The organism is Streptomyces sp. MP131-18 (assembly GCF_001984575.1).
Taxonomy (GTDB): domain Bacteria; phylum Actinomycetota; class Actinomycetes; order Streptomycetales; family Streptomycetaceae; genus Streptomyces; species Streptomyces johnsoniae.
On the sequence record NZ_LZNS01000001.1, the window covers coordinates 736,720 to 794,390 of the forward strand.

A 57,671-nucleotide genomic window follows, 5' to 3' on the forward strand; every position below is an offset into this window, starting at 1 on the left:
GGAAACTCCCGGGATCGTGAACTGTGGGTCGGATCTGCTGGGACGTCGGGGGGACCGTGGGGATCGTCAGCCGGGAGCGGAGGACCGGATGACGAATTCGGTGGGCAGGACGGTCGGGGCCGCCTGGAGCGGGGTGACGCCGCCGAGGTGCTCGATCATGCGGCGGGCCGCCGCCTCCCCCATGGCTCGCATGGGCTGACGGACCGTGGTCAGCGGCGGCTCGGTGTAGGCGGCGATCGGGATGTCGTCGAAGCCGATGACGGCGACGTCGTCCGGCACCCGGCGGCCGGCGGCGCGCAGGGCGTGCAGGGCGCCGGTGGCGCTGAGGTCGTTGTGGGCGAAGACGGAGTCGAAGGGGACGCCCTCGGTAAGGGCGCGTTCGATCACGGTCTGGCCGCAGCGGACGGTGAAATCCCCCGCGGCGACCCGGGTGGCGGGCTGGGCGACCCCGCGTTCGCGCAGCACCCCGACGAATCCCGTCAGCCGGTCCTGCACACACCCGAAGTGCCGGGGCCCGGTGATGATCAGCGGGGCGCGGCGGCCGGAGTCCAGCAGGTGCGCGGCGGCAGCCGCGGCGCCCTCGGCGTTGGTGGTCGCCACGGAGGGGAAGTCGGGGCGCTGCCCGCGGTCGTCGACCATGACCAGCGGCAGGCCCTGCCGGTGCAGGGCGGCGATGGAACGCAGCGTGTTCTCGGGCTCGATGACCAGCACCCCGTCGAAGGCGCGCGCGGACACCTGGCTGGTGAACTGGGCCATCGAGTCCTCACCCCGGTTGCAGGTGAAGAGCAGCAGGCCGTACCCGGCCGCCTCGACGGTGTCCGCGACGCCCTGGAGCACCTCCCCCACCCAGGGCCAGGTCAGCGAAGGAACGAGCATGGCCAGGGTGCGGTTGCTGCCGCGCGCCAGGCCGACGGCACGCGAACTGGGGACGTAGCCCAACTTGGCGATGACGGCGCGGACCCGGTCGGCGGTCTCCGCGTCCACCTCGCCCTTGCCGTTGAGCACACGCGAGACCGTGGTCTTGCTGACCGCCGCGTTACGGGCGACATCGGCGATGGTGACACGCATGGACGGGCTCCTCGGCAGCTGAGCAGGCTGCGCGCCGCACGTGCGGCGGCAGCGCCGACACCGGTTCCGGAACCGGTTCCGGCGAAGTTGCGTGGGAGTTAACCGCTCCGCTCACGAGCCGTCAATAGATCACACCAGATTGTTTTGAGAGCGCTCTACTTTTGATTTTGCCTTCAAGAAGTGAACTGATAAATCCTTTTACTTGGTCTGACCAGCGGGAAGTGTGTCGTGGTCACGATGGGCCTTTGGTTCCACGCGGGCGAGACGGCGGTCGAGCAGGACCCGCTCCCCGCACCGCCATAACGGCGCGGACCGTTACGACCGCGAACGGTTTCGCGGCTGCCGCGGCCGCCCCGGACGCGGCGGCGGACCCGCGCGTCCGTCGCGGGTCGGGGGCGCGCGGCCTGCGGAGACGTCAGGCGCCGGGCGGCACCGGCCGTGAGCGGGACCCCAGCGGAACCCGAGCGAGCCTCAAGAGGTGTTCGGGTGCGGCACGTTCACCGTCGCTCGACGGCCGCGGCTCCGGCCCGCCTTCGCACCGTGAACGGTTGCTCCGTCGGCCGTACGGGGGACCTGCCGCCGGTGGGCGGCCTGTCGGCCGAAGACGCCTCCCCGCGCCTGGCACCGTGCCCGGCAGGGGCGCGGGACGTACGCGCGCACCAGCGGCACGGCCACGGGAATTGAGGAGCACATGCAGATCGGGTACAAGCTGGCGGCGGAGGGATACGGACCGGAAGAGCTGGTGCGGCAGGCCGAGCTGGCCGAGCGGTCCGGGTTCGACTTCGTGGAGATCAGCGACCACTTCCACCCCTGGCTCGACAACCAGGGGCACTCCCCCTTCGCCTGGAGCGTGCTGGGCGCCATCGCCGCCCGCACCGAACGCATCGGCCTGGCGACGGGCGTCACCTGCCCCACCGTCCGCTACCACCCGGCGATCGTGGCCCAGGCCGCCGCGACCCTCGGCCTGCTCTCCGGCGGCAGGTTCACGCTCGGCATCGGCTCGGGGGAACGGCTCAACGAGCACGTGGTCGGCCGCGGCTTCCCCGACTCCGTTCACGTGCGGCACGAGATGCTGCGCGAGGCGCTGGAGATCATCCGCCTGCTGTGGCGGGGCGGATACCGCTCCTACGACGGCAGGTACCTGCGCGTGGAGGACGCCAGGATCTTCGACCTGCCCGCCGCGCCGCCGCTGATCGCGGTGGCCGCCGGCGGCGAGGAGGCGGCGGAAATCGCCGCCGCGCTCGGCGACGGCCTGTTCGCCACCGAGCCGCGGCAGGAGATCGTCCAGCGGTACCACGACAGCGGCGGCGCCGGACCCCGCTACGCCGAGGTGCCGGTCGCCTGGGCCGAGGACACCCATCGCGCGGCCGCGGCGGCGCTGGAGACCAGCCGGTGGGCCGTGACCGGCTGGAAGGTCATGAGCGAGCTGCCGAACCCGGTGAACTTCGAGGCCGCCTCCACGACGGTCCGCGAGGAGGACATCCTCGCCCAGTTCGCGTGCGGCACCGACCCGGATCGTTACGCCGAGGTCGCCCAGAACTACGTCGATGCCGGCTTCGACCGGCTGGTGATGCAGAACGCGGGTCCCGACCCCGACGGCTTCGCGGACTTCTACCACCGCGAACTCGACCAGCGGCTGCGCGCCCTGACGCCGCGGGGCTGAGTCAGCCGATCTCGCTCACCTCGAACTGGAGGCCGACCGGCAGCTGCTGGCGGCCGTCGATGTTGAGCTTGCGGTAGACCCGGGTGAGGTGCTGCTCCACGGTGCTGACGGTGATGTACAGGCGGGAGGAGATGTCGCGGTTGGTGTAGCCGCAGGCGGCGAGCACCGCGACCTTCTTCTCCGATTCGCTGAGCAGTGCTTCGTTCCCCTCCTTCACCGGCGCCTGCGGAACGGCCTCCCAGGCCGGCTCCTCCTGGCTGAGCCGCATGCGGGCGCACAGCGGCTCGGCCCGGCAGTCCTTGGCCAGCTGCCAGGCCCGGCGCGAGCCGACGGCGGCCTCGGCCACGTGCCCGAGACGCCGCTGGGTCTCCGACAGCTCGAAGAGCGCCTTGGCCAGCTCCAGACGGTCCCCCGCGAGCTGCAACTGCCGCACCGCGCGGGTCAGCAGCGTCAGGCGCGTGCCCGGATCGGCCGAGATGCCGAGCAGCCGCAGGCAGATGCCGCGCGCCCTGGCGTGGCTGAGGTCGGTCAGAGCCAGCTCCTCCCGCGCCATCCGGTGCGCCTCCTCCGGGTGGCCGAGCTGGAGCCACGCCTCCGCGGCGTCGCTGCGCCAGGCCGCCCACCAGGGCCGGTCGAGGCCCCAGCTCTCCACCAGCCGCCCGACGGCGAGAAAATCGTCCAGGGCCGCATGCGGCCGGTTGGTGGCGAGGTTGTAGTGGCCGCGGGCGCGCAGGTGCACGACGCCGTTGATGCTGCCGAACAGCGCGCGCGGGGCCGTGCGGTTCAGCTCCTTGGCCACCGCCTCGAAGTCCCCCATGGCCGTCTGGGCGAGTGCCTTCATCGCCTGAAGTCCGCTGGCCAGGACGCTGCCCTGCCGGTCCTGAAGGCTCGCGAGCCCGCTGTCCACGATGACCAGGACCTCGGCGAGGTCCCCCTGCTGGAACGCGATGTCGGCGCCCAGGATGGAGAACATCGCGTGCCAGCCGCCCGCGTTCCTGCGCAGGCTCTCCTTCAGCAGTGTCTCGATCCAGTGGCGTGCCTTGTCCACCTTGCCCGCGAAGTGCAGGCATTTGGCGGCGCTGAGGATCGGCTCGATCGTCGCGTCGGTGAGCACGGACCGCCGCAGCAACTCCTCGGCGGCGACGCTGATCTTGTCGTGGTCGCCCGCGACGAGGGTGCTCCAGGGTCTGAGGCTCTCCCGGTTCCTCGCCTCGGTGAGCGGCGGCCTGCGCCCCTCGCCCTCGGGCGCGGTCGGCGCCGGGCTGTAGGGGTCGGCGGCGGCCGTCAGCCCGCCGTCCGACCAGGCGAAGGCCATCGGCGTCTGCGGGGGCGTCTTGTCCCGCAGCGCGGCGAGGATCTCGTTGACCTCGGTGAGCCGCCGGTGGCGCACGAACAGGTCGGCCAGCATGAACAGCTGGTCCTCCGGCACCCGGCCGGCCCGCATCAGGTCGAGCAGCTCCTCGGCGACCCGCTCGGAGGCCGAGGGGTTGCTGCGCCGCAGGACCATTGCCGTCCTGACGCGGATCTCGACGCGGCGCCTCGCCTCGGTCGACAAGCCGTGGGCCAGGTCGAGGTAGTCGGCCGCGAGCCGGTCGTCGTCCTCCGCGAGCACCTCCTCGGCCGCGTCCTGGAGCACGGAGACGCACCACGGCTCGTCGATGCCCTCGGCGCGGCGCACGTGGCGGGCGATGTCCGCGGCGCAGGCGCCGTCGGCGCGCAGGAGGACGGCGGCCCTGCCGTTCAGCTCCGCTCGCCGGGCGGCGTCCATGCTCTCCAGAACGCCCGCGCGGGTGGCGGGGTGGCGGAAGCGGTGCCCGTCGATGACGGCCGCGGCCTGGAGGGCGCGCAGCCCCTGCGCGGTGGCGGTGCCGGTGAGTCCGCAGAGCTTGCCGAGGCGGTCGAGGCTGCTCAGCGCGCCGAGGATCGCGAGGGCGTCGGCGACCTTGGCGGCCGTCGGCCCGCTGCGGTCCACGCAGGTCAGCACGGCCAGGACGAACGCCTCGCTGGTGACGGGCCGCAGGGGGTCCGGCTGGCCGGGTGGCCCGGCCGGTGCCGTGGCGTGCTCCTCGCGCAGCGCGCGCACCAGGAGCGGGTTGCCTCCGGTGACCTCCCAGCACTCCTCGACGGTGCGCTCGTCGGGCGGCGGGGAGCCGTCCCGGGTGAGCAGCGCCGCAACGTCCCGGCGGCCGAGGGAGTGCAGCCGCAGGCGCCGGAAGTGCGGCTGGCGCAGGAACTCGGTGCGGTAGGCCGGATCGCGCTGGTGGTGGTACAGGGTCTCGGTGAGGACCATGAGCAGGCGGGTGCCGCGGGAGCGGCCGGCCAGGTACAGGAGGTACTGGAGCGAGGGGGCGTCGACGAACTGGAGGTCGTCCACGGCGATGACGACCAGCCGGTCGCGCATCAGGTCGTGGAAGGCCGTGCACAGCTTCTGCATGCGGGCGGTGAGCGCGGGGGCCTCCGGACCGCCGGTGCCGGGCGCCGCCTGGGCGTCGTCCACGAGGGTCCGCAGCCGCCCCGCCGCGGGGGCGGGCAGTGTCGGGCAGTTGACGAGCTGCCGCAGGACGGCCAGGGGGAGGGAGTCCTCCGACCGCAGCGCGGCGGCCCGCAGAACGACGGCCGCCTCGTCGGTCGCATGGGCCGCGATGGCTTCCAGGAGTTCGCTCTTGCCGAAGCCGGCCGGGCCTTCTATGACGACTATTCGCGCCTTGCCTAATGCCGATTCAGCGAGCGCCGATTTCAATTCCTGGAGGCCTGTGTGCAGCATGCAGAACCTTTGTCCCCAGCTTCCCGAACCCATGACCGATGAACGGAACAACCAGGCTCGATACAACCCTGTACCCGGCACCCCTGTCAACTAAAGACCTTGAGGCCTGCTGGACGCAAAGCATACCGATGAGACAAGAAAGACATAGCCGCTCTATCGGCTTTTAAGAGTCTTTATTACCCCTGCGCTGCTACATCGAGCAGCCGGATGACGACGCACCGGCGCGGCAATACGGCGCGAAGAACAGAAAAGGATGCCAGACCAGATAAAAAGCAACAGAAACGTCAGGCATGTGACACCCGATGGCCGCCCGACGGAGGCGTCTGCGCAACACAGCGGCAACTTTCGGGCGACCCCGCGGGAAGCACTCCGGTGATAGCAAACGCACGGCTCACCGCCCCTCGGAAATTCGTCGGCTGAACAATAATTGACGCGCCACGGCATAAAGCCGTCCGGGCCGCTCGCGATCCACACAAGCGGAATCACCCTTTCACATCGGCGCCACGGGCGAACAACCGGCTCACGCGCCTTCCGTATCCCCCCGCCCCCCGCAGGCATCCCCGGGCCTTCTCCCGCACCCCCCTAGCCCCCCTAACGCCGCGCACTCCCCCGGAGCCCGGAGACCAGGGGAGGTGGCCCGCGGGGGTGCCTCGTCCCCCTACCGTTGAGAACGGTTTCCGGCCGAATGAAGGGGAAGGAGTCGGTGAGCACCGTGCGCTGGAACAGCTTCTCCGCCGAGCTCACCACGTCGCCGTGGGTGGCCCGCACCGGCGCGATCCACGGCAGCACGTAGTGGCGCTCCCGCGTGGGGTCCGGGTCGCGCGTGTCCCCGCGTGCCCCAGAAGTGGCAGAAGTCCACACCGCGGCCTGGGGGCTGCCCATCAGGCGCACGCCCGTCCCCTCCGCCACGCGGGCACCGGCCTCGCGCCCCCGTGCCAGCGCCTCGGTCGCCGCGTCGATGTGCCGGTGCCGGAAGCACAGGTCCGCGAGGGTCACGCACTGCTGGGGCGTCAGCTCCCCGGCCCGCGGCGGCCCGAGCAGCTCCGTGCCGACCCGTTCCGAGGCCGCGAGGCCCCAGCGCTGCTGCACGATGCCGAGCCTGGGGCGGATGTCGGCCCGCTTTCCCCGACTTTGGCCAGATTTCCCCGACTTGGTCACCTACGGGGCAAACGATGTTGGCTGGTCGCCTTCGATGCAACTTCCTCGGGCGGCACATGTCAACAAACCATCAAGGCCCCATTTGCGGCGTTGAACAGCGGCCCGATGTTCGCGATTTGCGGTCATCATCACATATCAGTGCGGGACGGCGCGTTCCTCCCGGGCCAGCCGGTCAAGACGGCGGCGTGCCGCGGTGAGCGAGCGCCGGTCGCGGCGCAGCCCGGCCCAGGGGTCACCCCGCTGTTCGAGACGCGCCGGCAGGGTACGCAGCGTGAAATGCCGGGGGCCGATGCGCTCGTCCGCGAGCTCGTCCCACGTGAGCGGGGTGGCCACGGGGGCGTGCGGGCGGGCCCTGACGGCATAGGGGGCGACGGCGGTCTGCGCATAGGCGTTGCGCTGGACGTCGAGGTAGAGCCGGCCGCCGCGCCGGTTCTTGCGGATCTCGGTGGTCAGCCGGTCCGGGTGGCGTGCGGCCAGCACCTCCGCGGCGAGCCGGGCGAAGTCCCGCGCCTCGTCGAAGCCTGCCTTGCCGTCCAGGGGCGCCAGCACGTGCGCCCCGCGGGAGCCGGTCGTCATGGGCGCGGGGCGCAGGCCGACGTCGCGGAGCAGGTCACGCACGGTGAAGGCGGCCCACCGCACCACCCCGAAGTCGTCGCCCGGCGGGTCGAGATCGAAGATCAGCCGGTCCGGCCGGTCGAGGCCGCCGGTGCGGCTGAGCCACGCGTGCGGGGTGAGGCACGCCTGATTGGCCAGGTAGGCCAGGGTGGCCGCGTCGTCGCACACGGCCATGTCCAGCGTGCCGCCCTCCTTGGGGACTTCGAGGCGGTGTATCCAGTCGGGGAAGTAGTCCGGCACGTCCTTGTGGAAGAAGGACCTGCCCCGGTAGCCGTCCGGGTACCGCTCCATCGCCACCGGCCGGTCGCGCAGGTGCGTGAGCATGGGGCGGGCGACGGACCGGTAGTAGTCGACCAGGTCCGCCTTCGTGATCCCCTCCTCGGGGAACATCTCCTTGTCCGGGCGGGTGACGGTGACCTGCCGCCCGCCGGCCCGGACCTCGTACCGTCCGCTTCGTGCACTCATGGCCGGCGACGGGTTCCCCGGCCCATGGCCGGAAAACGCCGCGCGCCCGGGTTTCCTGCCCGCCCCGCCGGTTACCCGGGTCGCGGGCCACAGACCCGACAGGCACGAAGGACGGTGAAACCCCATGCGCATCGCATTCCTGATGGCACCGGAGGGTGTGGAGCAGATCGAGCTGACCGAGCCCTGGCGGGCCTTGACGGAGACAGGCGAGACGCCTCAGCTGATCTCCACAAAACCCGGCACCATCCAGGCGTTCGACCACCTCGACAAGGCGGACACGTTCCCCGTGGACGGCACCGTGGACGAGGTGTCCGTAGGGGAATTCGAGGCGCTCGTGCTTCCCGGCGGCGTCGCGAACCCGGACGCGCTCAGGATGCACCCCGGGGCGGTGGCCTTCGCCAAGGGCTTCTTCGACGCCCGCAAGCCGGTCGCCGCGATCTGCCACGCGCCGTGGACGCTGATCGAGGCCGATGTCGTGCGCGGGCGCACCCTGGCCTCGTGGCCCAGCCTGCAAACCGACATCCGCAACGCCGGGGGCACCTGGGTCGACGAGCAGGTGCAGGTCTGCCACGAGGGGCCCAACACCCTGGTCAGCAGCCGGAAGCCGGCCGACCTCGACTACTTCGGCGAGGCGATGCTGCGCGAGTTCGGAAAGGTCGCCGCATAACCATGAATCTCGGATTCCTCAACCCGCTGCTGCACCGGCCGGGCCCCTGGGCCTCGGTGTACATGGACACTTCCGCGATCGCGGAGGACGCGGTGGCGGTCCAGGAGCTCCAGGCCCGCGACGCGGGCGACCGGCTGGCGGGCCTCGGCGCGGACGAGGCGACGTGCCGCGCCGTGTACGGCGCGCTCGCCGGGGCCTCCCGCGACGACGCCGGGCGGGCGGTGTTCGCCACGGACGGCGAGGTCGTCCTCGACGTGCCGCTGGCCTCGCCGCCGCCCGCCCCGCCCACGGCGGACTGGGCCGTACTGCCGCGCCTGGCCCCGCTGCTGGAGTACGGCGGCGAGCCCGCGTGCCTGGTCGCGTTCGTGGACCGCAAGGGCGCGGACCTCCAGCTGCGCGCCGGGCACGGCAGGCCGCGCCCGGCGGGCAAGGTAACGGGGCAGCAGTGGCCGTTGCACCGCACCGGCCGCGACGACTGGTCCGAACGCCACTTCCAGCTCGCCGTGGAGAACACCTGGGAGGAGAACGCGGCCCTCATCGCCCGGGCGCTGGCCGACGAGGCCGGTCGTACGGAGGCGGAGGTCCTGGTCCTGGCCGGGGACCCGCGGGAGCGGCGGGCCGTACGGGACCGCCTGCCGGAGGAGCTGCGCGCGACGGCCGTCGAGAGCGAGCACGGCGGCCGGGCGGCCGGATCGTCCCAGGAGCTGCTGGACGCGGACGTGGAACGGGCCCGCGCCGACCGGAGCCGCGCGCACGCCGAGGAGGCGCTGAGCCGCTTCCGCGCCGGCCGCGCCCCGGCCGGGGACCGCATCGACGCCGCCGAGGGCGTGCCCGCGCTGGTGGACGCCGCGCGCGAGCACCGCATCGACGAGCTGCTGCTGCGGCCGGGCGGCGCCGACCTGCACCACGACGTCTGGGTCGGCACCGAGCCCGATCAGCTGGCGATGCGCCGTTCCGAGTCGCAGTACCTCGGCGAGCCGCTCCCCGCGGCCGCCCGCGCCGACGACGCGCTGCTGCGTTCCGCCGCCGCCACCGGCGCCACGGTGATCGGGCTGCCGGCCGGGGACGGCGGGCGGCCAGGCGCGGATGGGGCCGTGCCGGTCGGCGGGCTCGGCGCGCTGCTGCGCTGGCCGTACCAGGGTGCGGTCCCCGGTGGCGGCGCCCGGCCGGAACGGTGAGTCCCCGCGCCGCCCCCGCTTGCCGACCCGGCCCCGGCCCGTGCCGGGGCCGGCCGCGTTTTCAGCGCGCCGGGCGGGGGGTACCCGCGCACGGACTTCCCCACCGGCCGGCCCATTCGAGGAGGACCGCATGACCACTGACCAGGACCTGGCCGAGCTCGGGCAGCAGTTCCGCGTGGACGCGGTGCGTGCCACGTCGCACGCCGCGTCCGGGCACGCCACCTCGTCGATGTCCGCGGCGGACCTGATGGCCGTGCTGCTGGCACGCCACCTGCGGTACGACTTCGACTGGCCCGACCATCCGGGCAACGACCACCTGATCCTGTCCAAGGGGCACGCGTCGCCGCTGCTGTACGCCGCGTACAAGGCGGCCGGGGCGATCACGGACGAGGAGCTGATGACCTTCCGCGCCTCGGGCAGCCGCCTGGAGGGGCATCCCACGCCCAGGCTGCCGTGGGTGGACGTCGCGACCGGCTCTCTCGGGCAGGGGCTGCCCGTGGGCGTCGGCATCGCGCTGGCGGGGCGCCGGCTCGACCCCATGCCGTACCGGGTGTGGGTGCTGTGCGGGGACAGCGAGCTGGCCGAGGGCTCCAACTGGGAGGCGTTCGAGCACGCGGGGTTCGAGCAGTTGTCCAACCTGACGCTCGTGGTCGACGTCAACCGCCTCGGCCAGCGCGGCCCGACCCGCCACCAGTGGGACCTGGACGCGTACGCGCGCCGCGCCGACGCGTTCGGCTGGCACACCGTCGAGGTGGACGGCCACGATCCGGCGGCGATCGACGCCGCCTACACCGAGGCGGCCGGCGTCACCGACCGGCCGACGGTCGTCCTGGCCCGCACGCAGAAGGGCCGCGGCGTGTCCGCCGTGCAGGACCGGGAGGGCATGCACGGCAAGCCGGTGCCGGACACCGACGAGGCGATAGCCGAGCTGGGCGGGGTCCGCGAGCTGCGGATCGAGGTGGAACGGCCGGCCGCGACCACCGCTCCCCGGCAGGCGCACGGGGTGCACGCCGACCTGCCGCGCTGGTCGAAGGGCGAGCAGGTCGCCACCCGCAACGCGTACGGGGAGGCGCTGGCCGCCGTGGGCGCCGACCGCGGCGACGTGGTCGCGCTGGACGGCGAGGTCAGCGACTCCACGCGGTCGGCGTTCTTCGCCAAGCAGCACCCCGACCGGTTCTTCGAGTGCTACATCGCGGAACAGGAGCTGGTGGCCACGGCGGTGGGCATGCAGGTCCGCGGCTGGACGCCGTTCGCCTCGACGTTCGCCGCGTTCCTCACCCGGGCGCACGACTTCATCCGCATGGCCGCGGTGAGCCGCGCCAGCCTCAGCCTGGCCGGGTCGCACGCCGGGGTGGCCATCGGCGAGGACGGCCCCTCCCAGATGGGGCTTGAGGACCTGGCGATGTTCCGCTCGGTGCACGGCAGCACGGTGCTGTACCCGTGCGACGGCAACCAGACGGCGAAGCTGGTGGCCGCCATGGCCGACGGCGGCGGCATCAGGTACCTGCGGACGTCCCGCGGCGCCGGCCCGGTGATCTACGGCCCCGACGAGGGGTTCCCGGTGGGCGGCAGCAAGCTGCTGCGTTCCTCCGACGAGGACCGGCTGACCGTGGTGGCCGCCGGGGTGACGGTGCACGAGGCGCTGACCGCGGCCGACCGGCTGGCGGCGGACGGCATCCGGGTGCGCGTGCTCGACCTGTACTCGGTGAAGCCCGTCGACGCGCATGCGCTGCTTGAGGCCGCGGAGGCCACCGGCTGCCTGCTGACGGTCGAGGACCATCGCCCGGAGGGCGGCATCGGCGACGCGGTGCTGGACGCGTTCACCGACGGGCGGCCCGTTCCGCGGCTGATCCGGCTGGCGGTGGAGACGATGCCGGGCTCGGCGAGCCCCGAGGAGCAGCTGCGCGACGCGGGGATCGACGCCGCGGCGATCGTGGCGGCGGTGCGGCGTCAGCTCGACGAGCCGACCGTCGCGTGAAGGACGGCCTCCGTCGTCTCCGTCAGCACGGGCAGATAGGCCAGGACGTCCTTGGCACGGGACGCCAGGTCGGCGGCCGAGGTGATGCCGAGGTCGGCGAGGAAGTCCGCGAAGGGCCCCGCGTGATCGCGGCGCAGCGCCTCGGGCGCGTCGGCGTCGAGGATGGTGTGGCAGCGGGCGAACGTCGCCGCTATCCAGAAGGCGACCTCGCGGTGCAGACCGGCGCGGATCAGGCCGAGGATGGCGTCGATCGAGATGGGCCGCGCCGCCGGGGTGATGTCGGAGCTGAAGAAGAACGGGGTGCGGGCCACGGCCGCGGTGGCGTCGAAGGTGCGGGCCAGTGCATGCAGGTGGTGCTCGGCGCGCCCGGCGGTGAGGGCGGCGCTGCCGAGGAGGGCGAGCAGCTCCTCGTGGCGGTCCAGGAGGCCGTGTTCGGCGAGCAGTTCGCGGACCGCCGCATACCGCAGCCGCACGGTGGGGTTGCGCAGCCCCGCGACGAGCAGCACCTGCGTGGTGACGCCGGTGGGGAACAGCCAGGCCGTGACGGCCTGCGGCCAGGGGGCCGTGGTGTCGAGGCCGCCGAGTCCGTTCTCCACGAGCCGCAGCGCGGACGCGCAGCGGCGGCGCACCCAGTGGGGCTCGGCGAAGCGGCGGGCGACCTCCTCGTGCAGGGCGCGCAGGCGGCCCGTGGGGTCGGCGATGAGTGTGTCGGTGCGCAGGGAGGGCGCGAGGTGGTGCTGGGACAGCACGTCCTCGGCCGAGGCCAGCAGTTCCGCGGGCAGCAGGGTGACTTCGAGGAGCGCGCCGCGGTACAGGAACTTACCGGGTTTGGGCCCCGGGTCCTGATCGTCGACGACGAGCACGATGTCGACGTCGGAGCCCGGCGGAACGGGGTCGTCCGGCGCCAGGGCGATCGTCGATCCGCTGAAGTAGGCGCCGTGGAAACCCGGCAGCCCGCGGCCGTGACGCGCCACCCAGTCCGCCGCCGCCGCGCGTGCCTCGTTCGCATCCATGCCCGCCATTCTGGCTTGTGCACGGAGCGGGCGGGCCTCAGGGGGTCTCCCCGACCTCAGGGGGTCTCTTCGAAGCGGGCGGCGGCCACGTAGTCGGGGCGCGGGTCGAGCGCCGCGGCGAGCCGGAAGTGCCGCAGCGCCTCGGCGTCACGGCCGGCGCGCTCCAGGGTCCTGCCCAGCGCGAAGTGCGCGAAGGAGTTGTCCGGCTCGCGCTCCAGCACGAGCTGGAACTCCAGCTCGGCCAGGCGGAGCTGGGCGCCCAGGAAGAAGGCGCGGGCGCGCAGCAGGCGGGCCGCGGTGTTCTCCGGGTGCACGGTGATCAGCGGGTCGAGCAGCTTCAGGGCCCCGCGCGGGTCGCGGGCTTCGAGGAGCGCTTCCGCCGCGCGGTAGGCGATGACGTGGGTCTCGGGAGTGGCGTCGGGCACGGGCCCTCCTGGGTCGGCGGTCGGCGGTCGGCAGGTGTGCCGAGGTGGGCCCAACGCTGCGCGGGGGGCCGCTATTCCCTCCTGGGATTCCCCGCTCCTCCCGCCGCTACCCCGCGCGGCCTGATAAGACATGCCCATGCCTGACAGCCCCGGCCGGCCCCGACCGTACCTGGTGCTGGCGATCTGCTGCATGAGCCTGCTGATCGTCAGCCTGGACGTGACCGCACTGAACGTTGCGCTGCCGTCGTTGCGGCAGGAGCTCGGTGCGGACGTCTCGGGGCTCCAGTGGACGGTCGACATCTACACCGTGGTGCTGGCCTCCTTCCTCATGCTGTCGGGCTCGACGGCGGACCGGATCGGCCGGCGGCGGGTCTTCCGGACGGGTCTTGTGCTCTTCACGGCCGGTTCGCTGCTGTGCGCGCTGGCGCCCGGCCTCGGCTGGCTGATCGTCTTCAGGGCGGCGCAGGCCGTCGGGGGCTCGATGCTGAACCCGGTGGCCATGTCGATCATCACCAACACCTTCCGCGAGCCGCGCGAGCTGGCCCGCGCCATCGGGGTGTGGGGCGGGGTGGTGGGGATCTCCATGGCGATCGGCCCGATCCTGGGCGGCGCGCTGACCCACGCCTTCGGCTGGCGGGCCATCTTCTGGCTGAACCTGCCCATCGGCCTGGCCGCGCTGTTCCTCACCGCCCGTTACGTGCCCGAATCGCGCGCCGCCAGGCCGCGCCGCATCGACCCGGTCGGGCAGCTGCTGGTGATCGTGCTGCTGGGCTCGCTGACGTTCGGCATCATCGAGGGCGGGCACGACGGGTGGGGTTCGCCGGTGATGCTGGGGTGCTTCGCCGTCACCCTCGGCGCGCTGGCCGCTCTGCTGGTGTACGAGCCGCGCCGCCGCGAGCCGCTGCTCGAACTGCGGTTCTTCCGGAGCGCGCCCTTCACCGGCGCGTTCGTCATCGCCATGGCGGCCTTTGCCGCGCTCGGCGGCTTCCTGTTCCTCAACACGCTCTACCTCCAGGACACGCGCGGCCTGTCGGCGCTGGAGGCGGGCCTGTACCTGCTGCCGATGGCCGGCATGACCCTGTTCTTCGCGCCGCTGTCCGGGTACCTGGTGGGCCGTATCGGGCCGCGGGTGCCGCTGGTCCCGGCCGGGATCGCCATTGCCTTCAGCGGTTTCCTGCTGACCGGCCTGGACGCGGGCACGCCGCTGCCGGTGCTGTTCACGGCGTACGTGACGTTCGGGATCGGCTTCGGTCTGGTGAACGCCCCGATCACCAACACCGCGGTCACGGGCATGCCGCGGGCGCAGTCGGGCGTGGCCGCGGGCATCGCCTCGACCGGCCGCCAGGTGGGCTCCGCGCTCGGCGTCGCCGTGGTCGGCACGGTGCTCGTCGCCGGGTCGCGGACGGCCGGCCTGTGGGTCATCGCCGGCTGCGGCATCGTCGTGCTGATCCTCGGCGTGGTGACGACGGGCCGCTGGGCGGTCGGCACGGCGGAGCGCGCCACGCGCCGCCTGCCGGCCGAGGACGAGGAGCAGACCGCCCCCACGCCTGCCTCGTGACGGCGGGGGCGCAGGGGCGGGAGCGGGGGCGCGGGGGCGGGCGCTCAGCCGCCGGACGGCGCCGGTGCGGTGGTGCCGCGGGCCGTGAACCGGGCGGGCGGCGACCACCGCCGGTTCACGGGGCCCCCGTCGAGCAGTTCCAGCACGGATTCGGCGACGAAGATGCCGAACTGATGCACGTCGACGCTCATGGTCGAGAGCGCGGGCGAGGCCAGGCGGCACAGCGTCGAATCGTCCCAGGCGATCAGGGACAGCTCGTCCGGCACGGCGATGCCGAGGTCCTTGGCGACGCCGAGCCCGGCGACGGCCATCACGTCGTTGTCGTACAGGATGGCCGTCGGCCGGTCCTGGCGGCGCAGCAGTTGCGCGGTCAGCTTGGCGCCGACCTCCGCCGAGTAGTCGCCCTCGAGCAGCACCGGCTCGATGCCCGCCGCCCGGCAGCCCGTCCGCATAGCGGCCGTCCGCGCCTTGGTGTGCACCAGCTCCGCGGGCCCGGTGACGCGCGCCAGGCGCCGGTGTCCGAGGCCGAGGAGCACGCCGAGCGCCTCGCCAACCGGGCCCTCGTTGTCGGTGATCACCGCGGGGGTGTCCGGCCCGCCGTCCCAGGCGCCGACCATGACGGCCGGCAGCCCCAGCTCGGCGAGTACCGCCGGACGGCGGTCGCCGTCGGTCAGGTTGACCACGACGACCGCGTCGACGAGCCGGCGCTCCGACCACCGCTGGTGGGTGGCGATCTCCTCGTCGTGCGCGGCGACGACGTGGAGCAGCACGGAGAGGCCGCGTTCCGCCAGCTTCTCCTCTATCCCGGCGATGAACTCCATGAAGAACGGTTCCACGCCGAGCAGTCGCGCGGGCCGGGCGAGCACCAACCCGATGGCTTCGGTCCGGTTCACTTAGGCCGGCACCGAGTGGAGCGATCCCGCGCTGCGCAGCACCAGCGGCCCCGTCAGCAGTGCCGGGTCGAGGTCGGCCTCGGTGCGGACGGTGAAGGACCGCGTCTCGCCGGGCAGGACCGGCACCAGCATGTCGTCGACCTGCGCGTCGGGCGCCACCCGGTCGGCCAGGATCGCGACGTCCCGGGCGAAGGAAGTGGCCCGCACGTCGACCCGGTAGCCGCCGGGCACGGCGACCGCCTCGGCCGTCAGCGCCTGCGGATCGTAGGCGAGATCCCGGTCCTCGGCGAAGAGATGGACCGCACGGGTCCCTTCCGCGGTTGCCACCAGCACCTCCCGTGCCGCGTCGGCCGGCTTGAGCAGCGAGTCGGCCAGCTCGATCTCGGCGACGGAACGCGCCGAGACGTCAAGGGAAATCGTAGCGCTGTCCAGCACCTCGCCCGCGAACGACAGCCGCTTCAGGAGCAGTTGCCCGTTCCAGGGCTCGTCGGTGTCGTTGACCGTCACCAGCGTCGGGCGGCCGTCCCGGGGCTGGACGGTCAGCAGGCGCGGGGCGTGGGCGTGGCGCAGCCCGTACCACAGCGGCTTGGGCCGCTCGTCGCCGTCGACGGCGGCCCAGGAGGTCACCGGCCAGCAGTCGTTGAGCTGCCAGACCAGGGAGCCCGCGGTGCGGGGCCAGTGCGAACGGAAGTGCTCGATGCCGAAGGCGACGGCGCGGGCCTGGTTGAGCTGGGTCGCCCAGTGCCAGTCCTCGAAGGTCCGCGGCTCGGGCAGGTGCGGGGCCATGCCGCGGTCGAGCTTGCCGTTGCCGTCCTCGGCCTTCTGGTGCAGCAGGAAACCGGGCGAGGTCGGCGTCATCGGCTCGTCGTGGATCCACCGGGTGAGGGTGGCCCAGGTCGGCGGGCCCTGGAAGCCGAACTCGGAGCAGAACCGCGGGATGTGGTCGCGGTAGTGGGTGTAGTCGACGCGGTTCCACACCGCCCACTCGTGCCGGGTGCCGTGGTCCTGCTCGTTGGGGTGCATCTCCTGCGGCGCGAAACGCGGGCTGTAGGGGCTGCCGTCGGCGTAGGCGCGGGTGGGGTCGAGCTCGGCGACGATGCGGGGGAACAGCTCGGTGTAGTAGCGCAGGCCCCAGCTGAGGTCCTTCAGCTCCTCCTGCCAGCCCCAGTCCATCCAGCCCCACAGGTTTTCGTTGCCGCCGTTCCACAGGGCGAGCGAGGGGTGAGAGGTCAGGCGGGCCACGTTCTCGCGGGCCTCGGCCTCGAACTCGCCCCACAGCGGCTCCTCCTCGGGGTAGGCCGCGCAGGCGAGAAGGAAGTCCTGCCACACGAGGATGCCGCGCTCGTCGCAGACGTCGTAGAAGTCCTCGGTCTCGTAGATGCCGCCGCCCCAGACCCGGAGCATGTTCATGTGCGCGCCGACGGCCTGGTCGACGCGGCGCTCCAGGCGTTCACGGGTGATGCGGGTCAGGAAGTGGTCGTCGGGAATCCAGTTGGCGCCCTTGGCAAAGACCGGCCGGCCGTTGACGACAAAGGTGAACGGGGTGCCGTGCTCGTCGGGCGTCGTGTCGACGGTGATGGTGCGGAAGCCGATGCGGCGTTCGACGGTGTGCAGGGGCGTCCCGGCCCGGCCGCCGGCGGCGAGGCCGATCTCCAGGTCGTACAGGGGCTGGTCGCCGTGGCCCACGGGCCACCACAGGCGCGCGTCCGGCACCTCGACGGTGACCTGCGCGGTGGTGGCACCGGCCGGGACGACGGCGGTGACGGTGCGGCCGTCGACCGTGGCGGTGAGCGCCAGTTCGGTGTCCTCGCCGAGTCCTGAGCGTTCGATGACGGCGTGCACCTCGGCGCGGCCGGTGCCGTCCTCGGCGACGGTGACCAGGGGGCGCACCTCGGCGAGGCGGGCGACGCGCCAGCGTTCGAGGCGGACGGGCTTCCAGATGCCCGCGGTCTGGAGGTCAGGTCCCCAGTCCCAGCCGAAACTGCACGCCATCTTGCGGATGGTGTTCATGGGGTGCGGGTAGGCGCGGGGCCGCGAGCCGAGCCGCTCCTGGATCTCCTCCGCGTAGGCGAGCGCGGAGCGGAAGGTGACGACGAGGTCGGTCTCCCGGCCGGTCAGCAGCTCGCGGACGTCGAAGCGGTAGGAGCGGTGCATGTTGGCGACTGTGCCGAGCGCCTGGCCGCCGAACTGGATGTCTGCGACGGTGTCCAGGCCCTCGAAGACGAGGTCGACGCGCTCGTCGGCGGCGGCGGGACCGGCCGTGACGGTGGTGGCGTAGCGCCAGTCGGTGCGGTGCGCCCAGGCCAGCTCCTCCTCGGCCCGGTCCAGATACGGGTCGGGGATCAGCCCCTGCGCCAGCAGGTCGAGGTGGGCGCTCCCGGGGACCTGCGCGGGCACGGTGCGACCCGCGATGTGCTCGGGTACCGGCCCGGCAGCCGCCGTCAGGTGCCAACCGTCATGCAACGCGTGGCGGATCATCCTTGAACACTCCCTGGAAGTTATCTGCTCGAACCGGGTAGAGATTCTTATGCAGCCGAATAAAGTAAGTCAACAGAGTCAACAAACCAGCACACCATCGATCAGCGAAGGACGCAGATCCACGTGGCACCTTCATCCGTCCCCCTCGCCGAGCCCGGTCTGATCCACCTGCGGAGCGCAGGCGTCGGCCTCGTGCTCGACCTCTCCGGCGGCACGCTCCCCCGCGTGGTGCACTGGGGCGCCGACCTCGGTCCGCTGGACCAGGCGGCGCTGGCGGCGCTGCGGCTCGCCGCCAGGCCGCAGCCCATCGGCTTCTCGGTCGACGGCCCCGTCGACGTCGCCGTCCTGCCGGAGCAGTCCGCCGGCTGGCTGGGCACCCCCGGCCTGGTCGGCAACCGCGGCGGCGCCGACTTCTCCACCGCCTTCCGCGTCACGGGCGCGGACCTCGACGACGACGGAACGGGCAACGGCGGGCGGCTCGAGGTGACGGCACACGACCCCGTCGCCGCCCTCGGCCTGGAGCTCACCGTCGAACTCACCGCGCAGGGACTGGTGCGCCAGCGCGCCACGGTGACCAACCGCGGCACCGGCCCGTTCGCCGTCGACGCGGTGAACCTCACCCTCCCCGTGCCGCCCGACGCGACGGAACTCCTCGACTTCACGGGCCATCACCTGCGCGAACGCAGCCCGCAGCGCACCCCGTTCACCCACGGCCTGCGCGTGCGCGAAAACCGCACCGGGCGCACCGGATACGACGCGGCCTACCTGCTCGCGGCCGGCACCGCCGGTTTCGGCAACCGCTCCGGACGCGTCTGGGCGGTGCACACCGCCTGGTCCGGCAACCACCGCACCTTCGCCGAACGCACCTTCCACTCCGTCTCGTTGCTCGGCTCGGGCGAACTCCTGCTGTCCGGCGAGGTCACGCTCGCACCGGACGCCTCCTACACCACCCCCTGGCAGTACGGGGCGCACGGCAACGGACTTGACGAGGTGTCGGCCCGCTTCCACCGCCACCTGCGCGCCCGCCCGCACCACCCGTCCGGGCCCAGGCCGGTGGTCGTCAACACCTGGGAGGCCGTCTACTTCGACCACGACCTCACCCGCCTGCGCAGCCTGGCCGACGCGGCGGCGGCGGTCGGCGCGGAACGGTTCGTCCTGGACGACGGCTGGTTCGGCTCCCGCCGCAACGACCGCCGCGGCCTGGGCGACTGGTACGTCTCCGACGAGGTGTGGCCCGACGGGCTCGGCCCGCTGACCGACCATGTGACCGGACTCGGCATGCAGTTCGGTATCTGGGTCGAGCCCGAGATGATCAACGAGGACTCCGACCTCGCCCGCGCCCACCCGGACTGGATCATGGCCACCGGCGGCCGGCTGCCCGGCGCGGCCCGCGCGCAGCAGGTCCTCGACCTGGCCAGGCCGGAGGCGTTCGCGTACATACTGGAACGACTGGACGACCTCCTCACCACCTACCCCGTCTCCTATCTCAAGTGGGACCACAACCGCGACCTCGTCGAGGCCGGGCACCAGCCGGACGGCCGCGCCGGCGTGCACGACCAGACACACGCCGTCTACCGGCTCATGGACGAGCTGCGCCGCCGCCACCCGGACGTCGAGATCGAGTCCTGCTCCTCCGGCGGCGGACGGGTGGACCTGGAAATCCTGGAGCGCACCGACCGGGTCTGGGTCTCCGACTGCATCGACGCCCTGGAGCGGCAGCGCATCCAGCGCTGGACCAACGCCCTGATCCCGTTCGAACTCATGGGCACCCACGTCGGCGCGGGGCTGGCCCACACCACCCACCGGCGCCACCCGCTGGACTTCCGCGCCGGAACGGCGCTGTTCGGCCACTTCGGCATCGAGTGGGACCTCACCCGCGCCGACACGGACGACCTGGCGCGGCTCGGCGCGTGGGTCGCCCTCTACAAGGAGCTGCGCGGACTGCTGCACACCGGTACGGCCGTGCACGCCGACCACGCGGACCCCGCCTACGACGTGACCGGCGTGGTCGCCGAGGACGGCTCCGACGCGGTGTTCGCGATCGTCGCCTCGGCCACGTCCGAGCTGTACCCGCCAGGACCGGTCCGGCTGCCGGGGCTGCGCCCCGACGTCACGTACCACGTCCATCCCCTGCCGCCCGGCGACGTGACCGACGGCAACGCCGCGCGGTGGGGCGTTCCCCTGCCGTGGTGGACGCCCGAGGGGGTCCACCTGCCGGGCAGGGCCCTGGCCGAGGCCGGGTTGCAGGCCCCGGTCCTCTTCCCGGAGCGCCTGGTCCTGCTGCGCGCCACGGCCTAGCCGTCCGGCCCGGCGTTCCCCGGCCCCGCGGTGGCGGGGCCGGGGAACGCCGGGCGGCACCCGGCGCCTCAGCGGAGCCGGACGACCCGGGCGGTGACCGCGGGCCCGGTGTCCGGGCTCGTCAGGCGCAGTACGCCCGATGCCGCGTCCCATGCCAGTGTCCACTCGGCGGCGCCGGTGCCGGGGCCGGGGAAGAGCACCTCGGGGGTGACGTCCACGCCCCGCAGATGCGGCACCGGAACGGTCAGCTCCGGCTCTGCGCCCGGCCGGCGCCACAGCGTCAGCAGCGTGCTCCCCGCGGGCTCCTGCGGTCGGAGGCCCATCGCGACCCACGGGCCCGCCTCCGCGGTGAGGCCCAGCGGCCAGAACGGCAGCGCCGTGGCGATCTCCTCGCGCAGCTCCTTGTGCACGGCCACCGCCTCGCCGACCAGCGCCAGTTGCTCCGGCGTCATGCGATTGAGGTGCCCGGAGAGGTACAGCCGCCCGAGGACGCCGGTCGCCAGCGTGAACGCCGACTCCTCCACGGACATCTCCGGCTGCGTGTACGCCCAGTTCCCCGCCTGCTCCGGCAGCACCGAGGCCGGGGCCGCGGCGGCGATCGGCGGATAGAGCAGCGGATTCTGCTGGTCGGACGTCGACTGGAGGTGCAGCCTGGACAGCATGGCGTAGTCCATGCGCATCGCACCCGAGGCGCAGTTCTCGATGAGCAGATCCGGGTGCCGCGCCAGCAGGGCGTCCAGCCACTCCAGATGCGCCCGGTTGTGCGCGAGCAGCCCCTCGCCCGGTGCGGAACCGCCCAGGTCGGTGCCGGGGCCTGGCATGATGTTGTAGTCGAACTTGAAGAAGCCGACGCCGAATTCCTCGATCAGCCCGTCGACGATCCCGTCCACGTGGGCCCGCGCCGCGGGGTGGCGCAGATCGAGGTGGTAGCGGCCATGTTCCACGACGCGCTCGCCGTACCGCTGGAAGAACGCCTCGTCGGGCAGCCGTTCCGCCATCGGCGAGCGGACGCCCACCACTTCGGGCTCGAGCCACAGGCCGGGCACCATGCCGCGGTCCCTGATGCGGTCCACGACCTCGCCGAGACCGCCGGGGAAGCGGGTCGCCGAGGGGCGCCACTCCCCCACGCTGTCCCACCAGCGGCCGTCCTCGTCGTACCAGCCGGCGTCGATGCAGAAGTACTCCGCACCCGCCTGCGCCGCCGCGTCGATCAGCGGCAGCAGCTTGGCCGTCGTCGGGCTGCCCATCAGGGTGTTCATGTAGTCGTTGAAGATCACCGGCAGGTCGCTCGGGCGGCCGGCGCGCAGGGCCCGGCGCTGCCGGGTCAGGGCGCCGAACGCCTCCTCCACCCCGCCGGCGGCGACCGCCAGGGACACCGGGACGGTGGTGAAGCCGCGTTCCGCCGTCACCACCGTGTTCCACTGGTGCTCCGCGTCGGTCGGGCCGAGCAGCGCCAGGTACGCGCCCGTCTTGCGCTCCCCCAACTCCCAGTGCCAGGCGCCGTTGTGCTCGATCTGCCAGGCCATGGCCCAGGAGTCGTCGCCCGCCACCACGGCGCCGGTGGGCAGCCGCTCCCCGGTGGACCACGAACTGCGGGAGGTGACGGGGAACCGGCTGCGCGAGGCGTGGTGGTGCACCTCGGGGTCCATCGCGATCAGTCCGCACGCGCGCAGCGGCGCACGGCGCCACCGCGACTCGGCCACCCAGTCCGAGTCGGCGCAGACCACGTCGACCTCGTCCACGGTGCGCCCCGCGTCGGCCAGGAAGGCGCCGGTCACCACCGAGGTGACGGCCTGGAGCCGCACCTCGTCCGCGCCCGCGTCCAGGCCCACCTCGGTCCACACGCGAACCGCGGGCACGCCCTCGGCCGCGACGAACACGGTGGTGACGGTGAGCCCGGTGACCTCGTCGCCCTGTGTGACCCGCAGCTCCGCACCCGCGGCGCCGGTCGATTCCGTGTGCCGCACGTACCGCAGCCGCGCGCCCACGCAGGTGTCCGCGTACCGGTGGCTGCCCGGGAACCGGCCGTGCCCCAGCAACTGGAGCTCCACCAGCGGCGGGGCCGCCGCCTCGTCGGGCGGGGGCGCGGCGCCGGCCGCGCCGGGGCGCAGCGAGAGCAGCGCCACCGGCAGGTCGCCGCCCACGCCGAGCACCAGGCGCGCGTCGCCGCCGCGCCAGGTCAGCAGGGTCCTGGCCGCCATCACTGCTTCCCTCCGGCCGGGTTGGCCAGGGCCGCGGCGATGGGGGCGGCCTTCTCGAACGGATGCCACGACTTGGTGTGGTGGTCGAACATCCGGGTCAGGTCCGCCTCGTCGATCGCGCCCACCCCTTCCGCCAGGGACCGGCCGCGCTCCTCCGGGTTCGGCGCGGCCGCGGCGAGCAGCTTGGTGTAGGAGTGCTGCGGCGTGAGGATGACGTCGTCCGCTGGGCCGCGTTCGACGACGTGCCCGCGGTACATCACCAGGATCTCGTCGGAGAAGTGCCGCGCGGTGGCGAGGTCGTGGGTGATGTAGAGCACCGCGAGACGGTCCTCGCGCTGGAGACGGGCGAGCAGGTTGAGCACGCCGAGCCGGATGGAGACGTCGAGCATGGAGACCGGCTCGTCGGCCACCACCACCTGCGCGCCGGGCGCGAGCGCCCGCGCGATGGCGACACGCTGGCGCTGGCCGCCCGACAGCTCGTGCGGGCGGCGCGGGGCGATGGCGTGCGCGGGCGTGAGGTTGACGCGTTCGAGCAGCTGCTCGACCTGGCGCCTGGTGTCCGTTCGCCCCTTGGTCCTGCCGTGCAGCCGCAGCGGCCTGGCCAGGTGGTGCTCGATGGTGTGGAACGGGTTCAGCGACGCGAAAGGGTCCTGGAAGACCATCTGCACGTGATCCCGGTACTCCCGGTCCCCGACCGGACGGCCGTCGTCCTTGGTGGCGACGATCGCGCCGCCGGTCGGCTTCTCCAGGCGGGCGATCATCTTGGCCACGGTCGACTTCCCCGAGCCCGACTCCCCCACCAGCGCCACGGTCCTGCCGGGCGTGAGGGTGAAGGAGACGTGGTCCACCGCGCGCAGGCGGGAGGACCGCAGGCCCGAACGGATGGGGTAGTCCTTGACCAGGTCGCGGACCTCAAGAGCGGTCATCGCGGCGCTCCCTCGTTCTTCGTAAGTGGCGACGACTCGCCGGTGCGGATGAACGCGCCGCGTTCGCCGGTCAGGCTCGGGAAGGAGCCGAGCAGCTGACGGGTGTACGGATGCTCGGGGCGTTCGTAGATCTGCTCCGCGGGCGCGTACTCGACGACCTCGCCCGCCCTCATCACCGCGATGCGGTCGCTCAGTTCGAGCAGCATCGGCAGGTCGTGCGTGATGAAGACGACGGCGAAACCCAGCTCGTCCCGCAGCCGGATGATCTCCCGCAGGATGCCGCGCTGCACGACGACGTCGAGCGCCGTGGTGGGCTCGTCCATGATCATGACCTGCGGGTCGAGCAGCATCGCCATGGCGATCATGACCCGCTGGCGCATGCCGCCGGAGAGCTCGTGCGGGAAGGAGTCGAGCCGGGTGGGGTCGACGCGCACCAGGCGCAGGACCTCTTCGCAGCGTTCGCGCCTGGCCTGCTTGGACATGTCCGGCTTGTGCGTGGTGAGCACGTCGTCGAGCTGCTCGTGAATGGAGATCACCGGGTTGAGCGAGTTCATCGCGCCCTGGAAGACCATCGACAGCTTCGCCCAGCGGAACTGGCGCAGCTCCTCCGCGTCCAGAGCCAGCAGGTCGATGTCGCCGCCGTCCCGGTCGTGGAAGATCACCGAACCGGAGGCGACCTCGGCCGGCGGGCGGTGCAGCCGGTTCACGGCATAGGCCAGGGTCGTCTTGCCGCAGCCGGACTCGCCGGCCAGGCCGAGTATCTCCCCGCGGCCCAGGGTGATGGAGACGTCCTTGACCGCGTGCACCGGGTTCTCGGTCTGGTAGATGACGTTGAGATCCCGGACGGACAGCACCACGTCCCGGCCGTCCGCCGCCCGCGCGGGCGCGGGCGGCGCCTGGGCCGCGGCACCCGTGACGGGGGCGGGCGGGGCGACCGGGGGCGGGGTGCCGCCCTTCGCGGCCACCGGCTTGGGCACCCGCAGCTTGGGGTTGATGATTTCGTCGATGCTGAAGTTGATCAGCGAAAGACCACAGCCGAAGAGCGCGATCATCAGACCGGGCGGGCCGAACCACCACCAGGCTTCGTACTGGAGGGCGAAGCCGTTCTGGGCGTAGTACAGCATGGTGCCCAGCGTGTGGGAGTTGGCCGCGCCGAGGCCGAGGAACGACAGGCCGGCCTCGGCGAGGATCGCCGCGATCACGGCGAAGACGAACTGCGAGGCGAGCAGCGGCAGCAGGTTCGGCAGGATCTCCACCGAGACGATGCGCCACCGCTTCTCGCCCGCGACCCGGGCCGCGGCCACGTAGTCGCGGTTGCGCAGGGACAGTGTCTGGGCGCGCAGCACGCGCGCGGCGGCGGCCCAGCCGGTGATGGCGAGCACCAGCGCGACGGTCCACCAGCCGCGGTCCTGCGGCGGGACGAACCCGGCGATGACGATGACCAGCGGCAGGCCGGGGATGACCAGCATGACGTTGGACAGCAGCGAGAAGCCCTCGTCGACCGCGCCGCCGACGTACCCGCCGATGATGCCGAAGAGGGCGGACAGGATGGTCGCCAGGATGCCGACCACCAGGCCCACCAGCAGCGAGCCGCGGACGGCGTGCGCCAGCTGTGCGAACACGTCCTGGCCGGTCTGCGTGGTGCCGAGCCAGTATTCGCCGCTCGGCTCGGTCATGCCGATGCTGTCGATGGCGTCCGGGTCGCCCACCAGCCACGGGCCGATGATGGCGAACAGCGTGATGCCGAGGACCAGGACGAGGCCGATGACGAGCTTGGGGGACCAGCTCGGCAGCAGCGCGCGCATGCCGCTGCGGCCGCGGGACGGTGGCGCGGATGCAGACTTGACGGGGGCCGCCGCGGCCGCGCTCTCGTCGGCGCTGCCGGTGAGCGGGCTGAGATTGGTCACGATGCCTGCTCCTTCCTGGTCAGTTCTCGACTCGGGTACGCGGGTCGATGAAGCCGTACAGCAGGTCGACGACCAGGTTGGCGGCCAGCACCGCCACCGTGATGATCAGGAAGATCCCCTGCATCAGGGCGTAGTCGCTGTTCTCCACGGCCTGGAGCAGCTTTCCTCCGATGCCGGGATATGAGAAGACCTGTTCGGTGATGATCGAGCCGGAGACAACGAAGCCGAGGGAGATCGCGAAGCCGGCCACGGAGGGCAGGACCGCGTTCCGCGCGGCGTAGCGGGTCATGATCCGCCTGTTGCGCAGTCCCTTGGCCTGTGCGGTCAGGATGTAGTCCTCGGACATCGTCGAGACCATCATGTTCCGCATGCCGAGCAGCCAGCCGCCGACGGAGGAGACGACGATCGTCAGCGCCGGCAGGAAGCCGTGGTAGATCGCGGAGTTGATGAACTCCCAGTTCCAGCCGGTCGCGAGCGCGACGTCGTAGCCGCCGTTGAGCGGGAACCAGGCCAGTGACGTGGAGAAGATCATCACGAAGATCAGCGCGAGCCAGAAGTACGGCACGGCCGAGAGCACGGTGGTGGCCGGGATCAGCGAGTCGAGCCAGGTGCCGCGCTTCCAGCCCACCACCATGCCGAGCACAACGCCCACCAGGAACGACAGGAAGGTCGCGATGCCGACCAGGACGATCGTCCAGGGCAGGGACTGCGAGATGACCGTGGTGACCTCCTCGGGGAAGACACTGACGGACACCCCCAGATCGCCGCGGAACATGTTGCCCAGGTACGAGAAGTACTGGTTCCACAGTGCATCGCCCGTGTCCGTGCCGAGCATCAGCTCGTAGGACTCGCGGACGTCGGGGCCAACCGAGCCGCCACGCTGCTGGAGCTTCGCCAGCAGCGTGTCGACCGGGTTGCCCGGCATCATTCGAGGAATGAAGAAGTTCAGGGTCAGGGCCGCCCACAGGGCGACCAGGTAGAACCCGAGCTTCCGGGCGTAGTACCTCATGGATTTACGTCACTCGCCAGCCGGTTCGAGGCTGCGGTAGATCTGCGCCTGGTCGGGACGCTGCCACACCGCGGGGTACGCGTGCAGGTTCACGTCCGTCGGCCAGCCGGTGAACTTCTCCGAGTTGAACTGGCTGGTGGTGCCGCCGAGCAGGATCGGGATGTACGGCATGTCCCGCTCGATCTCGGCCTGGATCGTGTCGTAGTGCTGCTGCCGCGCCTCGGTGTCGACGGGGTCGATCTGGTTCAGCTCGCTGATGGCCTCGTCGACGGCCGGGTTGGAGTAGCGGGAGAAGTTCGGGTTGGCGGACTCGCCGACCGGAACCGTGTTGTCGCTGTTGAAGAAGTTGTTGTACACGTAGTACGGGTCAGGCGTCGGGCCCGGGTACAGCGAGTCGATCTGGAGCTGGAAGTCACCGCGGCCGCGGGCGTCCATCGTCTCGTTGTTCGAGGCGGGCTGCGGCGTCAGCTCGATGCCGGCTTCCTTCAGCTGCTCGGACATGGTGTTGACGGCGGTGATGTAGTCGGTCCAGCCGGTCACCACGCGCACGGTCAGGGACAGCTTCTCGCCGTCCTTCTCGTAGATGCCGTCGCCGCCCATGGTCCAGCCGGCGCCCTCCAGGATCTCCTGGGCCTGCTGCACGTCGGCGTTCATCGGCACGGTCTGGTTCTCCAGGTCCGCGGAGAGGTAGCCGGCGTCACGCTCGGGGAGCGCGAACCCGGGGGACATCTCGGCGGCGGTGTTCTGGAAGGCCAGCGCGTTCAGCTGCTCGCGGTCCATGGCGTAGTAGATCGCCTGCCGCACGGCCGGGTCGGTCTGCGGTCCCGTGCAGCCGAGGTCCGGGTTGGAGCAGGTGTCCAGCACCATCTGGAAGGCGTTGACCGTGATGGACTTGTAACCCGGGTGGTTCTGCTCGAAGTTCTCCATGTCGGGCACGGGGCCGGTCTGCCAGTCGATCTCGCCGGCGGCCAGCGCATCGGCACCGGCCTGGTTGCCGGAGAGGGCCACGTAACGGACTTCGGGCAGAGCCGGGGCGCCGTCCCAGTAGGTCTCGTTGGCACTCAGCGTGAACGCCTGCGGGTTGAAGTCCGTCAGGGCGAAGGGGCCGGTGCCTATGGGCTCCTGGATCTGGTCGGTGGCCGGGTCCTCGATCTGCGACCAGATGTGCTCGGGCACGATCCAGGTCTTGCCGAGCAGGTCGGGCGCCTTCATGTAGGCGGGCTCGTCGAACGACACGGTGAGGTGGGTGTCGTCGACGACGGTGGGCTCGCCCTGGAAGTTCTGGGTGTTGAGGGCCTCGTGCTCCAGCAGCATGTTCAGGGTGAAGGCCACGTCGTCGGCGGTGAACGGCTCGCCGTCCGACCACTCGACACCCTCCCTGAGGGTGATGGACAGCTCGGTGCCGTCCTCGTTCCACGCGTATTCGGTGCCGAGGCGGGGCGCGGGGTCGTCCTGCCGCGCGATGTTGTAGAAGAACAGCGGCTCGAAGATCGTGCCCGGCCCCTCCGACACGGTCGGCAGGTACGGGTTGAAGACACGCGGCCAGTCGCCGGCGAGACCGGTGTAGACGATCAGGGTGTCGCTGTCAGTGCTCGAACCGCCGTTGCTGGAACCGCCGCAACCGACGGCCAGCAGCCCGATCGTCACCGCTCCTATCGCCGCTGTTCGTACGCGCCGCCACCTTGCGTGCAAGGACATGCTTCGTTCCTCTCATGGCCTGCCCCACCTTTGGGGCATGGGCGGAGTCACCCGGGGGTATGTGATTGTTAAGCCGCCGAATTAACAAAGTCAACCCTCTAAAGACACGAACAGACAACGACGTGTGTGAATCATGCTCGCCACGCTGCGCGGTCACAAGACCACCTTGCGCAACAAATCAGGATACGTCGTCACCGCTCGAGGGAGACTCTGGCAAACTCGTTCGTCAGGCAAATAAACTAAGCAACGCGCAGCGTTACCACGGGGCTGCGCCACGAAGTCGCCAACTCCCGTGAACGATGCGGAGGACTCAGTGAGCGGACCAGCGGGGGCCACTCCCCACGCCAGCAGCCGGGCTGCGGTCCTCGACGTGATCCGTGCGGCCGGAACCATCAGCCGCGTCGGGCTCGTCAAGGCCACCGGGTTCACCGGCGCGACGATCTCGACGGTGGTCCGGCGGCTGATCGACGACGGACTCGTCCTGGAAACAGGGCGGGCGGAGTCCACCGGCGGCAAGCGCCGCGTGCTGCTACAGCTCAACCAGTCCTCCCGGTTCGCTGTCGGCGTGCATCTGGATCACGCGGGACTCACCTACGTGCTCACCAACCTGGGCGGATCGGTGGTCGCCCGGATGTCCCGCGCGGGTGTCGGCGCCGACGACCCCCCGGTCGTGGTGGCCAGGATCGCGACAGAAGTCGACGCGCTGATCGACGGCGCCGGCATCGACCGAAGCAGGATACTGGGCCTCGGGCTCGTCGCTCCCGGCCCCTTGAACCAGACCGGCGGAATGCCCCTGACGCCACCGGCGATGCGGCACTGGAAAAGCTTCCCCCTCGACCGCGAACTGGGCACGGCCGTCGGCCTCCCGGTCGTCCTGGACAACGACGCCACCGCCGCCGCGCTCGGCGAGCACTGGTCGGGGGACGTCGGCGGCACCGCCACGTTCGCCGCCATCTACATGGGCACGGGCATCGGCGCGGGACTGATGATCAACGGCGTGACCTACCGCGGCGCGGGCGGCAACGCGGGGGAGATCGGGCACATCTGTCTCGACGTCGCGGGCCCTGACTGCTGGTGCGGGGCGCGCGGCTGCACCGAGCAGCTGGCCGGGCCGGGCGCCGTCGTCGGCGCGGCCCTGGCCGACGCGGACCTCACCCGCTCCGCCGGCCTCGCGAGCACCGGCGAACGGCCGCGGCGCGTCGCGGACTTCGCGGCCATCACCCGCGCCGCGCTGCGCGGCGACCAGCGCGCCAGGGCGCTGCTGGAGCGCTCGGCGCGCTACCTGGCGGTCGCCGCGCGCACCCTGGCCAACGTCATGGACCTGGAGCAGCTCGTCCTGACCGGCCCGAGCCTGGCCATCGCCGGTTCCATCTACCTCCCCGTGGTCCAGGAGGAGCTGGACCGGGCGTTCTTCTCCCGTGCCACGCACTCCGTGCCGGTCCGCCTCTCCCGCTCCGCGGCGACCGCGCCCGCGATCGGCGCCGCGGCGCTCGTCCTTCAGTCCGAGCTGGTACCGCTGCGCGAGGGCCTGCGGCTGCCGGACAACCTCGGCGACGCCGAGCCCACCGGCCAGCCCGCGGCCCACTGAGAGTGCCCCGTCCGGCTGGTCGGTCCCGTCGGGGCCCCACCTCTGTGCGGCGGCGGTATCAACGCCGGTGGAGATGCCCGGCATTACCGCGGGGCGGTGGGGCAGCCCTCCTGGACACACGGCGGTTGTGGTCCGCGACACATCTCGGACTGTTCCTGCTGCCGACGCCCCGGTGTGGTGCAGCCCCTGCGCGTCCATGAGCAGCGGTCTCGCCGGCGTGACGGTGCGCAGTCTCACTGCGCACCCGGTGTCTGCCCGGCGGATGCGACGCCGTTGCGGCGGACCCCTGTCGTCGAGTGCTGCTACATTCCTGTCCGTTCATCCTCCCCTGCGCCTCATGGCGCCGGGGATCGCGTTGGCGGGAGGTGCGCAGCGATGCTGCGCAGTACTGACGGTCCGAGGACAGGGGATGGCCCAGCGTGAAGGCTTTAATCGAGCTGCTCGGAAAGGCGATGCAGAGCACGGGCATGACCTTGCGCCTGTGCCTGCTGATGCTGGCCGCCGCAGCGGCGTATGTCATCAGCCAACTTCAGTGAACCGGCGTGGCATGAGGAGGTACGGAAAAATCATGGAGATCGACACTCGCGCCGCGATCGTCGTCGACCGGCTCTGGCGTGCGTACGCGCCCTTCCAGCGAGGCCGGAACACGAGCGGCGATCTTACCTCCATGCTCGCGATCCTGGTGCTCGCGGGATTCGTCGAGGCGGAGGGCGAGCCGGAGGACGAGTTCGTCAGGCGATGGTCCCGAGCCGTCGCGGAGGCACGCATCGGTCTCTCGCCGCTGATGGATCTGCGCGGTGCCATGCGGAGCGCCGGCAGGGATACCCGCTTCCCTGTGTCCGACATCCTCAACCTCGGCCTCGGCTTCCTCGACGGTGACGACGAGTCCGGTGACGTGCCGTGGACAGCGGCCTTCCTCACCGCGCTGAAGCAGCGTCCGACGCTGACCGAGGCCGGTCTGCCGGAGGTCGGCGAGCTGCTCCTCGAACGCCACGTGCAGGAGGGCACATTCCTGGCGGGGGAATTCCACACGCCGCGTGCGGTCGCACACCTGCTGGTCGCATTGACATCCCCGGAGCCAGGAGACCGGATACTTGATCCGGCCTGTGGGGCCGGCGGTCTGCTCGCGGCCGCCGCGCGGAGAATCACCGGGTCCGGCCGCGTCGACGGCGCTTCTTTCGAGGCGTACGCCACGGATCACAGCAATCCGCGGATGGCGATGATGAACCTGGCCATCCACGGGGTCGATCGGCCGACTGTACGTGTTGCGGACCCGGTGTCGCTGTTCCGACGCCGAGGCGTCGGCCTTGCCGACCGGGTGGTGAGCAATCCGCCCTTCAACCAGCGCATCGAGGATGTCCACGGCGTCGACTGGCCTTTCGGTCCGCCGCCCGAGGCCAATGCGAATTTCGCCTGGCTCCAGCTCGCCTGGACCCGGCTGAGCGAGAACGGGATCGCGGCGATGATCATGCCGCCGCGAGCCGCTTGGTCCAGCGGCGCGGAGGCGCAGATCCGCAGAAGCATGGTCAACAGCGGCGCGCTGCTCGGCATCATCGCGTTGCCCCCGAACCTTTTCGCCCACACGGCCATCCCCGTGCACATCTGGATACTCGCTCGCGACAACTCCCGCCACGGGCCCGTCGGCGAGGCGAATGCCGTCCTCTTCATCGACGCCGGCCGTCTCGGAGTTCAGGCGCCGCGGCAGCCACGCGTACTGACCGCAGGGGACGTGGACCGCATCGGCAGCCGGCTGCACGCGTGGCGGCGGTCCCCTCGTGCGACGCCGGACGAGGCAGGATTCTCGCGTGCGGTCGCGTACGAAGAGATCCTCAAAAACGAGGGCAGCCTCGACCCCCGCCTTTACATCAGCGTCGGCCAGGAGCGACCGACGAGGGCAGCGGACGTGAGCCGCATGCTGGATGAGCTGGATCGGCATGACGAGGCAATGTCCGGTTCGAGCGGCGACCTCCGGCGAAGTTTCGGCATGTGCGAGCGGTTGACCCGAAGCGGCTTGGAAACTCCGTTGGTTCGGCTCCGGGATATCATCGGCGGTACCGCGGGAGGCGGAGTCGGTGACGCAACGCCGGGTCTGCTCCTGGCCGGTCCCTCGGGGAGTCTCATCCGCGCCGATGACTACGTGGACGCCGGGGTCCCCGTCGTGATGCCCAAGGACCTGACAGGCAGCGGTTTCAGCGTGGAGAGCATCAGATACGTCACCGAAGAGAAAGCCAGGAGGCTGGACCGCTTCCGCCTCCACCGTGGCGATGTCGTACTGGCCCGCCGTGGAGAGCTGGGGCGGTGTGCTGTCGTTCGTGAGGAACAGCAGGGCTGGGTCTGCGGAACCGGCTGCTTCGTGCTTCGGCCCCCCGCCGAGCTCAACGCCGATTACCTTGCCGCGTATCTCCGCAGCTCCGAGGCACGAAAGTGGCTCGACGCCCGCTCCACGGGAAGTATGACCATGAAGACCATCTCTCTCCAGGTATTGGAAGAGATCCCGGTCGCACTGCCCGATCCGGGAACACAGCAGGTTTTCGCCGACGCGATGACGCGACTGGACGAACACGAGCGGCTGCTGCGGGAGCGCCTCTCACTGACGCAGGAGCTCCGGCGTGATGCACTGAACGGGATGCTGACGAGCTGAAGGCCCGAGGCCTGGGCCCCGTTCGCGTCAGCGGGGCGGCGACAGCAGAGCATCACAGGCGCCCCCGTCTCGCGCAGCCGCCTTGCGGCGGCCCCGTTGCGGATGGCGTCCGGGGCACCTGGGGTTGCCGCGAAGACGTCAAGACACTTCCGGGCTTCCCTCGTTCGCCGTGACAAACATCACCTTGCCTGTCCTCTAACGGGTTAATTTCACGGGCGGCGCACATGACCTCCGCAACGGGTGGGGACACACCGTTCGTCCAGGCGCGGCCCGGCACGGCCGGCGCCCTGCCATGACGTCCCCGAGGAAAGGAGCGCCCCAGTGGAGAATCCCGGCACCGTGTGGACCTGTCCCTTCGACTTCGCCGAGGGGCTGGAGTTCGACCCGTTGCTGCGGCAACTCATGACCGAGGCGCCCATCGCGAGAATCCGGATGTCCTACGGCCAGGGCGAGGCGTGGCTCGTCACCCGCTACGAGGACGTCAGAACGGTCACCACGGACCGCCGCTTCAGCCGGGCCGCCGTCGCGGGCCGGGACTTCCCGCGCATGACCCCGGCCCCGATCGTGCAGGACGAATCGATCAACCTGCTCGATCCGCCGCAGAGCAGCCGGCTGCGCCGCCTGGTCTCGCAGGCGTTCACCGCGCCCCGCGTGGCGCGGATGAAGCCGGCGACGCAGCGCATCGTGGACGAGCTGCTCGACGGGATGGCCGAGCACGGACCGCCCGCCGATCTCGTCGAGCACCTGTCGACGCGGCTGCCGCTGACGACGATCTGCGAGGTGCTCGACATCCCGGCGGCGGACAGGACCGAGCTGCGCGCCCGCGCCATGGCGATGATGAACACCGGGGCCGCGACGCGGGAGAGCGCCGTGCGGGCGAAGGCAGAGCTGCGGGCCTACTTCGCGGATCTCACGCGGCGCCGCCGCGAGCACCCGGGCGACGACCTGATCAGCGTGCTCGCCACCGCCCGCGACGGGGACGAGGTGCTGGGCGCCGACGAGCTGACCGTGATGGCCATGGTGCTGCTGATGACCGGTCACGACACCAGCACCTACCAGCTCAGCAACCTCACCTACACGCTGCTGACACATCCGGAGCAGCTGGCGAAGCTGCGGGCCAGGCCCGAGCAACTGCCACAGGCCATGGAGGAGTTGCTGCGGTACATCCCGTTCCGCAAGGGCGTCGGGATTCCGCGCATCGCCACCGAGGACGTGGAGGTCGGCGGCGTCACGATCCGCAAGGACGACACGGTGCACGTCTCGTACCTCGCGGCGAACCGGGATGCGACCCGCTTCCCCGACCCGGACCGGCTGGACCTGGACCGGCCGCCGTCGCCGCACATGACCTTCGGCTGGGGGGCGCACCACTGCATCGGGGCGCCGCTGGCCCTGATGGAGCTCCAATTGGCCATCGGCACCCTGCTGAGCAGGTTCCCGCGCCTGGCGCTCGCCGTCCCGGCCGCCGAGGTGCGGTGGAACGACGAGTCGATCTGGCGCTATCCGTACGAGCTTCCGGTCACCTGGTGACCGGGGGCACCCGCTGGCTCGGCCATTGGTACCGCGACGGCCACGGACGTGGCCGCGCGGCAAGGGGAGGGGATCATGGCAACTCTGTGCAGGCCATCCATTGCCGTACCTGATCATGTGCTCACGATGGAGCAGACGCTGGAGCTGGCGCGCACGCTCCACGCCGACCATCCGCAGCTCGGCCTGGCCCTGCGCCTCATCGAGAACACCGGCGTCCGCACCCGGCATATCGTGCAGCCCATCGAGGAGACGCTGCGGCACCCCGGATTCGAGCCGCGCAACGGGATCTACGAAGCCGAGGCCAAACGCCGCGTGCCGCAGGTGGTCTTCGGGGCGCTCGACCACGCGGGGCTCGGCGTCCGCGACATCGACCTGATCGTCTACGTTTCGTGCACCGGGTTCATGATGCCCTCGCTGACGGCCTGGCTCATCAACACCCTCGGCTTCGCGAACGACACCAGACAGCTGCCGATCGCGCAGCTCGGCTGCGCGGCGGGCGGCGCGGCCATCAACCGCGCGCACGACTTCTGCCTGGCCTACCCGCAGGCCAACGTGCTGATCGTGGCCTGCGAGTTCTGCTCCCTGTGCTACCAGCCGACCGATCTCGGCGTCGGTTCGCTGCTGTCCAACGGCCTGTTCGGGGACGCGGTCGCCGCGGCCGTGGTGCGGGGGTGCGGCGGCACCGGGGTGCGCCTGGAGCGCAACGGCTCGCATCTGGTGCCGGACACCGAGGACTGGATCTCGTACGCGGTGAAGGGCACCGGGTTCCACTTCCTGCTCGACAAGAGGGTCCCGACCACGATGAAGATGCTGGCGCCCGCGCTGCGGACGCTGGCCACCGCGCACGAGTGGGACGTGTCGGGCCTTGATTTCCACATCGTCCACGCGGGCGGCCCGCGCATCCTGGACGATCTGTGCCACTACCTCGGCGTGGAGCCGGAGATGTACCGCTACAGCAGGGCCACGCTGACCGAGCGCGGCAACATCGCCAGCTGCGTGGTCTTCGACGCCCTCGACCGGCTGTTCGAGGACGGAGGTGCCGAGGAGTCGGCGCGCGGGGTGATCGCCGGCTTCGGCCCGGGGATCACGGCGGAGATCTCGCTGGGCCGGTGGGCCGCGGCCGAACCGCTGGCCGGCCGGCGCCGGCCGGCCGCGGAACAGCGGGCCGGCGTGGTCTGAACGCACGGCCCCGCGCTCGGCACGTGCTCAGTGCGCGGCGAAGTACGCCTCGGTCACCGCGGTGTGGCCCGGGAACGCGAGCGGCGCGGGCGCGGTGAGCACCAGCCATTCGGTGGCCTCCTCGGTGGCGACCGGTGGCGGCAGCGCCCCGGCCTCCACGGCCGGGAAGAGCGCGTACAGGTTGAGCGTCCGGTCGGCACTCTGCACGTCGAGCAGCGTGGCCTCGGCCGCGGACGCGGTCAGCCTGGTCTCCTCCCACAGCTCCCGCACGGCGGCCTCCTGCCAGGTCTCGCCGATCTCCATGTATCCGCCGGGGAGGGCCAGCTCGCCCCGGCAGGGCTCGATGTCGCGGCGTACGACCACGAGTCCGCCGCCGTCAGCTCCGGTCACCGGCAGGAGGGCGACGGCCACGGGGACCGGGTTGGCCCAGTGGGTCTCCCCGCAGCCGGGACAGTCCCTGGGCCACGCGGAGGTGACCGTATAGCCGACTCCGCAGTAGGGGCAGTGTGTGACGGTACGCCCGTACGTGTACACCATCAGCGGCTGGCACCCACCTTTCCGATCATTCGAGCTTAGGCCCTATCCTGCCGATCTTGCCGGGCTCGCGACGCCAGCTACGGCACCTCGCTACGTTGTCGCATCGCGCGAGTACGGCCAAGTACGAGCTGCGATCCTCCGCCTTGCGATCCACCGCGTCTGACGCCGCGAGCTGATCCGACAAGATCGACAGGACAGGACCTAGCGAACGTGCGCCGCGGCCCTCGTCGCGCGCCCGCGCGTTCACCCGCCGACGCGGCGGTGCGGTCCGTTCAGGATTTGCGGCCGACGCCGCCGAAGACGTCGATCTCGTCCGCCCCGTCCGCCCCGTCCGGCTCCCCGGCCACCGGCCGCCAGCCGGGACAGGAGACGACGCCGGGCTCGACCAGGTCGAGGCCGGTGAAGAATCCGGCGATCTCGGCGGGAGTGCGCAGGTGGTAGGGCGTCGCGCCGCTCTCGTTGTAGGCGTGCTGGGCGGTCACGAACTCGTGGCGGAACACGCCGGTGCCGTCGTTCAGGGTGAGGTGGCTGCCCGCGGGGAGCGCCGCGAGGAGCCTGCCGACGATCGACCTGGCCTCCTCGTAGGCCGCGACGTGACCGAGCACGCCGCTGAGGACGAGCCCGACGGGCCGGGACAGGTCCAGGGTGCGGGCCGCGCCGCGGAGGACGGCGTCGGGGTCGTGCAGGTCGGCACGCACGAAGTCGGTGACGCCCGGCGGACCGCTGGTGAGCAGGGCGCGGGCGTGGGCGATGACCAGCGCATCGTTGTCGACGTAGACGATGCGGGACTCGGGGGCGACGAGCTGGGCGGCCTCGTGGACGTTCTCCGCGGTCGGCAGTCCGGTGCCGATGTCGAGGAACTGGCGGATGCCCGCCTCGGCCGCGAGGTAGCGGACGGATCTGAGGAGGAAGCCGCGGGAGGCGCGCGCCACGTCGACGACGCCGGGGAACACGCTGCGGTAGTGGTCGCCCGCGACCCGGTCGACTTCGTAGTTGTCCCGTCCGCCGAGCCAGTAGTTCCAGATCCGAGCCGAGTGCGGCACCGAGGTGTCGATCAAGGGTGCTTCATCGGTCACGGGGTGTTTCTCCTGTTGCTGCCGTGCGGTCGTGCCGTGGGAGGTGGCGTGAGGGGACGGTGCGGCGTCCTGCGCTGCGGGAGAACGTCGTATCAGCGGCGGGCTAAAGGGCCGGTGCCGACGACGTCGCCGACAGACTGCCTCCGGGCGCACGGCGGGTCCTGCGCCACGACCGGGCCGGGCGTGGCCGCGGCGGACGGGGGAGGCAGCTCACGGAGGTCCATAACAGCACCGCATCATAGACGCCGCCTATCGTTTCGTCGACAAAGTGTCTTCGATACGTGGAGAAATGGCAGCGGGAGCGGGCATCCCCGGCAGGGCGAGTACGTCGTGGACGGCGGCGCGGCCCGCGCGGTTGGCGCCGATGGTGCTCGCGGAGGGGCCGTAGCCGACCAGGTGCACCCGCGGGTCGCGCACGACACGGCTGCCGTCCAGCCGTATCCCGCCGCCCGGCTCACGCAGCCGCAGCGGGGCGAGGTGGTCGATCGCGGCCCTGAAGCCGGTGGCCCACAGGAGGGTGTCGGCGGCGACGGCACGGCCGTCGGCCCACGCGACGCCCTCGGGGGTGACCCGGTCGAACATCGGCAGCCGGTCGAGGACACCGCGCTCCCTGGCGCGGTGCATGGCCTCGGTCATGGGCAGGCCGGTGACCGAGACGACGCTGCGCGGCGGCAGCCCGCGGCGCACCCGGTCCTCGACCAGGGCGACGGCCGCCCGGCCCTGGACCTCGCCGAAGCCGCCCTCGCGGAAGAGCGGCGGGCGGCGGGTCACCCAGGTGGTCGCGGCGGCCACCTCGGCGATCTCCATGAGGTGCTGCACGGCGGAGGTGCCGCCGCCGACGACGACCACCGACCGGTCGGCGAACGCGTCGGGCCCCGGGTAGCCGGCGGTGTGCAGCTGGCGGCCGCGGAACGTCTCCTGGCCCGGCACGCGCGGCCAGAACGGCCGGTCCCAGGTGCCGGTGGCGTTGATCAGCGCCCGGGTGCGCCACTCCCCCGCCGAGGATTCGACCAGGAGTGTGCCGTCCCCCGCGTCGCGCACGGACCTGACGTGCACCGGGCGGCGCACGGCCAGGGCGAAGGTGCGCTCGTAGTCGGCGAAGTACGCGCCGATCACCTCGGAGGAGGGCCGGTCCGGGTCGGCGCCGGTCAGCTCCATCCCGGGCAGGGCGTGCATCCCGTGCACCCGGCCGTAGGTCAGGGTGGGCCAGCGGTGCTGCCAGGCGCCGCCGGGCTGCGGCGCGTGGTCGAGCACCACGAAGTCCGTGCCGGGGCGCAGCCCGCGGCGCCTGAGGTGGTAGGCGCTGGACAGGCCGGCCTGGCCGGCACCGACGACGAGAACCGCCACTTCGTTCATACCGCTTTCAACGGTCGGGCGGCGTTCCGCCTTCCCGGGCGCGGCGGGTAGTTGACTGGGTGCGTGACGTGCGTCTTCTGTTCGATCATCAGCGGTGCGTCGGACGCGCACCGCGTGTACGAGGACGGCGCGGTGGTGGCGTTCCTCGACAGCAGGCCGCTGTTCCCCGGCCATGTGCTGGTGGTGCCCCGGCACCACGTGGAGACCCTGACGGATCTGCCGGAGGCGGAGACCGGCCCGTTCTTCCGCCGGGTGCGGGCCGCCGCCCGGGCCGTGGAGCGCGGGATGGGGGCGGACGGGACGTTCGTGGCGGCGAACAACCGGGTCAGCCAGTCCGTTCCGCACTTCCACGTGCACGTGGTGCCGCGTCGCCGCAAGGACGGGCTGCGCGGCTTCTTCTGGCCCAGAACCCGGTATGCCTCCGCGGCGGAGGCGCGGGAGGTGGCGGACCGGCTGCGCGCGGCGTTCAGCGAGAGTGCGGACGGGGCGTGAGGATGTCGGCGAGGTCGAAGCCGACCGGCTCCTCCAGCTGCGCGTAGGTGCAGCTGCGGGGCTCCCGGTCGGGGCGCCAGCGCCGGAAGCGCGCGGTGTGCCGGAAGCGGTCCCCCTGCATGTGGTCGTAAGCCACCTCGACCACGCGCTCGGGCCGCAGCGGCTGCCAGGACAGGTCCTTCGTGCCGCTCCAGCGGCTCGGTGCGCCGGGCATGCGGCTGGTCCCGTGCGCCTCCTCGCGGGCCCAGGCTTCCCACGGGTGCCCCTCGACGGAGTCCATGACCAGCGGCCGCAGCTCGTCGGCCAGCTCCGCGCGGCGCCGCATCGGGAACGACGCGGACACGCCGACGTGCTGGAGGCGGCCGGCGTCGTCGTACAGGCCGAGGAGCAGCGAGCCGACGACGGGCCCGCTCTTGTGGTGGCGCATCCCGGCCACCACGCAGTCGGCCGTCCGCTCGTGCTTGACCTTCGCCATGACCCGTTCGTCGGGCCGGTAGGGCAGGTCGAGGGGCTTGGCGACCACCCCGTCGAGGCCCGCGCCCTCGTAGGCGTCGTACCACTGCCGCGCCACGTCCGGATCGCGGGTGGCGGGCGCGAGGAAGACGGGCCCGCGGGTGTCGCGCAGCGCGTCGGCCAGCGCGGCGCGGCGCTCGTGCAGCGGGGTGTCGAGAAGCGAGGTGTCGCCAAGCGCGAGCAGGTCGAAGGCGACGAAGTCGGCCGGGGTGGTTCCGGCGAGCATCCGGATGCGGGACTCGGCCGGGTGGATGCGCCCGAGCAGGGCGTCGAAGTCGAGCCGGGGGCCCTGCACGACGACGATCTCGCCGTCCACGACGCAGCGCGGCGGGAGCCTGGCGCGCAGGCCGTCGACGAGCTCGGGGAAGTAGCGGGTGAGCGGCTTGGTGGTGCGACTCTGGATCTCCACCTCGTCGCCGTCGCGGAAGACCAGGGCCCGGAAGCCGTCCCATTTGGCCTCGTAGTGCATGCCTTCGGGGATGCGCGCCACGGCCTTGGCGAGCATCGGTTTGACGGGCGGCATCACCGGCAGATCCATGATCCGGATTGTGGCGGCGCCGGTAGGCGGGCGCCCGCCGACGGGCGCGTTCGGGTGCCCCGGCCTACCGTGGGCCCATGGGCGGTGCCAGCAGGAACGCGCTCGACCTCGACGTCGGCGGCAGAACGGTGCGTCTCTCGCACCCGGACCGGGTGTACTTCCCCGAGCGCGGTTTCACCAAGCTCGACCTCGCCCGCTACTACATCGCGGTCGGGGACGGCATCGTGCGCGCGCTGCGGGAGCGGCCCACCACGCTGGAGCGCTACCCGGAGGGCGTGACGGGCGAGTCGTTCTACCAGAAGCGGGCGCCGAAGAACCTGCCGGACTGGATTCCCACCGGCAGGATCGCGTTCCCCAGCGGCAGGTTCGCCGACGAGATCTGTCCTGACGAACCGGCGGCGGTGGTATGGGCGGCGAACCTCGGCTGCCTGACGTTCCACCCCTGGCCGGTGCGGCGCGGCGACACGGAGCATCCGGACGAGCTGCGGATCGACCTCGACCCGCAGCCGGGAACGGACTACACGGACGCGGTGCGCGCCGCGGGCGAGCTGCACGAGCTGCTGGAGGAACTGGGCCTGTGCGGCTGGCCGAAGACGTCCGGGGGCCGCGGGGTGCACGTCTTCGTGCCGATCGTCCCGGAGTGGACCTTTCCCCAGGTGCGGCGCGCGGCCATCGCGATCGGCCGGGAGCTTCAGCGGCGCGCGCCGGAGCGCGTGACCACCGCCTGGTGGAAGGAGGAGCGGGGGGAGAGGATCTTCGTCGACTACAACCAGACGGCCAGGGACCGCACGATCGCCAGCGCGTATTCGGTGCGTCCCCGGCCCAGGGCGCCGGTGTCCGCGCCGCTGCGCTGGGCGGAGCTGCCCGACGCCCGGCCGGAGGACTTCGACCTGTCGACGATGCCGGGGCGTTTCGCCGAGGCCGGGGACGTGCACGCCGGCATGGCGGACCGGCCGTGCCGCCTGGACGCCGTGCTCGAACTGGCCGAGCGTGACGAACGCGACCACGGCCTCGGCGACCTGCCCTATCCCCCGGACCACCCGAAGGCGGCGGGCGAGCCGAAGCGGGTGCAGCCGAGCCGGGCCAAGGACCGCGGCGTCAGGCGGGGGCGAACATCCGGCTGACCCCGCCGAGGAACTCGGCGTTGCTGCCCGTCGCCCGCAGCCGTGTCAGAAGCATCTCGACGGCCTGGCGCGGGTCGCGGTCGCTCAGGGCCCGGCGCAGGCCGTGGATCGCGGCGAGTTCGGCGGGCGTGGTGAGGATCTCCTCTCGCCTGGTGCCCGAGGGGTCGAGGTCGATGGCGGGGAAGATCCGCCGGTCCGCCAGGACGCGGTCGAGGCGCAGTTCCATGTTGCCGGTGCTCTTCAGCTCCTCGAAGTAGAAGTCGTCGGCCCTGGACCCGGTGCCGACCAGGGCGGTGGCCAGGATGGTGAGCGAGCCGCCCTCCTCGATGTTGCGGGCGGCGCCGAAGAGGCGCTTGGGCGGGTGCAGGGCGGCGGCGTCGATGCCGCCGGTCAGGATGCGGCCGGTGGTGCGCGTGCTGTTGTTCCAGGCGCGGCACAGGCGGGTGAGGGAGTCGAGCAGCACGACGACGTCGCGGCCCTGCTCGACCAGGCGCTTGGCGCGTTCGACGGCGAGCGCGGCGACGGCGGTGTGGTCCTGGGCGGGGCGGTCGAAGTGCGAGGCGATCACCTCGGCGGGCACCGAGCGCTGCATGTCGGTGACTTCTTCCGGCCGTTCGTCGAGGAGCACCATCATCAGGTGGCATTCCGGGTGGTTGCGGGCGATGCCCGAGGCGATGGTCCGCAGGATGGTGGTCTTGCCGGTTTTCGGCGGCGCCACGACGAGTCCGCGCTGGCCCTTTCCGAGGGGCGTGAGCAGGTCGATGAGACGGCCGGCGAGGTGTCCGCGGCCGGTCTCAAGACGCAGCCTGCTGTCGGGGTGCAGCGGTGTGAGGGTGCCGAAGTCGGGCCGGGCGGCGAGGACGTCCGGCGGGACGTCCGCGACGCCGTTGACGGCGTCGATGCGGGCGAGCGGGCGGGGCGCGCCGGCCCGCCCGCCGGGCACGGGCGGGGCGAGGGCACCGGCGACCGCGTCACCCCGGCGCAGCCCGGACCGGTGCACCTGGGCGGCCGGCAGCTGCGGGTCGCGGGGGCCGGGCAGATAGCCGTCGAGGCGGAGGAACGTCCTGCCGCCGGCGGTGTCGACGACGCCGGTGACGGGCTCCTCGCCTGGAGGGGGAAGGACAGACATGCGGGAGACTCCAGCGGGTGAGGGAACGGCGATACGGGAAGGCGGGGTTCGAGGAAGATGCCGTGAGCACGGCGGACGCGGCCGGCCCCGCCGCGGTGCGGCAGCGGTCGGCACGGGTGAACCGGCCCCGGAGAAGGCGCACATACCGCGGAAGGCGGGCGCCGGGGGAACCGGTGAGAAGGGGATCGGCACGGACGCCGCAGAAAAGGGGCGTACTGACGTGCCGCTCACCAATATACACCCGCGCCCGCCGGGCGTTCCTCGGCGCCGGCCGGCTGCGGGGGTGCGGTCAGGGCTTGCGGCCCACCCCGCCGGCCTGCCCGATGCCGTCGCGGCCGCCGACGTCCGCGAGTTCGGGCCGCCACCGCGTGACGGGCACCACGCCCGGCTCCATGACGTCGAGACCGTCGAAGTAGCCGGCGATCTCGTCGAGGGACCGCAGGTGGTAGGGCACGGCGCCCGACTCGTTGTAGGCGCGCTGGGCGCGGACGTACGTCTCGTCCGTGTCGGTGCCTTCGTTGAGCGAGAGGTAACTGCCGGACGGCAGGCCGTCCATCAGCTGCCGCACGATCTCCTTCGCGCGGGCGTAGGAGGGCACGTGGCCGAGGATGCCGCTGAGGACCAGGGCGACCGGCCGGGACATGTCCAGCGTCGCGGCGGCGGCGGAAAGGATCGCCGCCGGGTCCCGCAGGTCGGCCTCGCGGTAGTCCGTGGCCCCCTCGGGTGCCGAGGTGAGCAGCGCGTGGGCGTGCATCAGCACCAGCGGGTCGTTGTCGACGTAGACCACGCGGGTCTCCGGCGCGACGCGCTGGGCGATCTGGTGGGTGTTGTCGGCCGTCGGCAGTCCCGTGCCGACGTCGAGGAACTGCCGGACCCCCGCCCGGCGGGCGAGCAGCCGCACGCTGCGCACCAGGAACTCCCGGGAGGACCTGGCGATGTCGACGATGCCGGGGAACGCCGCGCGGTACTGGTCGCCGGCGATGCGGTCGACCTCGTAGTTGTCCGTCCCGCCGAGCCAGTAGTTCCAGATCCGTGCGGAGTGCGGCACGGAGGTGTCGATCTTCGAGACCGGGTCGCCCGAGTCGGCGGACCCGGCGGCCGGGGTGGACGGGTCGTTGGTCACGGGGCCTCCCTGACGCGCGCGATGTGCTTTTGTTCCTCAACGTAACCGCGCGGGCGGCGCGGCGCGCGCCACGCGCCCTTGACACGCCCGCCGGACGGGCCGAGACTCCCACGCGCCCGTCCGCCCGGCGGCGCCCTGGAGGAGGACAGCCATGACCGTCCGCGAGGTGTATGTCGCCGACGCCGTCAGGACCCCGGTCGGCCGGTACGGCGGAGCGCTGGCCGGCGTACGGCCCGACGATCTGGCGGCGCACGCGCTGACGGCCCTGCTGGCCCGTTCCCCCGGCCTCGACCCGGCCCGCGTGGACGACGTGGTGCTCGGCAATGCCAACGGGGCGGGCGAGGAGAACCGGAACGTCGGACGCATGGCCGCCCTCCTCGCCGGGCTGCCCGTCACCGTGCCGGGCACGACCGTCAACCGGCTGTGCGCCTCCGGTCTTGAGGCCGTCGTGCAGGCCGCCCGTGCCGTCGCGGTCGGCGACGCTTCCGTGGTGATCGCGGGGGGCGTGGAGTCCATGAGCCGCGCCCCCTGGGTGCTGCCCAAGCCGGAGCGCGCCTTTCCCGCCGGGCACCAGGAACTGATCTCCACGACGCTCGGCTGGCGCCTGGTCAACGCGCGGATGCGACCGGAGTGGACCGTGGCCCTCGGCGAGGGCGCGGAGCTGATCGCCGACCGGCACGGCATCGGCAGGGAGCGGCAGGAGGCGTTCGCCCTCGCCAGCCACGCCAAGGCCGCCCGCGCCTGGCGGGACGGCCACTACACCGCGGAAGCGTGTCCCGTGCCGGGAACGGAGCTGCCGCGCGACGAGACGATCCGCGACGGCGGCACCCCGGCGGCGCTGGCGCGCCTGAAGCCGTCCTTCCGCCCCGGCGGCACGGTCACCGCCGCCACGTCGTCACCGCTGAACGACGGCGCCGCGGCCCTGCTCATCACCGACGAGGCGGGCCTTGCGGCGACGGGCCGCGAGCCGCTGGCGCGGGTGGCGGCCGGCGCGGTCACCGGCATCGAGCCGCGGCTGTTCGGCCTCGGCCCGGTGGAGGCGATGCGGCGGGCGCTGGCGAAGGCGGGCAGGCGCTTCGCCGACCTGCACACCGTCGAGCTGAACGAGGCGTTCGCCGCGCAGGTGCTCGGCTGCCTCGCCGAGTTGCCCGAACTCGACCCGGCCGTGGTCAACCCGCGCGGCGGGGCGCTCGCCATCGGCCACCCGCTGGGCGCCTCGGGCGCGCGCCTGGCCGGGGCCGTGGCGCACCAGCTCGCCGCCCACGGCTCGGGCACCGGCGTGGCGGCCCTGTGCGTCGGCGTCGGCCAGGGTCTCGCCCTCGTCCTGGAGCGCTGACCCGGCGGCTCAGCCGGGGCCGCGGCCCGCCGCGCCCGGTGGGGCGGCGCGCACGATCTCGCGCACGGCGCGGCCCAGTTGGTCCTCCGTCAGGTCGGCGCGTGCGGTCAGCCGCAGCCGGGAGACGCCGTCCGGCACGGAGGGCGGGCGGAAGCAGCCGACGGTCACCCCCGCCGCCCGGCAGGCCGCCGCCCAGCGCACCGCGGTCGCGGGCGAGGGCGCGCGCACGGACACCACGGCCGCGTCCGGGCGGGTGGCGTCACACCCTGCCGCGGTCAGGCGCCGGTACAGCGCCGTGGCGTTCCCGCGGACGCGCGCCGCGAGTTGGGGCTCGCGGCGCAGCAGCCGCAGTGCACCGAGCGCGGCTCCCGCCGCCGCCGGGGCGAGGCCGGTGTCGAAGATGAACGGGCGCGCCTCGTTGACCAGATGCGCGATCACCCGCGCCGGGCCGAGCACCGCACCGCCCTGGCTGCCCAGGGACTTCGACAGCGTCACCGTCGCCACCACGTCGGGCGCCCCGGCCAGGCCCGCCGCCGCCGTCGCGCCGCGCCCGCCGGGACCGAGCACGCCGAGGCCGTGGGCGTCGTCCACGACCAGTGCCGCGCCTGCCGCGCGGCACACCGGCGCAAGCGCGGCCAGCGGCGCGGCGTCGCCGTCGACGGAGAAGACCGCGTCGGTGACGGCGAGCGCGGGCCCGGTGCGGCCGTCGAGCGCTTTGGCGAAGGCCGGCACGTCGGCGTGCGGCACCACCGCGACCTCGGCGCGCGAAAGGCGGCAGCCGTCGATGAGCGAGGCGTGGTTGCCCGCGTCGGAGACGATCAGGGACTCCCGGCCGCCGAGAGCGGTGAGCGCCGCGAGGTTCGCCGCGTAGCCGGAGGACAGGACCAGGGCGGCCTCGAAACCGCAGAACGCCGCGAGTTCCCTCTCCAGGTCCGCGTGCAGCCGCGTGCTGCCGGTGACGAGCCGGGAGCCGGTGGCACCCGCCCCCCACTCCCGCAGCGCGGCCCGCGCCGCGCCGGTCACCGCGGGGTGACGGGACAGGCCGAGGTAGTCGTTCCCCGCGAAATCGAGATCGTGGGCGGCCCGGTCCGCGGCGCGCGGGCGCAGCTCCCTGACGAGGCCGGCCCGCCGACGGCGCTCCGCCGCGGCGTCCAGCCAGTCGAAGACCCTGGCGGAGTCGTCGTCGTGCACCGGCCGCCGTCCTCCGTCGTCTTGTGGGTTACGCATAAACGTAGTGCCCGGCGGAACGCCCCGACAGTGGCGATAACGACACCGGGTACCAGGGCCTGTTGTAGCTTTCATCCTCGACCCGGCCGGTGGCGTTGGGTGAGGATCGGCTCATGGAACTGCTGAACGCCCTGGTGGACAAGGGCCTCCGCCGCGAACTGCCCACCCGTGACGAGGCGCTGGCAGTGCTGGCCACCGCCGACGACGAGCTGCTCGACGTGATCGCCGCCGCGGGCAAGGTGCGCCGCAAGTGGTTCGGGCGGCGGGTGAAGCTGAACTACCTGGTGAACCTCAAGTCCGGGCTGTGCCCCGAGGACTGCTCCTACTGCTCTCAGCGGCTCGGCTCGCAGGCCGGGGTGCTGAAGTACACGTGGCTCAAGCCCTCCGAGGCGGCCGACGTCGCGAGCGCCGGCGTGGCCGGCGGCGCCAAGCGGGTCTGCCTGGTGGCCAGCGGACGCGGGCCGACGGACCGCGACGTGGAGCGCGTGTCGGAGACGATCTCCGCGATCCGCGAACGCCACGCGGATGTCGAGGTGTGCGCCTGCCTCGGCCTGCTCGGCGAGGGCCAGGCCGAACGGCTGCGGGAGGCGGGGACCGACGCCTACAACCACAACCTCAACACCTCGGAGGCGACCTACGCCGACATCTGCACCACGCACGGCTTCGCGGACCGGGTGTCCACCGTGCGGCAGGCGCGGGCGGCCGGGCTCTCCGCCTGCTCCGGCCTGATCGCCGGCATGGGCGAGAGCGACGCGGACCTGGTGGACGTGGTGTTCGCGCTGCGGGACCTCGATCCGGACTCGGTGCCGGTCAACTTCCTGATCCCGTTCGAGGGCACGCCCCTGGCCTCGGAGTGGAACCTGACTCCGCAGCACGCGCTGCGCATCCTCGCGATGGTGCGCTTCGTCTGCCCCGACGCGGAGGTGCGCCTTTCCGGCGGCAGGGAGCTGCACCTGAGGACGTTGCAGCCGCTGGCGCTGCACGTGGTCAACTCGATCTTCCTGGGCGACTACCTCACCAGCGAGGGCCAGGCCGGGCAGGCGGACCTGGAGATGATCGCGGACGCCGGCTTCGAGGTGGAGGGCGCGGAGACCACCACGCTGCCCGGCCACCGCACCGGTCTGGTGGCCGTGCGCCGGCGCGGCGCGGGCACGGAGCTGCCGCCCAATGCGTGACGGGAAGGCGGCGGGCGGCGGTCTCTCCCCCGCGGAACTGCTGGCGCTCGACCGGGAGCACGTCTGGCATCCCTACGGCCCGATGCCGGGGCGCCAGGCACCGCTCGTGGTGGAGTCGGCCGCCGGGGTACGGCTGCGCCTGGCCGAACCGGCCTTCGGACGGGACGAGTTGGTCGACGGCATGGCCTCGTGGTGGTCGGCGGTGCACGGCTACAACCACCCGGTGCTGAACGCCGCCGCCCGCGACCAGCTGGAGCGCATGAGCCACGTGATGTTCGGGGGCCTGACGCACGAGCCGGGCGTGCGGCTGGCCAAACGCCTGGTGGACGTCACGCCGGGGCCGCTGCGGCACGTGTTCCTCTCCGACTCCGGCTCGGTGTCGGTCGAGGTGGCCGTGAAGATGTGCCTCCAGTACTGGCGTTCCCTGGGCCGCCCCGCCAAACGGCGCCTGCTGACCTGGCGGGGCGGCTACCACGGCGACACCTGGCACCCCATGTCGGTGTGCGATCCGGACGGCGGGATGCACCACATCTGGTCCGGGGCGCTGCCGCGGCAGATCTTCGCGGACGCGCCACCGCCCGGCTTCGACGCGGAGCCGCAGCCGCGCTACGCGGCGGCGCTGCGCGAGCTGATCGGGCGGCACGCCGCCGAGACCGCCGCGGTGATCGTGGAGCCGGTGGTGCAGAACGCGGGCGGCATGCGGTTCCACTCCCCGGACTATCTGCGGGTGCTGCGCGAGGCGTGCGACGAGCACGACGTCCTGCTGGTGTTCGATGAGATCGCGACCGGATTCGGGCGCACCGGCGCGCTGTTCGGGGCGGACCACGCGGGCGTCGCGCCGGACGTGATGTGCGTGGGCAAGGCGCTGACCGGGGGCTACCTGTCGATGGCCGCCACCCTGTGCACGCCGCGCGTCGCGGCGGGTATCTCCCGTGGCGAGGTGCCGGTGCTGGCGCACGGGCCGACGTTCATGGCCAATCCGCTGGCGGCCGCGGTCGCCGACGCGTCCGTCGGACTGCTGCTCGCCGGGGACTGGGCGGGCGAGGTGGCCCGCGTCGCGGACCGGCTGCGCGAGGGGCTGGCCGAGGCCGCCGGGGTGCCGGGGGTGCGCGACGTGCGGGTGCTCGGCGCGATCGGCGTGGTCGAGCTGGACCACCCGGTGGACATGGCGGCGGCGACCCGGGCCGCGGTGCGCGCCGGGGTCTGGCTCAGGCCGTTCGGGCGGCTGATCTACACGATGCCGCCGTACGTCACGGACGACGCGGACCTGGCGCTGATCTGCCGGGCGATGCGCGCGGCGGCGGAAGCGGGTTGAGGTCTGTGGTCATATCGGGCGAGATCCTGGTGGTGTCCGGAACGGGCACGGAGATCGGCAAGACGGTGGTGACCGCGGCGGTGGCCGCCGCCGCGCTGGCCGCGGGCCGGTCGGTCGCGGTGCTCAAGCCCGCCCAGACGGGCCTGGCGCCCGGCGAGCCGGGCGACGCGGCGACGGCCGCCCGCCTGGCCGGGCCGGTGACCGCACGCGAACTGGCCCGGTACCCGGAGCCGTTGGCCCCGGCCACGGCGGCGCGGCGGGCGGGCCTGCCGCCGGTGCGGCCGGCGGAGGCGGCCAAGGCGGCCGAGGAGCTGGCGCACGACCACGACCTGGTGCTGGTCGAGGGCGCGGGCGGACTGCTGGTGCGGTTCGACGACATGGGCGGCACGCTCGCGGACACCGCCGCGCTGCTGGGCGCGCCGGTGCTCGTCGTCGTCACCGCGGGGCTCGGCACGCTGAACGCGACGGCGTTGACGGCGGAGGCGCTGCGCACGCGCGGCCTGCGCTGCCGCGGCGTGGTCGTCGGCAGCAGCCCGGCCGTTTTGGACCTGGCGGCCCGGTGCAACCTCACCGACCTGCCCCTGGCGGCCGGTGCCCCGCTGGCCGGCGCCGTGCCGGCCGGTGCGGGCGCCCTGGCGCCCGCGGACTTCCGGGCCCGCGCCACGCACTGGCTCTCCCCCGCACTCGGCGGCCACTGGCGGAACCCGGCCGGCTGACGCCCCGGCCCGGCCTGGCGGCCGGGCCGGGGCGTCAGCCGGCCGCTTCGAAATCGCCTCTTGCCTGCGTCGCACACCTGTGCCTACCATGCCGTCGAATCGATTCGACGAACCGATTCGACGAAGCGCTTCACCGCGCTGGGCAGCACGGGCCGCGAAGGAGCGGAATGGCCACGATCAAGGATGTCGCGGAACGGGCGGGGGTCGCGCCGAGCACCGTGTCGTACGTGCTCAGCGGCTCGCGCCGCATCTCCGAGGACACCGCCAAGGCCGTGCGCGCGGCGATAGCCGAGCTGGGCTACCACCCACGGGCCAGCGCCCGCACGCTGCGCAGTGCGCGCAGCGAGGTGCTGGTGCTCGCCGTGCCCAGGGAGTCGGGCAAGTACCGGGCCATGGACGGCAGATTCGCCATCGAGATCAGCGACGCGGCACGCGGCCACGGCTACGACCTGCTGATGATGACGGAGCCCGACGGCGTGGACGGGCTGCTGCGGATCGCCCGCAGCGGCCTGGCGGACGCCGCCGTGCTGATGGCGGTGGCGCAGGCCGACCCCCGGGTCGCCGCCCTGCACGAGCTGGGCTTCCCGACCGCCCTGCTGGGACACGGCGACGGGCGCGAGGAGTCCGGCGTCTCCTGGGTCGACCTGGACTGGGCGGCGGCCGTCGCCCTGGCCGTCCACGAAACCGCCGCCGCCGGGCATCGGCGGATGGTGTTCTGGGCGTCGGCCGACCACGAGATCGAGGCCCGCCGCGGCTACGCGCTGCACGGCCTTGCCGGTGCGCGGACCGCCGCCGCCGAAACCGGCGCCGATGTCCGCGTCCAGCCCTCGGCGGCCGACCCGGCGCTGCTGCGCGGGCGGCTGCGCGCGGCGCTGATGGCCGCGCCCGCACCGACCGCGCTGATCGTTCAGCACCTCATTCCGCTGCCGCTGCTGCTCGCCGAAGTGGCCGCCCTGGGCCTGCGCGTGCCGCAGGACCTGGAGATCGTGCTCGTCGGCAGCCTGCCCGACGAGCCGGGCGGGCCCGCCCTGCCGCGCATCGACCTCCCTGTGGGCCAGATGTCGGCGGCCGTGGCCGGGCTCGCCGTGGAGGCGATCGGCGGCGCCGCCCCCCGGCACGAGCTGATCGCGCCGCGGATGGCAGAAAGCCAGGGCGTCCGGCCGCCGGGCGGCCCCGCCGACCGCCCCGCCCCCGTCCCGCGAATGGAGACCCAGAACCGATGCGACTGAGAACCGGGCGCATACCGAAGCCCGCCACCGCACTCGCCCTCGCGGGCACGATGGCCGCCCTCGGCCTGACGGGCTGCGCCGCCGAGCCGGACCCGGACACCGTCACCGTGCTCAACTCGGCGACGGACGCCGCCGAGCACGAGGCGAACCAGGACTTCTTCGACCGCTGCGCCGAGCCGCTCGGCCTTGAGGTCGAGCAGATCAGCGTGCCCGCCCCGCAGATCGCGTCGAAGGCGCTGCGCATGGCCTCGTCCGATTCGCTGACCGACATCCTGGAGCTGGACGGCTCGGAGCTGCCGCAGTTCGCGGAGACCGCCGGGTTGCGCCCGCTCGCCGAGACCGGCGTGGACACCGGCGACTTCTCGACCAGCTCGAACACGCTGGGCTCCTTCGACGGAGTGCAGTACGGCGTCGCCCGCTCGGTGAACTCGCTCGCCCTGATCTACAACACCGAGCTGCTGGCCGAGGCCGGTATCGAGCCGCCGGAGACCTGGGACGAACTCCAGGCCGCAGCCGCGGAGCTGACCCGCGGCGACACGTACGGCATGGCGTTCAGCGCTTCGCCGGACGCGGACGGCGTATACCAGTTCCTGCCGTTCTTCTGGTCGGCGGGCGGCGACGAGGCGCAGTTGAACGAGGGCGGCGGCGCCGCGGCTCTCCAGCTGTGGCAGGACCTGGTGGACGCGGGCTCCGCCTCCAGGTCGGTCGTCAACTGGAACCAGCAGGACGTCAACGACCAGTTCATCTCCGGCCGCGCCGCCATGATGATCAACGGCCCCTGGCAGGTGCCGGTGCTCGACGGGCAGGACAACGTGGACTGGGCCGTGGCGAGCATCCCGGTGCCGGAGGCAGGCCTGGACCCGGTGGCCCCGATCGGCGGCACGGTGATGACCGTGCCGAAGAACGAGGACGACCGGGAGCGGGAGCGGAACGCGGGGCGCATCCTCGACTGCCTGAACTCCGAGGAGAACCAGCTCGCCTGGGGCGAGCGCATCAACAACGTGCCGACGCGCGAGGCCGCGGCGCAGACCTACCGGGAGCAGAACCCGAAGCTGGCGCCGTTCGCGGACCTGGTGACCACCGCGCGGTCGCGGACCGCCGAGGTCGGCACCCGCTGGCCGGTGATCAGCGACGCGCTGGCGGGGGCCTTCCAGTCGGTGCTGACCGGCCAGTCCTCGCCGGAGGATGCCCTGGAACGCGCGCAGCAGCAGGCGACGGCGGGTGAGTGAGGTGAGCGGCATGACCACGGCCACCCAGGAGAAGAAGGCGGCGCCGCCGACCGGGTCGAGCCGGCGCGGCGCAGGCCGCAGAAGGCTGTACCAGTGGCTGTTCGTGGCGCCCGCGCTGGTCTACATGCTGGCGTTCTTCGGCTATCCGCTGGTGCGGAACGTCCTGATGAGCTTCCAGGAGTTCACGCCGCGGACGTACTTCACGGGCGAGTCACCGTTCAACGGCCTGGAGAACTGGCGCGGCGTCTTCGAGAACGACCTCTTCGGGGACGCCCTGTGGCAGACGATCCTGTTCACCATCGGTTCGCTGGTCGGGCAGTTCACCATCGGCCTCGGCCTGGCCGTCTTCTTCTCGCGCAGGTTCCACCTGTCGGCGTTCGTCCGGGCGATCCTGCTGCTGCCGTGGCTGGTGCCGATGGTGGTCTCCGCCGTCGTGTGGCGCCGGATCATGGACGAGGACCACGGCGTCCTCAACAGCTTTCTCGAAACGGTCGGCCTCTCGTCGGACGGCGTGGCGTGGCTGAGCAGCCCGAGCGTGGCGCTGCTCTCCGCGATCCTGGTGAACATCTGGATCGGCATTCCGTTCAACATGGTGATCCTGTACGGCGGTCTCCAGGAGATCCCCCGCGAGCTGTACGAGGCTGCCTCGCTGGACGGGGCCGGCCCGTGGCGGACCTTCCGCAGCGTGACGCTGCCGATGCTGCGGCCGGTGGTGACGGTGGTGCTCGTGCTCGGCTTCATGTCGACGATCAAGATTCTGGATCTGATCCTGGCGCTGACCGGCGGCGGACCGGCCGACTCGACGCAGACGCTGGGCACGCTGACGTACCAGCTGTCGTTCCTCCAGCTCGACTTCGGCCAGGGTGCCGTGGTGGGCAACGTCCTCATCCTGATCAGCGCCGTCTTCGCGGTGCTGTACCTGCGCGTCAACCGCGCCGATCACCAGCCGGGGAAGTGACGAGATGAACCGCACGGAAGGGCGCGCCCGGGTGCGCCGCACGTGGAACACCGTGGCCGCGCTGCTGATCCTCGCCGTGATGCTTTTCCCGGTGTACTGGATGATCAGCACGGCGCTCCAGCCGCACACCAGCATCGCCTCGGCCGATCTGATCCCGACCTCGCCGAGCTTCGACAATTTCCGCAACGCACTGGACAGTCAGGGCGGCTCCCTGGTCACCAGCCTGATCGTCGCGCTCGGCGCGGTGGTGGTCTGCCTCGCGCTCGCCGCCCCTGCGGCCTACGGCCTCGCGCAGTTCGGGCTGCGCGGCGGCCGGGCGATCGTGTTCGGCACGCTGATCACGCAGATGGTGCCGGGCATCGTGGTGGCGAACGCGCTGTACAGCGCGTATGCCGAGCTGAATCTCGTGAACTCCTATCTGGGGCTGATCCTGGCCGACGCCTCCCTCGGGCTGCCGTTCGCGATCGTCCTGCTGCGGGCGTTCATGGTCTCGATCCCGTCGGAGGTCGTCGAGGCGGCGATGGTCGACGGGGCCAACCGCTTCACGGCGTTCGTGCGCATCGTGCTCCCGATGAGCCGCAACGCCCTGATCACCTCCGGTCTCTTCGCGTTCCTGTTCGCGTGGGCCGACTTCATTTTCGCGCTGACGCTGAACACGACGGACGATGTGAAACCGGTCACGCTGGGCATTTATCAGTTCATCGGCGCGCATGTGAGTGACTGGGGTGCGGTGATGGCCACCGCGGTACTCTCCGCGATTCCCGCGGCGATTCTGCTGGTCGTTGCCCAGAAGTACATCGCCGCCGGGATCGCCGGCGGTTCCATCAAGTAAGGCCAGACACCACATATGACTGCCACCGAAACGACCGGGTTCCCCCGGTTCCCGCGCGGCTTCTTCTTCGGCGCCGCCACCGCCAGCTACCAGATCGAGGGCGCCCACGACGAGGGCGGCCGGGGCACGTCCATCTGGGACACCTACTGCCGCGAGCCGGGCCGCGTCGCCGACGGGGCGACGGGCGACGTCGCCTGCGACCACTACCACCGCTACCCCGAGGACGTCGCGCTGCTGCGCGACCTCGGCGTGGACAGCTACCGGTTCTCCGTGGCGTGGCCGCGCATCCAGCCGGACGGCAGCGGCAAGGCCAACGCCGAGGGCCTGGACTTCTACGACCGGCTCGTCGACGAGCTGCTCGCCGCCGGCATCGCGCCGGCCGCCACCCTGTACCACTGGGACCTGCCGCAGGCCCTGGAGGACCGCGGCGGCTGGCGGGTGCGGGAGACGGCCGAGCGGTTCGCCGACTACACCCGGCTGGTCGTGGACCGCCTCGGGGACCGGGTGCCGCGCTGGATCACGCTGAACGAGCCGTTCTGCTCGGCGTTCGTCGGCTACGCCATCGGCCGGCACGCGCCGGGCGCGCGCGAGGGGCGCGGCGCGCTGGCCGCGGCGCACCACCTGCTGGTCGGCCACGGGCTCGCGGTGCGGGCGCTGCGCGAGGCCGGGGCGACGGACGTCGGCATCACCCTCAACCCGGACCGGCTGCTGCCCGCGACCGGGTCCCCCGAGGACCTGGCCGCGGTGCGGCGCGCGGAAACCCTGCACAACGATGTGTGGCTGGACCCGCTGTTCGCCGGCCGCTACCCGCAGGGCGAGGCGGACACCTGGGGCGCGATGGCGGACGGCTCCTACCGCAGGGACGGCGACCTCCTCACGATCGGCGCCCCGCTGGACTTCGTCGGCATCAACTACTACCGCCCCATCACCATCGCCGACGCGCCGTACCGGGACGAGGACCCGGCGACGCGGACCGCGGTGGACGTCCGCGTCCGGGAGACGTGGCGGGACGACGTGCGGCACACCACGATGGGCTGGCCCGTCGTGCCGCACACGTTCACCGACCTGCTCGTCGACCTGAGCCGGCGCTACCCGGCGCTGCCGCCGGTGGTCATCACCGAGAACGGCTCCGCCGAGGACGACTCCGTCGCCGCGGACGGCCAGGTCCACGACGCCGACCGCGTCGCCTACCTGCGCGATCACCTCCAGGCGCTGTCCGAGGCCATCGAGGCGGGCGTCGACGTCCGCGGCTACTACGTGTGGTCCCTGATGGACAACTTCGAGTGGGCGTTCGGCTACGCGAAGCGGTTCGGCATCGTCCGCGTCGACTACGACACCCTCGAACGTCTGCCCAAGGACAGCTACCGCTGGTACCGGGACATGATCGGCGCCCACCGGCAGGCACACACCTGACCTGCCGCGGGCCCGTCCCCGCACCGGCACGACCCACCGCACCGCCCGAACTTCCCCGCCGCGGGGAAGGGGACATGGAGTAACTGTGAAGTTCACCGATGGCTACTGGCTGATGCGCGACGGCGTCACCGCGGCCTTCGCCAAGCAGGTCGCCGACACGGACGTTTCGGAGGACCGGCTCACCCTCTACGCCGCGGTGCGGCCCGTCGAGCGCCGCGGCCACACGCTGAACAGCCCGCTGCTGACGGTGGAGTGCTTCTCCCCCGCGGAGGGCGTGATCGGCGTGCGGACGACCCACCACTCGGGCGGGGAGGAGCGCGGTCCCGGCTTTCCGCTGCGCGGCGAGCCGGGGCACGCGGGCAAGACCAGGACGGACGGCTCCGTCGCCGAGCTGACCAGCGGTTCCCTGACGCTGCGGGTGGACACCGCCGAGCCCTGGCGGCTGGACTTCACCGCCGGCGGTCGCACCCTGACCTCGGCCGGCAAGCGGGGCACGGGCTTCCTCACGGACCACGACGGCCGGCACTTCTCGCTCGGCCAGCTGTCCCTGGGTGTCGGCGAGCTGGTCTACGGGCTCGGCGAACGGTTCACGCCGTTCGTCAAGAACGGCCAGACGGTGGACATCTGGCAGGCGGACGGCGGCACCGCCAGCGAACAGGCGTACAAGAACGTGCCGTTCTACCTGACCAACCGCGGCTACGGCGTGTTCGTGAACCACCCGGGCCTGGTCTCCTACGAGATCGGGTCGGAGTCGGTCGGGCAGGTGCAGTTCAGCGTCGAGGGCCAGTCCATCGAGTACCTGATCATCCACGGCCCGACGCCCAAGGAGATCCTGGACCGCTACACGGCGCTGACCGGCCGGCCCGCGCTGCCGCCCGCCTGGTCGTTCGGTCTGTGGCTGTCCACGTCCTTCACCACGGACTACGACGAGGCCACCGTCAACCGCTTCGTCCGCGGCATGGCCGAACGTGACATCCCGCTCAGCGTCTTCCACTTCGACTGCTTCTGGATGCGCGAGTACCAGTGGTGCGACTTCACCTGGGACCCGGCGGTCTTCCCCGACCCCGAGGGGATGCTCGCCCGCCTGAAGGAGCAGGACCTGCGGATCTCGGTATGGATCAACCCCTACATCGGGCAGAAGTCGCCGCTGTTCGCCGAGGCCCGGCGGCACGGCTACCTGGTGCGCAGGGCGGACGGCGGCGTGTGGCAGTGGGACATGTGGCAGGCCGGCATGGCCCTGGTGGACTTCACCAACCCGGAGGCCCGAGCCTGGTTCGCGGACAAGCTGCGCGGACTGGTCCGGCAGGGCGTGGACTGTTTCAAGACGGACTTCGGCGAACGGGTGCCCACCGACGTGGTCTGGCACGACGGCTCCGACCCCGAGTTCATGCACAACTACTACACCGAGCTGTACAACCGGACGGTCTTCGAGGTGCTCACCGAGGAGCGCGGCGCCGGGGAGGCGGTCCTCTTCGCCCGCTCGGCGACCGCCGGCGGCCAGCAGTACCCGGTGCACTGGGGCGGCGACTGCGAGTCCAGCTTCGACGCGATGGCCGAGTCCCTGCGCGGCGGCCTCTCGCTCGGCCTGTCCGGTTTCGGCTTCTGGAGCCACGACATCGGCGGCTTCGAGGGCACCCCGACACCCGCGGTGTTCAAGCGGTGGGTGCAGTTCGGACTGCTGTCCTCGCACAGCAGGCTGCACGGCAGCAACTCCTACCGCGTGCCGTGGGACTACGACGAGGAGGCCGTCGCGGTCACCCGTGACTTCACCCGGCTCAAGCACCGCCTGATGCCGTACCTGTTCCGGGCCGCGGAGGAGGCCGGCGAGCAGGGCACCCCGGTGATGCGGGCCATGCTGCTCGAATTTCCCGACGACCCGGGCTGCCACCCGCTGGACCGGCAGTACATGCTGGGCGGCGACCTCCTGGTCGCGCCCGTCCTCGACGAGGACGGCGTCGCGGAGTACTACGTGCCGGCGGGCACCTGGACGCATCTGCTGTCCGGCGAGCAGATCGAGGGGCCGGGGTGGCGGCGCGAGCGATTCGGCTTCGACAGCCTGCCGCTGCTCGCCAGGCCCGGCTCGGTCATCCCGTTCGGCGCCCAGGACGACACGCCCGAGTACGACTGGGCGAACGGCGTGACCCTGCGCGTCCACGCGCCGGCCGACGGCGTGGAGACCGTTACGCGCGTCCCCGCCCCCGGCGGGGAGGCCGGCGCCGTCTTCCGCACGACGCGCCACGGCGACGTCGTCACGGTGGCGGCCGCGGGCGCGCCCGGGCCGTGGCGGGTCTCGGTGGCGGGTCCTGACGGCTACGCCGAGCCGGTGACCGTTCCCGAGGGCGCCTCGTCCGTGTCGGTCCGGCTCGCCGACGGCCGGCGCGTCTGAGCCGGTCCGCGGGTGCGCACGTTTCGCCGGGGGACCAGGGGGAACCCGGCGGCGCGAGGTGATAAGGATGCCTGAACCGGGCAGCAAGAAGTACGACATCCACCGCGCGCACCTGCGGAAGGACGCCGAGGGGCACGGAGTTCCCGACCGGCATGCCAACGCGCAGGCCAACGAGACCCTGCAAAGCGACCCGCACTGGCAGTCCCGCGGGCCGCGCACCGAACGCGGCCTCGGCCCGGAGTCGGAGCGCGGCGGCTTCGAGGAGCAGTTGCCGGAGACGGACTGACCGGCGGCCACGGGAAGGCGGCACGGAAGGCGGACGTTCCGCATGAGCAAGAAGACGGAGAAAACCGCGCGCGCCCTGCTGGAACGGTGCGGGCAGACGTACGCCGAGCAGGCCGGAATCCGGCTGAAGAACACGCCGGGCCCGCTCTACCAGGTGCTGGTGCTCGCGCACCTGCTGTCCGCGCGCATCCGCAGCGACATCGCGGTGGATGCCGCGCGGGCCCTGTTCGACGCCGGGACGCGCGATCCGCGGCGCATGCGGGACGCCACCTGGCAGCAGCGCGTCGATGCGCTGGGCGTCGGCGGCTACCGCAGGTACGACGAGCGGACCGCGACCCAGCTGGGCGACGGCGCGCGCCTGCTCCTCGACCGGTACGGCGGCGACCTGCGCCGGCTGCGCGGGGACAACGTGACAGAACGGCTGCGCGAATACCCCGGCATCGGCCCCATGGGCGTGGACATCTTCCTGCGCGAGGTCCAGGCCGTGTGGCCCGAGTACGCGCCCTACATCGACCGCAAGGCGCAGGACGGCGCCGAACGCGTCGGCCTGCCGCGTTCCCCCAGGAGCCTGGGCGGACTGGTCGGCGACGACGACGTGACGCGGCTGACGGCGGGCCTGGTCCGGGTCTCGCTGGACAAGGGCCTCGCCGAGGACGTACGGGAGCTCGCGGGCCGCTGAGAGGTTTCCGAGCGGCCCGGCCGGAAACCCGCAGGACGATCCGTACGACCCACCGGGAGGCGCACGATGGCCGACACCGAAGCTCTGGAACTGGAAGCGCTGTGGG

General features: G+C 72.3%; 45 protein-coding genes (1 of these 45 running past the window's edge). 25 read left to right on the plus strand and 20 right to left on the minus strand.

Annotated features, from left to right (window positions below; all coding sequences use genetic code 11):
* Positions 1 to 66: 66 nt before the first annotated feature.
* A complete protein-coding gene (locus STBA_RS03215; protein WP_077057774.1) occupies positions 67 to 1,068 on the minus strand; it encodes a LacI family DNA-binding transcriptional regulator in 1,002 nt (333 codons plus the stop codon).
* A 691-nt stretch (positions 1,069 to 1,759) separates the two neighbouring features.
* Between STBA_RS03215 and STBA_RS03220 the strand changes: the two genes are divergently transcribed.
* Positions 1,760 to 2,731, plus strand: coding sequence for a TIGR03557 family F420-dependent LLM class oxidoreductase (locus STBA_RS03220; protein ID WP_077057775.1), 972 nt, complete (start codon positions 1,760 to 1,762; stop codon positions 2,729 to 2,731).
* Between the two features lies 1 nt (position 2,732).
* On the opposite strand, the gene STBA_RS03225 is transcribed toward STBA_RS03220, so the two are convergent.
* The 3 genes from STBA_RS03225 to ligD (STBA_RS03235) all read right to left on the minus strand — a co-directional run bounded on the left by STBA_RS03225 (position 2,733) and on the right by ligD (STBA_RS03235) (position 7,733).
* Positions 2,733 to 5,495 (minus strand): LuxR family transcriptional regulator, encoded by a 2,763-nt coding sequence (locus STBA_RS03225; RefSeq protein ID WP_077057776.1) that lies wholly within the window; start codon positions 5,493 to 5,495, stop codon positions 2,733 to 2,735.
* Between the two features lie 591 nt (positions 5,496 to 6,086).
* Positions 6,087 to 6,584, minus strand: a complete 498-nt coding sequence (locus tag STBA_RS03230) for a hypothetical protein (protein WP_077057777.1) — start codon at positions 6,582 to 6,584, stop codon at positions 6,087 to 6,089.
* A gap of 204 nt (positions 6,585 to 6,788) precedes the next feature.
* Positions 6,789 to 7,733, minus strand: coding sequence for a non-homologous end-joining DNA ligase (gene ligD / locus STBA_RS03235; protein ID WP_077057778.1), 945 nt, complete (start codon positions 7,731 to 7,733; stop codon positions 6,789 to 6,791).
* 124 nt (positions 7,734 to 7,857) lie between these two features.
* Here ligD (STBA_RS03235) and STBA_RS03240 point away from each other — a divergent pair, with 124 nt between their 5' ends.
* The 3 genes from STBA_RS03240 to STBA_RS03250 all read left to right on the plus strand — a co-directional run bounded on the left by STBA_RS03240 (position 7,858) and on the right by STBA_RS03250 (position 11,556).
* On the plus strand, positions 7,858 to 8,400 hold the full coding sequence (locus STBA_RS03240) for a type 1 glutamine amidotransferase domain-containing protein (protein ID WP_077057779.1): 543 nt from the start codon (positions 7,858 to 7,860) through the stop codon (positions 8,398 to 8,400).
* 2 nt (positions 8,401 to 8,402) lie between these two features.
* Complete coding sequence (locus STBA_RS03245) at positions 8,403 to 9,578, plus strand: Vms1/Ankzf1 family peptidyl-tRNA hydrolase (RefSeq protein WP_077057780.1); 1,176 nt, start codon at positions 8,403 to 8,405, stop codon at positions 9,576 to 9,578.
* A 130-nt stretch (positions 9,579 to 9,708) separates the two neighbouring features.
* Positions 9,709 to 11,556 carry a transketolase gene (locus tag STBA_RS03250; RefSeq protein WP_077057781.1) on the plus strand — a complete coding sequence of 616 codons (1,848 nt, stop codon included), beginning with the start codon at positions 9,709 to 9,711 and terminating at the stop codon, positions 11,554 to 11,556.
* Here the strand turns inward: STBA_RS03250 and STBA_RS03255 are convergent.
* Both STBA_RS03255 and STBA_RS03260 read right to left on the minus strand, forming a co-directional pair.
* Positions 11,529 to 12,569, minus strand: a complete 1,041-nt coding sequence (locus tag STBA_RS03255; RefSeq protein ID WP_077063075.1) for a hypothetical protein — start codon at positions 12,567 to 12,569, stop codon at positions 11,529 to 11,531. The two genes, STBA_RS03250 and STBA_RS03255, sit on opposite strands and share 28 nt — an antisense overlap.
* Positions 12,570 to 12,625: 56 nt before the next feature.
* On the minus strand, positions 12,626 to 12,994 hold the full coding sequence (locus STBA_RS03260; protein WP_077057782.1) for a tetratricopeptide repeat protein: 369 nt from the start codon (positions 12,992 to 12,994) through the stop codon (positions 12,626 to 12,628).
* Between the two features lie 136 nt (positions 12,995 to 13,130).
* On the opposite strand from STBA_RS03260, the gene STBA_RS03265 reads away from it, so the two are divergent.
* Positions 13,131 to 14,552, plus strand: coding sequence for an MFS transporter (locus tag STBA_RS03265; protein WP_077063076.1), 1,422 nt, complete (start codon positions 13,131 to 13,133; stop codon positions 14,550 to 14,552).
* Between the two features lie 44 nt (positions 14,553 to 14,596).
* Here STBA_RS03265 and STBA_RS03270 read toward each other — a convergent pair whose 3' ends face one another.
* A complete protein-coding gene (locus tag STBA_RS03270) occupies positions 14,597 to 15,445 on the minus strand; it encodes a substrate-binding domain-containing protein (protein WP_077057783.1) in 849 nt (282 codons plus the stop codon).
* Positions 15,446 to 17,923 (minus strand): glycoside hydrolase family 2 protein, encoded by a 2,478-nt coding sequence (locus tag STBA_RS03275; protein ID WP_077057784.1) that lies wholly within the window; start codon positions 17,921 to 17,923, stop codon positions 15,446 to 15,448.
* Positions 17,924 to 18,046: 123 nt separating this feature from the next.
* Between STBA_RS03275 and STBA_RS03280 the strand changes: the two genes are divergently transcribed.
* On the plus strand, positions 18,047 to 20,221 hold the full coding sequence (locus STBA_RS03280; protein WP_077057785.1) for an alpha-galactosidase: 2,175 nt from the start codon (positions 18,047 to 18,049) through the stop codon (positions 20,219 to 20,221).
* A 68-nt stretch (positions 20,222 to 20,289) separates the two neighbouring features.
* Here the strand turns inward: STBA_RS03280 and STBA_RS03285 are convergent, their stop codons facing one another.
* The 5 genes from STBA_RS03285 to STBA_RS03305 are packed head-to-tail and all read right to left on the minus strand — an operon-like array spanning position 20,290 to position 27,962.
* Positions 20,290 to 22,422 (minus strand): glycoside hydrolase family 36 protein, encoded by a 2,133-nt coding sequence (locus STBA_RS03285; RefSeq protein ID WP_077057786.1) that lies wholly within the window; start codon positions 22,420 to 22,422, stop codon positions 20,290 to 20,292.
* Positions 22,422 to 23,348 carry an ATP-binding cassette domain-containing protein gene (locus STBA_RS03290; RefSeq protein ID WP_077057787.1) on the minus strand — a complete coding sequence of 309 codons (927 nt, stop codon included), beginning with the start codon at positions 23,346 to 23,348 and terminating at the stop codon, positions 22,422 to 22,424. The genes STBA_RS03285 and STBA_RS03290 overlap by 1 nt, the downstream gene beginning before the upstream one ends.
* Complete coding sequence (locus STBA_RS03295) at positions 23,345 to 25,255, minus strand: dipeptide/oligopeptide/nickel ABC transporter permease/ATP-binding protein (RefSeq protein ID WP_077057788.1); 1,911 nt, start codon at positions 25,253 to 25,255, stop codon at positions 23,345 to 23,347. The genes STBA_RS03290 and STBA_RS03295 overlap by 4 nt, the downstream gene beginning before the upstream one ends.
* 19 nt (positions 25,256 to 25,274) lie before the next feature.
* Complete coding sequence (locus tag STBA_RS03300; RefSeq protein WP_077057789.1) at positions 25,275 to 26,264, minus strand: ABC transporter permease; 990 nt, start codon at positions 26,262 to 26,264, stop codon at positions 25,275 to 25,277.
* A 9-nt stretch (positions 26,265 to 26,273) separates the two neighbouring features.
* Positions 26,274 to 27,962: an ABC transporter substrate-binding protein gene (locus tag STBA_RS03305; RefSeq protein WP_077057790.1), complete on the minus strand. Its 1,689-nt coding sequence runs from the start codon at positions 27,960 to 27,962 to the stop codon at positions 26,274 to 26,276.
* Positions 27,963 to 28,275: 313 nt separating this feature from the next.
* On the opposite strand from STBA_RS03305, the gene STBA_RS03310 reads away from it, so the two are divergent.
* The 4 genes from STBA_RS03310 to STBA_RS03325 all read left to right on the plus strand — a co-directional run bounded on the left by STBA_RS03310 (position 28,276) and on the right by STBA_RS03325 (position 34,897).
* Positions 28,276 to 29,550, plus strand: coding sequence for an ROK family transcriptional regulator (locus tag STBA_RS03310; protein WP_077057791.1), 1,275 nt, complete (start codon positions 28,276 to 28,278; stop codon positions 29,548 to 29,550).
* Positions 29,551 to 30,118: 568 nt separating this feature from the next.
* Complete coding sequence (locus STBA_RS03315; RefSeq protein ID WP_077063077.1) at positions 30,119 to 32,191, plus strand: N-6 DNA methylase; 2,073 nt, start codon at positions 30,119 to 30,121, stop codon at positions 32,189 to 32,191.
* 321 nt (positions 32,192 to 32,512) lie between these two features.
* Positions 32,513 to 33,718 carry a cytochrome P450 gene (locus STBA_RS03320; RefSeq protein ID WP_077057792.1) on the plus strand — a complete coding sequence of 402 codons (1,206 nt, stop codon included), beginning with the start codon at positions 32,513 to 32,515 and terminating at the stop codon, positions 33,716 to 33,718.
* Positions 33,719 to 33,793: 75 nt separating this feature from the next.
* Positions 33,794 to 34,897, plus strand: a complete 1,104-nt coding sequence (locus STBA_RS03325; RefSeq protein ID WP_077057793.1) for a type III polyketide synthase — start codon at positions 33,794 to 33,796, stop codon at positions 34,895 to 34,897.
* Positions 34,898 to 34,924: 27 nt separating this feature from the next.
* Here STBA_RS03325 and STBA_RS03330 read toward each other — a convergent pair whose 3' ends face one another.
* The 3 genes from STBA_RS03330 to STBA_RS03340 all read right to left on the minus strand — a co-directional run bounded on the left by STBA_RS03330 (position 34,925) and on the right by STBA_RS03340 (position 37,866).
* Complete coding sequence (locus tag STBA_RS03330; protein WP_077057794.1) at positions 34,925 to 35,434, minus strand: NUDIX domain-containing protein; 510 nt, start codon at positions 35,432 to 35,434, stop codon at positions 34,925 to 34,927.
* Between the two features lie 272 nt (positions 35,435 to 35,706).
* Positions 35,707 to 36,510, minus strand: a complete 804-nt coding sequence (locus tag STBA_RS03335) for an SAM-dependent methyltransferase (RefSeq protein WP_253194499.1) — start codon at positions 36,508 to 36,510, stop codon at positions 35,707 to 35,709.
* Positions 36,511 to 36,759: 249 nt separating this feature from the next.
* Positions 36,760 to 37,866 carry an NAD(P)-binding domain-containing protein gene (locus STBA_RS03340; RefSeq protein ID WP_077057796.1) on the minus strand — a complete coding sequence of 369 codons (1,107 nt, stop codon included), beginning with the start codon at positions 37,864 to 37,866 and terminating at the stop codon, positions 36,760 to 36,762.
* A gap of 63 nt (positions 37,867 to 37,929) precedes the next feature.
* On the opposite strand from STBA_RS03340, the gene STBA_RS03345 reads away from it, so the two are divergent.
* Positions 37,930 to 38,358 carry an HIT family protein gene (locus STBA_RS03345; RefSeq protein WP_077057797.1) on the plus strand — a complete coding sequence of 143 codons (429 nt, stop codon included), beginning with the start codon at positions 37,930 to 37,932 and terminating at the stop codon, positions 38,356 to 38,358.
* Here the strand turns inward: STBA_RS03345 and STBA_RS03350 are convergent.
* A complete protein-coding gene (locus STBA_RS03350; protein ID WP_077057798.1) occupies positions 38,333 to 39,409 on the minus strand; it encodes an ATP-dependent DNA ligase in 1,077 nt (358 codons plus the stop codon). The two genes, STBA_RS03345 and STBA_RS03350, sit on opposite strands and share 26 nt — an antisense overlap.
* A gap of 77 nt (positions 39,410 to 39,486) precedes the next feature.
* Here STBA_RS03350 and ligD (STBA_RS03355) point away from each other — a divergent pair, with 77 nt between their 5' ends.
* Positions 39,487 to 40,533 (plus strand): non-homologous end-joining DNA ligase, encoded by a 1,047-nt coding sequence (gene ligD / locus STBA_RS03355; RefSeq protein ID WP_077057799.1) that lies wholly within the window; start codon positions 39,487 to 39,489, stop codon positions 40,531 to 40,533.
* On the opposite strand, the gene rho is transcribed toward ligD (STBA_RS03355), so the two are convergent.
* A complete protein-coding gene (gene rho / locus STBA_RS03360; RefSeq protein WP_077057800.1) occupies positions 40,508 to 41,662 on the minus strand; it encodes a transcription termination factor Rho in 1,155 nt (384 codons plus the stop codon). The genes ligD (STBA_RS03355) and rho overlap by 26 nt on opposite strands.
* Before the next feature lie 289 nt (positions 41,663 to 41,951).
* A complete protein-coding gene (locus tag STBA_RS03365; protein WP_077057801.1) occupies positions 41,952 to 42,785 on the minus strand; it encodes an SAM-dependent methyltransferase in 834 nt (277 codons plus the stop codon).
* A gap of 151 nt (positions 42,786 to 42,936) precedes the next feature.
* Between STBA_RS03365 and STBA_RS03370 the strand changes: the two genes are divergently transcribed.
* Positions 42,937 to 44,121 carry an acetyl-CoA C-acyltransferase gene (locus STBA_RS03370; RefSeq protein ID WP_077057802.1) on the plus strand — a complete coding sequence of 395 codons (1,185 nt, stop codon included), beginning with the start codon at positions 42,937 to 42,939 and terminating at the stop codon, positions 44,119 to 44,121.
* A 9-nt stretch (positions 44,122 to 44,130) separates the two neighbouring features.
* Here the strand turns inward: STBA_RS03370 and STBA_RS03375 are convergent, their stop codons facing one another.
* Entirely contained in the window at positions 44,131 to 45,312 is a 1,182-nt protein-coding gene (locus STBA_RS03375; protein WP_077057803.1) for an 8-amino-7-oxononanoate synthase, read from the minus strand.
* Positions 45,313 to 45,461: 149 nt separating this feature from the next.
* On the opposite strand from STBA_RS03375, the gene bioB reads away from it, so the two are divergent.
* From bioB to STBA_RS03435, 12 genes are all read left to right on the plus strand, one after another.
* Positions 45,462 to 46,523, plus strand: coding sequence for a biotin synthase BioB (gene bioB / locus STBA_RS03380; protein ID WP_077057804.1), 1,062 nt, complete (start codon positions 45,462 to 45,464; stop codon positions 46,521 to 46,523).
* Positions 46,516 to 47,838 (plus strand): adenosylmethionine--8-amino-7-oxononanoate transaminase, encoded by a 1,323-nt coding sequence (locus STBA_RS03385; RefSeq protein ID WP_077057805.1) that lies wholly within the window; start codon positions 46,516 to 46,518, stop codon positions 47,836 to 47,838. Before bioB ends, STBA_RS03385 begins: the two co-directional genes overlap by 8 nt.
* The gene (bioD, locus tag STBA_RS03390) at positions 47,835 to 48,554 is read left to right on the plus strand and encodes a dethiobiotin synthase (protein WP_253194500.1); all 720 of its coding nucleotides are present in this window, start codon (positions 47,835 to 47,837) and stop codon (positions 48,552 to 48,554) included. Before STBA_RS03385 ends, bioD begins: the two co-directional genes overlap by 4 nt.
* Before the next feature lie 167 nt (positions 48,555 to 48,721).
* Positions 48,722 to 49,783, plus strand: a complete 1,062-nt coding sequence (locus STBA_RS03395) for a LacI family DNA-binding transcriptional regulator (RefSeq protein ID WP_079251691.1) — start codon at positions 48,722 to 48,724, stop codon at positions 49,781 to 49,783.
* On the plus strand, positions 49,774 to 51,012 hold the full coding sequence (locus tag STBA_RS03400) for a sugar ABC transporter substrate-binding protein (RefSeq protein ID WP_077057806.1): 1,239 nt from the start codon (positions 49,774 to 49,776) through the stop codon (positions 51,010 to 51,012). The genes STBA_RS03395 and STBA_RS03400 overlap by 10 nt, the downstream gene beginning before the upstream one ends.
* A gap of 10 nt (positions 51,013 to 51,022) precedes the next feature.
* The gene (locus tag STBA_RS03405; RefSeq protein WP_077057807.1) at positions 51,023 to 51,970 is read left to right on the plus strand and encodes a sugar ABC transporter permease; all 948 of its coding nucleotides are present in this window, start codon (positions 51,023 to 51,025) and stop codon (positions 51,968 to 51,970) included.
* Positions 51,971 to 51,974: 4 nt separating this feature from the next.
* Positions 51,975 to 52,802: a carbohydrate ABC transporter permease gene (locus tag STBA_RS03410; protein WP_077057808.1), complete on the plus strand. Its 828-nt coding sequence runs from the start codon at positions 51,975 to 51,977 to the stop codon at positions 52,800 to 52,802.
* 15 nt (positions 52,803 to 52,817) lie between these two features.
* Positions 52,818 to 54,215, plus strand: coding sequence for a GH1 family beta-glucosidase (locus STBA_RS03415; protein WP_077057809.1), 1,398 nt, complete (start codon positions 52,818 to 52,820; stop codon positions 54,213 to 54,215).
* Positions 54,216 to 54,300: 85 nt separating this feature from the next.
* Complete coding sequence (gene yicI / locus STBA_RS03420) at positions 54,301 to 56,601, plus strand: alpha-xylosidase (protein WP_077057810.1); 2,301 nt, start codon at positions 54,301 to 54,303, stop codon at positions 56,599 to 56,601.
* 67 nt (positions 56,602 to 56,668) lie between these two features.
* Positions 56,669 to 56,887, plus strand: coding sequence for a hypothetical protein (locus tag STBA_RS03425; RefSeq protein WP_077057811.1), 219 nt, complete (start codon positions 56,669 to 56,671; stop codon positions 56,885 to 56,887).
* 42 nt (positions 56,888 to 56,929) lie between these two features.
* Entirely contained in the window at positions 56,930 to 57,565 is a 636-nt protein-coding gene (locus STBA_RS03430) for an endonuclease (protein ID WP_077057812.1), read from the plus strand.
* Between the two features lie 66 nt (positions 57,566 to 57,631).
* Positions 57,632 to 57,671, plus strand: partial view of a DUF3140 domain-containing protein gene (locus STBA_RS03435; protein ID WP_077057813.1) — the beginning only. 308 nt of this gene lie beyond the right edge of the window; 40 of the gene's 348 nt are visible here — the first part of the coding sequence; its start codon is at positions 57,632 to 57,634; its stop codon lies off the right edge, out of view.

Coding starts and splice junctions, on each gene's coding strand:
- STBA_RS03215 (WP_077057774.1), bottom strand. CDS start 1,068: ATGCGTGTCACCATCGCCGATGTCGCCCGTAACGCGGCGGTCAGCAAG.
- STBA_RS03220 (WP_077057775.1), top strand. CDS start 1,760: ATGCAGATCGGGTACAAGCTGGCGGCGGAGGGATACGGACCGGAAGAG.
- STBA_RS03225 (WP_077057776.1), bottom strand. CDS start 5,495: ATGCTGCACACAGGCCTCCAGGAATTGAAATCGGCGCTCGCTGAATCG.
- ligD (WP_077057778.1), bottom strand. CDS start 7,733: ATGAGTGCACGAAGCGGACGGTACGAGGTCCGGGCCGGCGGGCGGCAG.
- STBA_RS03240 (WP_077057779.1), top strand. CDS start 7,858: ATGCGCATCGCATTCCTGATGGCACCGGAGGGTGTGGAGCAGATCGAG.
- STBA_RS03245 (WP_077057780.1), top strand. CDS start 8,403: ATGAATCTCGGATTCCTCAACCCGCTGCTGCACCGGCCGGGCCCCTGG.
- STBA_RS03250 (WP_077057781.1), top strand. CDS start 9,709: ATGACCACTGACCAGGACCTGGCCGAGCTCGGGCAGCAGTTCCGCGTG.
- STBA_RS03255 (WP_077063075.1), bottom strand. CDS start 12,569: ATGGATGCGAACGAGGCACGCGCGGCGGCGGCGGACTGGGTGGCGCGT.
- STBA_RS03265 (WP_077063076.1), top strand. CDS start 13,131: ATGCCTGACAGCCCCGGCCGGCCCCGACCGTACCTGGTGCTGGCGATC.
- STBA_RS03275 (WP_077057784.1), bottom strand. CDS start 17,923: ATGATCCGCCACGCGTTGCATGACGGTTGGCACCTGACGGCGGCTGCC.
- STBA_RS03285 (WP_077057786.1), bottom strand. CDS start 22,422: ATGGCGGCCAGGACCCTGCTGACCTGGCGCGGCGGCGACGCGCGCCTG.
- STBA_RS03290 (WP_077057787.1), bottom strand. CDS start 23,348: ATGACCGCTCTTGAGGTCCGCGACCTGGTCAAGGACTACCCCATCCGT.
- STBA_RS03300 (WP_077057789.1), bottom strand. CDS start 26,264: ATGAGGTACTACGCCCGGAAGCTCGGGTTCTACCTGGTCGCCCTGTGG.
- STBA_RS03305 (WP_077057790.1), bottom strand. CDS start 27,962: ATGTCCTTGCACGCAAGGTGGCGGCGCGTACGAACAGCGGCGATAGGA.
- STBA_RS03315 (WP_077063077.1), top strand. CDS start 30,119: ATGGAGATCGACACTCGCGCCGCGATCGTCGTCGACCGGCTCTGGCGT.
- STBA_RS03325 (WP_077057793.1), top strand. CDS start 33,794: ATGGCAACTCTGTGCAGGCCATCCATTGCCGTACCTGATCATGTGCTC.
- STBA_RS03330 (WP_077057794.1), bottom strand. CDS start 35,434: ATGGTGTACACGTACGGGCGTACCGTCACACACTGCCCCTACTGCGGA.
- STBA_RS03340 (WP_077057796.1), bottom strand. CDS start 37,866: ATGAACGAAGTGGCGGTTCTCGTCGTCGGTGCCGGCCAGGCCGGCCTG.
- STBA_RS03350 (WP_077057798.1), bottom strand. CDS start 39,409: ATGGATCTGCCGGTGATGCCGCCCGTCAAACCGATGCTCGCCAAGGCC.
- ligD (WP_077057799.1), top strand. CDS start 39,487: ATGGGCGGTGCCAGCAGGAACGCGCTCGACCTCGACGTCGGCGGCAGA.
- rho (WP_077057800.1), bottom strand. CDS start 41,662: ATGTCTGTCCTTCCCCCTCCAGGCGAGGAGCCCGTCACCGGCGTCGTC.
- STBA_RS03370 (WP_077057802.1), top strand. CDS start 42,937: ATGACCGTCCGCGAGGTGTATGTCGCCGACGCCGTCAGGACCCCGGTC.
- bioB (WP_077057804.1), top strand. CDS start 45,462: ATGGAACTGCTGAACGCCCTGGTGGACAAGGGCCTCCGCCGCGAACTG.
- STBA_RS03385 (WP_077057805.1), top strand. CDS start 46,516: ATGCGTGACGGGAAGGCGGCGGGCGGCGGTCTCTCCCCCGCGGAACTG.
- STBA_RS03395 (WP_079251691.1), top strand. CDS start 48,722: ATGGCCACGATCAAGGATGTCGCGGAACGGGCGGGGGTCGCGCCGAGC.
- STBA_RS03400 (WP_077057806.1), top strand. CDS start 49,774: ATGCGACTGAGAACCGGGCGCATACCGAAGCCCGCCACCGCACTCGCC.
- STBA_RS03405 (WP_077057807.1), top strand. CDS start 51,023: ATGACCACGGCCACCCAGGAGAAGAAGGCGGCGCCGCCGACCGGGTCG.
- STBA_RS03410 (WP_077057808.1), top strand. CDS start 51,975: ATGAACCGCACGGAAGGGCGCGCCCGGGTGCGCCGCACGTGGAACACC.
- STBA_RS03415 (WP_077057809.1), top strand. CDS start 52,818: ATGACTGCCACCGAAACGACCGGGTTCCCCCGGTTCCCGCGCGGCTTC.
- STBA_RS03425 (WP_077057811.1), top strand. CDS start 56,669: ATGCCTGAACCGGGCAGCAAGAAGTACGACATCCACCGCGCGCACCTG.
- STBA_RS03430 (WP_077057812.1), top strand. CDS start 56,930: ATGAGCAAGAAGACGGAGAAAACCGCGCGCGCCCTGCTGGAACGGTGC.